Below are 57,671 nucleotides of genomic sequence, written 5' to 3'. Positions count from 1 at the left end.
CGTAAATGCCGAACCAGCCGGTCATGCAGGCGATGTTGATCAGGCCGGCAACGCCGTTGAACACGTTGTGCCAGCCGCCATACAGCGTCACGCCTTCGGTGGAAACCCACGTGGTACCCCAGGCGCGAATGGCGGATTCGAAGTCGGAGACCACGGCGATGAGAATGTTGATGGCCACGATCACGAACGGGAAGCATTTGAACCACTCGGACTTGCCGATCTTGCCCCACTTGTATTTGAGCGCCATAAAGCCGATGCAGCCCGCGGTGGCAGCATACAGTTTGGCATAGTGGAACCAGCTGGTCATATGAACGTAGGTCGGGTTGTTGAGCGCCCACTCGGCGCCCATAGCGGCGGCCGCGTAAATGGTGATGAAGTAGATGGTCAGAATGGCCGGCACGATCAGGAACGCGACCACGCCACCGGTTTTGGTGCGGCGGGCCAGCTCATTGGCACCGATGAGGCAGCAGAATACGAGGATCCAGCCGATCCACTGGTATACGGCGGTGTCGCCATAGACTTGGAACAACATCGCTTTTCCTTTCTCTCGACACGCATGTGCGCGCGGGTTGATTCCGCGTTTACATGTATTCGTTCAGGTGCAGCGTCTGCGCTGCGACCTGTCTGATGACGGTGTCTTCAATGTCTGGGTGCAGTCTGATCAGCGAAATCAGTCCAACGATGAGCGTGTAGAACGTCTCATGTTCGTTGGAGATGGGCATGCCATGCAGTTTTTCGAAATCACGTACGGTTGAACTGCAGATGTATTCCGCAATGCGATCGGCCACGAGGTCGATGAATTTGATGTACAGTCCCGCGTTGCCGTCTTCGATCATGCGCTGGCTGAACGGTCCCTCATCGGCGATGAGGGACCGGGTCAGTCGCACCACGTCGTCGAGCGCTTTCGAAATATTGCCGACTTCGCGATTCGCGTTCCACTCTTCCAAGTGTGTGATGACTTCGTCGATAACGTCGTCGAGTACGGCGTCCGCGACTTGGTCCTTGTCTTGGAAATAGTGATAGAAGAGAGATCTGGTCATGCCGACGCGACTTGCGATATCGCTGATAGTGACTTTAGAAAAGCCCTTTTCCAGGCAAAGTTCGCGGGCTGCGTGCACGATTTGCGCACGGCGTGCGTCTCCGACTGTCATCGCGGAAGCGTTGTGCTGTCCGTCCATGGCTCTCTCCTTCGCTTGAGTGGCGTCTCTCACCTACGCGACACGTTGACACTCTGTCAATTTCTTGACTGTCCCCAGTCTAAACCTGAAATTGACACTCTGTCAATTTTGGAATGTCGGTGTTGCTGTATCCAGCTTAAACTCCATCGTGAGCCTTTTCTTTCGGGACACGCGCCCACACCTGCGCGAGTGTGCGGTTCGACGGTTTTCGGCGCCCGCACGTGTCGTAATTAATCGGTAGCCTAGTGGCACTACTGCGGAAGGAATTGCGATGGCACTGGCACTCTATAGAAGGTATCGTCCCGACACGTTCGACGGCGTGATCGGTCAGGACCAGGTCACGGTTCCGTTGATGCGCGCGCTCGACGAGAACAAGCTCACGCACGCCTACCTGTTCTCCGGTCCGCGCGGTTGCGGCAAAACCAGTTCCGCCCGCATTCTTGCGCGGTGCGTCAACTGTGCGAAAGGTCCGACCTCGCATCCGTGCGGCGAATGTGAAAGCTGTAAGGATCTCGCTACGGGCGGTCCCGGTTCCATCGATGTGGTGGAAATCGACGCGGCCTCGCATAACGGCGTGGACGATGCCCGCGAACTGCGTGAGCGCGCTGGTTTCGCTCCGGCCCGCGACCGCTACAAGATCTTCATTCTCGACGAGGCCCACATGGTCACGCCGCAAGGTTTCAACGCGCTGCTGAAAATCGTGGAGGAGCCGCCGGAGCATGTGATGTTCATCTTCGCCACCACCGAACCAGACAAGGTGATCGGCACCATCCGCTCGCGCACCCACCATTACCCGTTCCGCCTGGTGCCGAAGGAGGTCATGGGACCGTACCTCGAGCAGATCTGCGAAGACGAGCATATCGAGGCCGAGCCGGGCGTTCTACGTCTTGCCATGCGTGCCGGCGGCGGTTCCATGCGAGACACACTTTCCGTGCTTGACCAGCTCATGGTTGGTGCGGTTGACGGCAGCATCGCATACGATTCCGCGGTTGCGTTGCTCGGTTTCACGCCCGACGCCCTGATTGGCGAGGCCGTCGACGCCGTTGCCGACAAAAACGGCGAAGCACTGTATGGCGTGATTCAGAAGGTTGTGGTCGGCGGTTTCGATCCCCGTCGATTCGTTGAGGATTTGCTTGCCCGCGTGCGCGATTTGCTGGTGCTCACGTTGGGTGGAGCGCGCGCGGAAAGCGTGCTTTCCGACGATGCGGCCGCCGAGAACATGGATGATTTGCGTCGTCAGGCTTCCGCTTTGGGATTGTCTGCGTTGACGCAGATGGCTGACACGATCAATGCGACGCTTGCCAATATGACCGGTGCGATTTCGCCGCGCATGCGATTGGAATTGCTTGCCGCGCGTTTGTTGGCTGGGCGTGAGGAAGGGGTGGCTGCAGTTGCGTCATCTTCCGGTATGCCTGATTTTGCTGGCGATTCCGAGGAGGCCGCCGCTGCAGAATCGCTGCGTGGATCCATGACCGGCTCGCGTCGCCGTGCGGCGAGACGTACCGCCGGCGTTCAGCCACAGGATTCCGCATCGGCAATTGATGCTCCTTCCGCGCCTGTGAAACCGGCTGTGCAGCCGTCTGCGGCGCCGATGAATCCCGCTGACGCCGTCGCTTCCGGAGTGGCTTCCATGCTTGCGGATGTTCAGCAGGCGATGAATGCGACGTCTTCCGTCGCGGCCGCTGCGCCTGCCGCAACTCCGGCGCCTGCGGCAACTTCCATACCTGCTCCAGTACATGACGACCGTACCCCCGACCAGAAGTGGGATGCTTTGGTGGCCGCACTTCCTGAGGATGTGCGCGGTTATGTGAACCGAGAAAAAGTGCCTCGTGTGCTGTTGCGTGGTGACAGCTTGTGGATCAAATTCGACAAGGCGCTCAGCAAATACGCGTTCGCCAAGGGCGTGGCGAAGGAGTCGGTGGATGGAACCACCGAAGTGGTGAAAATCGTCCGCGCCGAAGTGCATAAGGTGTTCGGCCCGAATGTCACGCTTGCCCCCGCCAAAAAGCTGGCGGACGGTTCCGAATCGGTGCCGTGGAGCAAGCTTAGTCCGGAAGAGCAAAGCAAGATCAACGTGCAGCTGGCGCAGGAGCGACTCAAATCCGCAACACTGCTGACGGCGAATCTTGGCACCGCCGCAAGTCTTGAATCCTCCGGCAAAGAACCGGCAGACGAGGGCGCGCAGAAAACCGAGAATGGCGGTAATGCAGAGGATTCTAACGAYGAGGAGGGTCACCGAGCCGTTGCGGACGCAACCGCCGAAAACGATCCATGGGCGGTCTCACAGCAGACCGCAGTAGTCCCATCGCAACTGGATGACGATCCGTGGGCCGTGCCAGCGCAACAGGTGCAACCGCAATCGGTGATCGCAAGCGGCGTCAACGACGTGAAAGCGCCGGAGCAACACGTGAAACATGTGGCCGTTCCCGATACCAGTGATAACGTCGATCCGTGGGCCGTGCCAGCGCCGGTACCGCAGCAGCCGCCGGTGGACGACGATCCTTGGGGTGCCCCCATGCCAGTTCAGGCAGGGCCGGCGGACGCTATGCCCGTGTCAACGGAATCTGAAACGGCCTCCAAGCATGCCAATCATCAGCATCGCGCACCTCGGCAGGAAGCGGCGTCTCAGCAAAACCAGCCGAACGCCGACCCATGGAGCCAACAGTTCTCCACGCCTGCGCAGCCAACACCGCAGGTCGCCGCGGAAGATGACGAATATTCCATGAGCGACGAATCGATCGGAGCGTCCAACGCGTTAAGCGTTGACGATTTGACACGACTATTCGAAGTGAAAAAAGTCGAGGATTTCGGCCCCGACGACGCCAAAAACCCGCGCAACATGCAGCAGAAGAAGAATCTCGACGATTAGCGGCACAATCGCGAATCCTACGGGAATGACCGCGAATCTTACGGCAACCAAGGAAAGGTGAACCATGGCACTGGCCTATGACGGCGCCATCCAACGACTGATCGACGCATTCGCGCACCTGCCCGGCATCGGGCCGAAAGGCGCGCAACGCATCGCCTTCTACCTGCTCAACGCATCCGACGAGGAATCGCAGACCCTGATCGACGCCATCACCGAAGTCAAGGAAAAAATACGATTCTGCGATGTTTGCGGCAACGTGTGCGAAACCAGTCCATGCCCGATCTGCGTCGATCCGCGCCGCGACCATAGCGTGATTTGCGTGGTCGAAGAACCGAAAGACGTGATGAGCATCGAACGCACACGCGAATATCGCGGCCTATACCACGTGCTCGGCGGCGTCATCAATCCGATGGCCAACGTGCAGCCGAGCGACCTCAACATCGCCAAACTCATCGAACGGCTCAAAGACAGCGAAGTCACCGAAGTGATTCTCGCGCTCAATCCGAACGTGGAAGGCGAGGCGACCACCAGTTTCCTTTCGCAGCTGCTGTCGCAAACCGACATCAAGGTCACGCGCTTGGCGAGCGGTCTGCCGGTCGGCGGCGACCTCGAATATGCCGACGAAATCACGCTCGGACGTGCGTTGGCCGGGCGTCGTGCGGTCTGACATCACATTCGCCACATGCGTTACATATGCCGGCATATGCTGGCGGCTATTGGCGATTGCTGGCGATTGCGTAGGCGTTGCGCAGGCGGTTCGCCAAAGATTTCGTGCGAAACTCACGCTGAAGAATCGTACGAAACTCACGCCGGAATATTGCGTGGATTTCATGTATTGTTCCGCATGTTGAGCATGTATTGTTTCGCATGTTGGGCGTGCAGGGGCTTGACAAATCGGATTTTTCCTATAATCGACCAGCCTGCCTAGAATGGTTGGCAGACAACACATTGAAGAAGATTGGATAAGTTGTGGCTCTCATCGTGCAGAAATTTGGCGGCTCTTCCGTAGCCGACCCAGAGTCGATCAAGCGCGTGGCCCGACGCATCATCGAAACGAAGAACGCCGGCAATGACGTGGCCGTGGTGGTCTCCGCAATGGGAGACACCACCGACGACCTGATCGATCAGGCGCTCAGTATCGACTCCAACCCGCCGGCACGCGAGATGGACATGCTGATGACCGCAGGCGAGCGTATTTCGATGAGTTTGCTCGCAATGGCAATTCATGCGGCCGGCTCTCACGCCTACTCCTTCACCGGTTCCCAGGCTGGTTTCATGACCGACGCCCAGTTCGGTACCGCACATATCAAGGCCGTGAAGCCTGACCGCGTGCGTCGTGCTCTCAACAAGGGCTCCGTGGCCATTGTGGCCGGCTTCCAAGGCGTGAACGAGGGCGGCGACGCCACCACGCTCGGCCGAGGTGGGTCCGATACCTCCGCAGTGGCTTTGGCTGTGGCGCTGGACGCCGACGTATGCGAGATCTACACCGACGTCGATGGCGTGTTCACCGCCGATCCGCGCATTGTACCGACCGCACGCCGTATTCCCGTCATCGACTATGAGTCGATGCTGGAAATGTCGTCCTGCGGTTCCAAGGTGCTTGCCCTGCGTTGCGTGGAATACGCGCAGCGATTCAACATGCCGTTGCATGTGCGCAGCTCCTTCTCCCACCGTAGCGGCACGCTGATCGTGCCGGAAGGTGTCGATCCGCGCACATTGCCGAACATCTGAGATATCTGAGATTCGCATTCGGCAATCGCGAGACATCGCAGGCAATCGCAAGAAAATCAAGACTTTACAAACAAAGGTAAGAACATGAGCGAAAACAACAGCCAGTCCTTGGGTGACCTGTTCCCCGATCTTGGACCGGAAGTCCCGATCATTTCCGGCGTTGCGCACGACAACACCGAATCGCTGGCCACCGTGCGCCGTGTGCCGAACGAGCCGGGCATGGCCGCCAAGGTGTTCACGATGCTGGCTGAGGCCGGCGTGAACGTCGACATGATCGTGCAGGCCTCCGCTTCCACCGGCACCGCCGACATTTCCTTCACTGTGCCCGGTTCCGCCGCGGCCAAGGTGCAGGAAGTGTTGCAGGAGAAGCAGGACGAACTGGGCTACCAGTCCTTCGACATTGACGCCAACGTGGGCAAGGTGGCCGTGGTGGGCGTGGGTATGAAGACCCACTCCGGCTTGGCTGCCAAGTTCTTCAATGCGCTGAGCGACAAGGGTGTGAATGTGCTGATGATCTCCACGTCCGAAATCCGCATCGCTGCGCTGGTTCCGCTCGAGCAGTTGCAGGACGCCGTCCGCGCGCTGCACACCGCCTACGGCTTGGACGCCGATCAGGTGGAAGCCGTGGTGTACGGCGGCACCGGTCGCTGACGCAATAGCACGTAATATCAATCGCAAGAAAGACTTGACTGGATTGCCTTAGGCATCTCAGTCAAGTCTTTTTGTATTCCCATATCTGTTTTGCAGATATTTTTTGCAGATAATCTGCAAATAAAAAGCGGAGGATCGCTGAATAATCAACAATCCTCCGCAATATTATGTTCTGCAGAAATCAGATATCACAATGTGCAATCATGCACGATCATGCGTAACTGCAGAACATATGCAGATTGCCATCACTTCTTGGTGATGTAGCCGAGTGCCTTCAGCATTTCGGCGCTTTCCAGCGCACCGCCGGCGGCACCGCGCAGGGTGTTGTGAGCCAAGCCAACGAACTTCCAATCGAAAATGGAATCCTCACGCAGACGGCCGATGGAAACACCCATGCCACCCTCGTAATCCACGTCCTTCTTGACCTGCGGGCGATCATCGTCGGTCAGGTACTGAATGAACTGCTTTGGTGCATGTGGCAAGCCAAGCTCGGAAGCCTTGCTCGTGTAGTTGACCAGGCGATCGATGAGCTCTTCCTTGGTCGGGTTCTTGCCGAAGTTGATGAACACGGTGGCGGTGTGACCGTTGAGCACAGGCACGCGAATGCACTGCGACGTGATCTTCAACGGACCGTCGAACGGCACGATTTCGCCCTTTTCCTCATCGACGTGACCGAACACCTTCAGCGGTTCCTTCTCGGACTTCTCCTCTTCGCCAGAGATGAACGGAATGATGTTGCCCAGCATTTCAGGCCAGTCGTTGAACGTCTTGCCAGCGCCGGAGATGGCCTGATAGGTGCTCACGATAACCTCGCGCGGCTCGAATTCCTTCCAAGCGGCGAGCGCCGGAGTGTAGGCCTGGATGGAGCAGTTTGGCTTGACGGCGATGAAGCCGTGCGTGGTGCCGAGACGCTTGCGCTGGTGCTCGATCACCTCATAATGCTCCGGGTTGATTTCTGGCACGACCATCGGCACGTCCGGAGTCCAGCGGTGGGCGCTGTTGTTCGATACGACCGGCGTTTCGGTTTTCGCGTATTCCTCTTCGATGGCGCGGATCTCGGCCTTCGGCATGTTCACTGCGGAGAACACGAAATCGACGTCTTTGACCACGTCTTCCACGTCAGCCACGTTCTTGACGACCATGTTCTTCACGAATTCCGGCATCGGCGTTTCCATCTTCCAGCGACCGCCGATGGCCTCTTCGTAGGTCTTGCCGGCGCTGTGCGCGGACGCGGCAAGGGTGACCAATTCGAACCACGGATGGTTTTCGAGCAGCGTGACGAAGCGCTGTCCGACCATGCCCGTAGCTCCGAGAATGCCGACCTTAATCTTTTCGGACATAACAACCTCTCGCTTATGCTGGAACGGTTTCGTATGATTTCACGCTTGAGGTCGACCAGCCGGCCCAAACGACTCCGTGGGCGGCCACATGCGTTGTTTTATCTTACGAAATCCGCGGAACAAGCAGGTTCTCCTATCCGTATGCTGGTCTGCTTCGCGTTCTATACGTTCTTGTGCTCAGCTCGCGGAACATAGGGGCGAGCCAGGATGCCGTGAAGAGCTCTCTTGCAGTGATTCAGCATTTTTGCTTCCGTGACGTTCCCGGTTCGGGCAGTATGTTTGTCAGATTGGTGTGATGCGGTTGACTGATTGTCCGTGCTGATGCGTCTGTCTGCACAAGTTTCGGTGCGCGGTCTGCGAGGCTTTTCGTGCTTTGGACGTATCGCTCGCGTACACTGGAAGCCATGTCGAAGGCATCAGAAGAAGCGCAAAAGCAGTTGGATCGTATCGTGGCGTTGGGCTATCCGGATGTGGCCGATATGTCGGCCGCCGCGTTCCGCGCTTTGGCGCGCCCGCTCATCCGTGCGTTGGAGGATTCCGATTTGGGCACGCAGATTCTGTTGGTGCCTACGCGCGAGTTGGTTTCCCCGGAATCGTTGATCGCGCGTACGTCGATCAATCGCATGGCTGGTTTCACCACGATGCCTCCGCGCGATATTGCCAGTTTTCTTCCGCAGGATGGTTTCGAACCGCCGGAAGGCCCGTTCTACTTGGTGATCGAGCCGCATACGGGAACTTGCTACATCAATCGCGAGCCCGATGTTGCGCGCAAGCTGATCGATTCCGACGAGCGTTTGCCTCTCACGTTGGAAGAGGGGCTTGCGATTGCCACGCAGCATCCGGAATGGTTGTTGGAGGAGAACGGGTTTAATTTGTTGGGATCGCGTTCCGCGGATGGTCGTGTGCCGAGTATTTGGATGAGTCAGAATGCGCCTCGATTGGGTGCGGTATGGCCGAATTCCCGTCATACTTGGCTTGGCAACGCGTTTTGTGCGTCTCGTCGCGGTGTCAGTCTGTTCCATTGATGTTCCGCTGATATTTCGCAGATTTTCCACAGATTTTCCGCATTCCGCAGATTGGCGATTGTCCGACTGTTGCGACGGCCATGCCTTGCGGCGGTCGCGCCTAGCGCTTGAACAGTTTGGCGATGGCGTGGCCGGCTGCGGCGCACATCACCGATCCGACGCCCAGCAGTGTGGCCGTGACCTGTGGACGGCGCAGTTCGTTGCGGATGCCGACCAGATCGGTCACGCAATGGTCTTCGAAGAACACGCGCAGTTCGTTGCTGGAATAACGTCCGACCAAATCGCCCCACGTGAGCATGCACGTCACGTAGCTGACCGGATTATTCTCACGGAATTCGAACAGGCGAATGCCGCGCAGTCGCGATTTCGGCCCATAGCATTCGAAGCCGCAGGTCGGCGCGTACCCAAGATCGATGTCGTGCGCGTGCCCGACGAACGCGTTCTTATGATCATGTCCGCAGAACAGCGCGAAATAGCCGCCGGCATCGCGCAGCGCCTGCACTTCGCCAACGTTCTCGTCCGCGCATCCGATCGCCTCGCCAAGCCGTGAGCCGGGTCTGCACACGTCTCGATCCAATATGTAGCAATGCCCTGCGAACGTTCGCGCACCCTCCACCGCATTCGGCGTGTATGCGGGCACTTCGCGCAGGCAGTCGTAGAATTCCTGCGGCGGAATATGCTGGAATGCGATAGCCGGAACCGCGCGACCATCGCCGTTGCGCCGTCCCAGCTCGCGTTGCACTTGCTTCAGCCATTCGATCGCTTCCGGCGAAGGTGTGCCGTAGCCGTCGGAATCGGCCAAATCCCAGCCACGTGAATTCGACGCATATTTTGCGTAGGATGTCAGCGATTCTCGTCCGCCGGCAGTATTGCCAACAGTATTGCCGGATTTATCAGTATCTCCAACACGCTCGCAACCGTCAGAAATGCTGCAATCGCCGTCAAACGCATTATCCGCATAATCGCCGGAATTCACCATCATCACGCTCATCGCAATGCGCTTTGAACCATCGGAAGCTTCGATCGGAATCGCAAACGTGCCTGGTTCGAGCGCCAAAGGAGACGACCCGGCAACGGGATTCATGCAACCGGAAAACTCTCGGTAGATGTCATCCTGTTCGTCGGCGAGAATGCCGCACTGGAAATCGTGGTTGCCGTAGGTTGCGGCAAAGGGGATTCGCGCTTCCAATGCAGGTCCAAGGAATGCTGCGAACGTGTCTCGTACTTTCTGCCGTGTGTCATCGAGTATGGTCGCGGCGGTCGCGCGATTGATGGATTGTGCCCATGATTCAAGCTTGTTGGCGGATCCGTTGAGACCGTCGCGCTTGTTGCGTTTCACGAGTTTCGGCGAGTCGGTGCCGATGCCGTCAATCATCCAACTGTCGTCGGTAGGGGGATATTCGCGTAATGCTTTGGCGAGAGGGTGTCGTTTGATGCCGCGCAGTTTCGCTTCGATTTTAGTGACGATGCGCACGCGCGTGCCCGGCCGTTCGCCGCGTCTGCGCAGAAATGTGTCGATGTACGCGGGGTCGTATCCGCGAATCTGATCGCCGGTGAAGACGATTAGATCGGGATGCGTTTTTTTGATGGCGGCTTCGATGAGACGGATTGTGTCTTCGCGCACGTTCGGTCCGTCCTGAATATCGGCCATCTGCAGCACGCGGAAGGTGCCGTCGCTGTTGAATCGCAAGGTCATGATGCTCACTGTAATGCGGCAAATCTGGATATGGGGTGAAAAGTGTCGGAAGCGCTCTAAAATGGCAGCCGCATCGCGGAATGTCAGCAAAATATGGAGCTAGCTGACGCTAGGATGGACGGCGGTACATGAAAAGTAACATGCATGTAATAAATGGGTCGGCAGATCGTCGACAACTTCACAGATAAGGAGGAGTGATGGGTCAGGATCAATCTTCAGTGTTTGATCTCGCGGCAGTCGCCGCGGCGTCCAACGGAGGGAACAACGACCCGCTGCTGCCTCCGGCGCGTTATATTGGAGCTCCGCAAAAGCCCAGCAAGATGCCGTACAACAAGTACGTCGCATACGATAAGCAGGTGCCATTTGATTACCCGGAGCGTACGTGGCCGGGTAAGCGACTGCAGCGTGCACCGCGTTGGTGTTCCGTCGATCTTCGTGACGGCAATCAGGCCCTCGTCAACCCGATGGATTCCGAGCGCAAGTTGCGTTTCTGGAATCTGCTGGTGTCGTTGGGCTTCAAGGAGATCGAGGTCGGCTTCCCGTCGGCTTCCGAAACCGATTACGATTTCATCCGTATGCTGATCGAGCGTGAGCTCATTCCTGATGACGTTACGATCGTGGTGCTGACGCAGGCTCGCGAGCACCTGATTCGCAAGACTTACGAGTGCCTGAAGGGTGCCAAGCGTGCCGTCGTGCACTTCTATAACTCCGTGTCCGTGCTACAGCGCGAGGTCGTGTTCCGTAAGGATAAGGCCGGCATCAAGAAGCTTGCCACCGACGCGGCCACCCTGTGCAAGGAGCTTGAGGGCGAGGCCGAGGGCATCGACCTGTATTACGAGTATTCTCCGGAATCCTTCACCGGCACCGAACCGGAGTACGCCGTTGAGGTGTGCAATGCGGTGATCGACGTGATCAAGCCGACTCCTGAGCATCCGATGATCATCAATCTGCCGGCAACGGTGGAAATGACAACGCCGAACGTGTTTGCCGACCAAGTGGAATACATGTCGAACAATCTGGTGCCGCGCGACGCCGTAGTGCTGTCGCTGCACCCGCACAACGATGAAGGCATGGGCGTGGCCGCCACCGAGTTGGCCGTGCTTGCCGGCGCCGACCGCGTTGAGGGTTGCCTGCTGGGCAACGGCGAGCGCACCGGCAACGTCGATTTGGTTACGCTTGGTTTGAACTTCCTCACGCAGGGCATCGATCCGCAGATCGATTATTCCAACGTTCCTGAGATTCGCAAGACTGTTGAGTACTGCAACCAGCTGAAGATTTCCGAGCGTCACCCGTATGCCGGCAATTTCGTGTTCACCGCCTTCTCCGGCTCTCATCAGGATGCCATCAAGAAGGGTCTTGAGGCTCGTCAGGTGGCCGCCGATCGTGCCGGTGCCGATTTGGACAGCTTCGTGTGGCTGGTGCCGTACCTGCCGATCGATCCGAAGGATATCGGCCGCACGTACGAGGCCATCATCCGCGTGAACTCCCAGTCCGGCAAGGGCGGCATGGCCTACCTGCTGAAGACCAACCACAATCTTGATCTGCCGAAGCGTCTGCAGGTCGAGTTCGACAAGGTTGTGCAGGCGTACGCCGATGAGACCAAGAAGGAAGTCAAGGACGAGGATATTTGGCGTCTGTTCAAGGACGAGTATCTGCCGGTCGAAGAGTCCGGCGCTACTGCGGCTGGTGCCGTGGTCGGCGACAGCAAGGACGACTCCCTCGAGCAGTGGGGCCGTCTGAAGCTGCTGAAGGTGTCGGTGTCTTCCGGTGAAGATGGTTCCGATACCGTGCTGAAGGCCAGGATTCTTGACCGTGGCGTGAACGTCGGCGTTGATGAGCCGGTGGAGCGTGAGGTTTCCGGCATGGGTAATGGCCCGCTTGCCGCTTTCCTGAACGCGCTGAGCAATTTCGGCATCGAGGCTTCCGTAATGGATTATGTGGAGCACACCATGTCCGTCGGCACCGATGCCATGGCCGCTTCCTATGTGGAATGCCAGATCGGCGAGGAAGAGGATCCGCAGATCGTGTGGGGCGTCGGCATTGACACGTCCATCGTCACCAGCTCGCTGAAGGCCATTATTTCGGCCATCAACCGTTCCGAGCGCTGATTTCCGCGGTTTTTCAGTTCTTGTAGCTGAAGGGCTTGTGATGTACTTGCGAGTACGTCACAAGCCCTTTGCTTTTTGATTTCATAGGATTCCCGAGTTTCCGGATTTTCCAGTTTTTCCGGATTATTCGGAAACTCGGAAATTCAGGATTGCGATCCCCAAATGCAGACATTGTTGCCGATTGCGGAGAACGTCATGACCGGCTTGCCGTCGATCTCGCGGGGGAGTGTTGCGAACCGTGCAATGTAGGTCACGTCGTCCAATCGGATTTCCGCGTCGCTTGCGCAACAGTTGAATCCGTTCACGGCGCCGGAAAGCGGTTTCCACGATCCGCAGGTGATCGGCCCGTCCGTCGACCTCGGCAGATTCGCGTCGGGAGTATCGAAGAAACTTACGATTTCACCCCGGGTGATCCGCCCGTCCTCATGGAACGTATATCGTGTCGGACGATTGATGCCAACGTACGTGCCATCATCCTCTTGCTTGCCGTTGAAGAACGTATGCTGATCATGCAGTACAACGTTGTAATCGCCTGTGATATCGGCAATGCCGGTCGGCGCGACGGCAACGGAACCGCGGTATTCGTACGGTGCCGCAACCAGCCAGCCGTCGGAAGTTGGCAGTAATTCGCGTACGTGAGATTCGTAATCTTCATCATCGCCCTCGCTAAAGCGTTCCGCGAAACGGGTGTGGTAGACGAGGAACATGCGACCGTCCTCCGACCGACGAATGGCGGAATTATGCCCCTGCGAGACTTCGACATCGGCAAGTTCTGCCGGACCGCCATCCCACTGTACGGAAGACGTCAATCGAATGCCGGTGCCGCGCTCCTGATTGTCGGGAATCTCACCGTACGAAATCGCGGGATTGCCGTTCTGGTCCACGTACGGGCCAAGCAGCGATTTTGAACGGAACAGACGAATCTGATATCCGCCGGTGCGCCCAAGCCAGCCGTACGACATGAACAGATACCACCATCCGTTTTCACGAATGAAGTACGATCCTTCGCCGGAATTCCAGTAGCCTCCGGCCACTTTCACGCCGTAATAAGGATCGGAGGAATCCTTGACCAGCGGGTATCGCACGGAATAATCGCGCAAGCCGGTTTTCGGATCGAGCTTGAACATCCAGATGCCGCCGAACCATGAACCGAAACTCATCCACATTTCGCCGTGCTCGCACAATGCGGGCGCCGCGTCGATGGCGTTGATACGCGTGTCTTTGAGCGACAGGTAGCGGGTCAGGTCATAGCCGACGGTGCCATCGGTTTTGGGCTCAAGTTCCAGCACTTTCGGCACGTCGGTGTTCCACAGGTTGCTCTCGTCGAAACCGGAATATACCACCGGCCCCACGTACGTCCAGTCGCCGTCCACATGGTCGGCGGTCAACAGCACGATCACCGAGCGGAACTGGTCGCCGTTCACCGACAGGTACATGCACCACTTGCCCATGGTCTCGTTCCAGATCACGTCGGGCGCCCACGTGTTGCCGAGCAGGTCGGGATTGGAATCCTGTTTCGGCCATGCCTGCCAAATATCGCCGAGCAGCGCGTACGGGTCGCGGCTCAGATTGTTATCGAACCGCTCCCAATGCACCATATCCGTGCTGCGCGCGCACCGACGATGCGTGCCGAACAGATAGTAGACACCGTTTTCCTCGACGATTGCGGGATCGTGCACGGCCACCCGCCCGGCATCAAGCGTATGCTCGATGCCGTTGGGTGAGATGGCCTGCGATGCGGGGCCTGCATTGCTTGCGTTGACTGCGCCGGTTGCGTCGGCTGTGGAATGCACGGTTGTTGCGCCGTTTTTGCTCACTTCTGAGACCCCCAAATGCACAGATTGTTCGTGCCCAGGGCGCTGAAGGTCATGACTTCCTTGCGGTCCTTGTCTCGCGGAAGCTTGTCGAACGCGCCGGAGTAGGTGACTTCGCCTTCGTCGCCGGTGAGCTTAAGCGTCATCTGGTTGGTGCCTTCCACGGCCTCCCAAGTGCCTGTCTGGTCGCCGGTCACGGTGCCGTCTTCCTTCAGGGTGATGTTGATGGGCTTGTTCACACCGCGATAGTCGGTGCTCGTCTTATCGGTGACCTTCTTCGGGCCCTTGAAATAGCTGGACTTGTCGTGCGTCACCATCTCGTAATCGCCGGCGATGTCGGCGGTCTTGTAGCCCTTCTTGTCGGCCTTGGTGCCCGTGTATTCGTACGGTGCGGCCGCCAGCCATCCGTCGGCGGTCGGCAGCAGCTCGTGCACGCGCACCTCATGCTTTTCGCCGGAACCGGAGAAACGGGTATGGTACACGAGGTAAGCGGTGCCGTCGTCGTCAACGAACGCGGAATTGTGGCCCTGGGAGACCTCGATGTTCGCGTTGTCGTTGCCGCTCCACTGGATCGAGCTCATCAGGCGCTCGCCGATGTCGCTTTGCCAGTTGTTGCCGATGGCCTTGGTGGAAATCGCGGTGTTGCCGGCTTCGTCAACGTACGGGCCGGTGATGTCCTTGGATCGGAACATGCGGATCTGGTAGCCACCGGTCTGCTGCAGCGCGCCGTAGGAGGCGAATAGATACCAGTAGCCGTTGTCGTGCAGCAGGTAGGAGCCTTCGCCGGAGTTGCCGAAGCCGCCGCCGAGCTTCACGCCATAGTAGGCGTCGGACTTGTTCGCTTCGGTGGGGTAGGTGGAGTTGTAGTCGCGCAGGCCGGTCGTCGGGTCGAGCTTGAACATCCACATGCCGCCGAACCAGGAGCCGAAGGTCATCCACATGTCGCCGTTGTCATCGGTTTTCACGCACGGGTCGATGGCGTTGATGCCGGTGTCGGTCTGCGAGGTGTAACGGGTGATGTCGGCATCCTCGCCAAGCACCTGCGGCACGTCGGTCTTCTTCACGTTCACGCGTTCGAAGCCGGAATAGACCACCGGGCCAACGTACGTCCAATCGCCTTCGATGTCGTCGGCGGTGAGCAGCACGATTACGGAGCGGTAATTATCGCCGTTGATGGACATGTACATGCACCACTTGCCCATCGTTTCGTTCCAGACCACGTCGGGGGCCCACATATTGCCTTTGACGTCCGGATTCGTGGACTGCTTCGCCCAGCCTTCCCAAATGTCTTTGAAGACCTTCTCGTAGTCGGTGCTCAGATTGTTGGTGAAGGTGCTCCAGTTGATCAGATCGTCGCTTTTGAGCCAGGCGCGGTGCGAGCCGAAAATATAGTATTTGCCGTTGGCCTTGACGATGGAGGGGTCGTGGGATTCGCCGCGCTTGATGCTGGCGGTGCTGGTTTCGCTGGTTTCGGACTTTGATGACGCCGATGATTGGTCGGATGATGTGCTGGAGCAGCCTGCTAGCGTTCCGACGAGCACGGCTGCTGCGATCAGGCCTGCTGCGACCTGTTTCACAGTTGTACGGAGTTTCATTTTTCCCCTTCCTTGCGGATGATGCGATTTGTACAACGATGTAATTTCTTGTATAGTGTACAACGTTGTAAAGAAAAGTCGAATCATAGGGGGTTTCTCGATGTCGAGTTCCTACGAATTGCTGTGCTACACGCGCGAAGCCACCAGCCGCGAAGAGGCGAATAACGAGGATATCGCCTACAGCATGCACCTTGCGTTGCGTGCCGACGGGGCCACCGAGTGGGAGCCGCTCAACGAGAATTACGGCGTTTTCTTCGCCGCCGGTGTGCCTATCCAGGCCGCATCCTCCGAATCTCGCCGCGCCTGCGTCGCCGCGGCGCATTTCGTCGCCGATCCGTTCGACGAGGCCCGTCCGGCCGCCGATGCCGTCGCGTACGGCGCTGTGATGCCGGGAATCGACATCACGCTCAAATCCTTGAAGGATCCGTATCTGTTCCGCCTCGCGGACGGACGATTCGCTCTCGCGGCCACCCGTACCGCGCGTGGGGGAGCGCCGGACGGGTCCGAGCGATCGGCGTTTCTGTTGGCGCTCAGCGACGATCTGACGGCTTTCACGCAGCTTGGATTGGTGATGCTGCGTACCGGCGGCGGCGTCAATCGTCCGTCTGTCGCATTCGACGCGGACGCCTCCCGTTATGTGATTTCCTGGATTTCGGATGATGGCGATGCGCGTTCCGCAAGCGTTGCCGATATTGTCGCCGCGGCCGAATCCGGCGAGCCGCTCGATGTTGCGGAAGCTGCGGTATCGGCGAAATCCTGCCATTTTGGCGACCTTTCGGGCGATTGCGATATTCCCAATGCCGTTCCTGGAAACGTGATTGATATCACCGAAGAAGAAGCGGCGAAACTCATCGAACGTTTCGGTCGTATTTACAACGTTGGAACATCGGTGGCGACGCAACATATCGATGCGGCCATCAGCGGCGAAGCGGCCCGTGAAGCCGTGCAGGCACTCGCCAAGGTCCGCGCCGATCTCGTCTACAGCGACGGTTCCGGTGCCACCCGTGCCGTGGATTGGAACAAAGACGAACTTGAGGCAATTGCGCAGGACGCCGCCGAAGGCAAGCTCCAGCCGGGCGACACGCGCACGGTGAGCGGCCGCATCCGCCAAACCGTATACCCGGTGCCATTTGCCGTGGAGCGTGCAGACCCGTCGGTGTTCGCTTGGAATTTCAACGGCAAGCCGATGTTCATGTTCATCGCCACCGACGATACCGACGGCAACTGCGTCGATCCGAACGATGGCGCCACGCATATGCCGTTGCGCATCGCCGACTCCATCGAAGCACTTTCCGACGCGGCGGGCGGCCGTGCCAAGGAAATCGATCTGCTCAAATGCGGTGATTACAACGCTGAAGGACGCGCCATGACCGGCTGCTTCTGGGCGCCGGAACTGCATGTCATCGATGGAAAACTGTCGGTGCTCTTCATGCCATGCTTCGATGGGCCGGCCACCAATCCAGACGGCACGCCCAACGATCGCGCGGGCAAGCCAGACATGTGGACGGGCAGCTGCCATATCATGCAGCTCAAGCAGCATTCCGACGGCACGGATTTCGATCCGCGCGAACCCGAAAACTGGACGGTGCCGAAGCCGATTCTCACACCGACCGGCGGCGTGCTCAATCCCATCCAACGTATCTCGCTCGACATGACCGTCATCAGCGATTCCGGCCGCTGGTATTACGCGTGGCAGCAGGTCGGCAGCATTTGGATCGCCAGCTTCGATCCGGCCCGTCCGGAACGGCTTACCTGCGAGCCGAAGCAGGTCGTTGTGCCGGAATTCGCGTGGGACAATATGATTGCCGAAGGTCCGAACGCCATCGTGCATGATGGCACGATCTACCTGATTTATTCCGGCTCGCTGGTCGGCATTGACTACACCACCGGTCTGGTCACCGCTCCGGCCGGGCAGGACACCGATCTGACCGATCCGAATGTGTGGACGAAGCTCGACTATCCGCTGCAGAAATCCGGAGTATACAACGGGCAATGGCAGCTCGGCACCGGCCATGGCATGTGGTCCACCGACGAGGACGGCAATCTTATCTATGTATTTCACAATGCGGAATACGAGAATGGACGGTATGGCGGCCGCGACGCCCAGGTACGCCGCGTGCACTGGTCCAAGGAGGGTATGCCGATACTGGACATGCAGGCGGCGGAAGAGCTCAATCCGGACTATGCTGATATAACGATGAAAATCGTGGTTTCCGGCAATAAAGGCTGATTCCGTTGGCTTCAGCGCCGCAAGGGGCGAAAGCCAGTGTTGGGGCCGAATGTATGAGACGTTTTTGGTGAAAAGGGGTTGACATGCCGAAGCAGAATGGCGCCAACGGCGAGCACGTGGTGACCATGCGCGAGGTCGCGAAAGCGGCCGGCGTATCGATCAAAACGGTGTCCAATGTGGTCAACGACTACGAGTTCGTTTCCCGGGCCACGCGAGACAAGGTCAACAAGGCCATCGACGAGCTCGGCTACACGCTGAACGTGTCCGCGCGCAATCTGCGCAGGGGGCAGACCGGCATCATCGGCCTCGCCATTCCCGATCTGCAGATGCCGTACTTCGCGCAGCTTTCGTCGCTGGTCATCGAAGAGGCCAAGAAGCTGGGCCTACGCGTGATCGTCGAGCCGACGCAATACTCGCGCGAAGGCGAGATTGAGGTGTTGCACGGCTCCCAGCAGACGATGATCGACGGCCTGATCTACAGTCCATTGGAACTTGATCAGGATGATGTCGACCAATTGGACGTGGACTATCCGCTGGTGCTTGTCGGCGAACGCATCTTCACCGACAAGGTGGACCATATCGCCACGGAAAACGTGGAAGGTGCCAAGCGCGCCACGTCGTATCTGCTGCAGACCGGTTGCAAGCGCGTGGCCGTGGTCGGCGTGCATCCGGGCGAGAAGGTCGGCTCCGCCGCGCTGCGCTATCAGGGCTACCTTGAGGCGTTGGAGGAGGCCGGCGTCGAATTCGACGAGCGTTTGGTGATCGAGTCGGGCATGTGGCATCGTAGCGATGGCGTGCGCGTGATGAACGCGCTGCTTGATTCCGGCGTGGTTCCCGACGGCGTCGTCGCGCTGAACGACATGCTCGCCTCCGGTGTGATGCATGCGATCCAGATGCACAATCTGCGCATTCCCGAAGATATTTCGGTGATCGGTTTCGATAATTCCGACGATTCGCAGTATTTGTCTCCTGCGTTGACGTCGATTGCTCCCGGTCTTGAGGCGGTGGCCCGCCTGTCGGTGAAGTTGCTGAAGGATCGTATCGACGGGGTCTCGCCGTCACAGGATCTGAAGCCGGATCAGAAGGTGTTCCGCAAGGTTTCGTCGTCGTTGGTGGTGCGTCAGTCCACCAAGCTGCCCACGAATTCCTTGGTGGTGTGATCTTCCTTCCTTCTTTTTCTTCTTCTTTTGGAAGGAAGGAAGTGATTGGTGCCTCGGCGCTTGCGTCCGGTTTTTTACGGATTGCCGGTGCCGAGGTTTTTTGTTTTCCCTTTCTGGCGATTGTCTGTTGCCGGGTACTGCGATTCGATTCTTCCGAGGAGTCGGATGCGAGGAACACGCGGTGCGTTCCTCCGATTTGTTACAACGTTGTAATAGTGATATATTCAACGTTGTAAATTACTGGAACAACGGATTGAAAAGGACTAGACATGGCTGTTTACAACAATCCGATCGTGCTTCAGCGAGCAGATCCTTGGGTCCTCAAAGTTGACGGCGAGTACTACTTCACTGGCTCCGACCCGGAATACAACTGCATCGCCATTCGTCACGCATCGAATATCAACGACCTGCAGAAGGCCCCTGAGACTGTGGTGTGGCGCAAGCATGAATCCGGCCCGGCGAGCATCTACATCTGGGCTCCGGAACTGCACCGCATCAACGGCGCTTGGTACATCTACTTCGCAGGCGCCGCAACGGATTTCGAGGCCTCCGGCCTACCGACCCACCGCATGTTCGTGCTGGAGAACACCGATGACGACCCCACCACCGACAACTGGGTGGAAAAGGGTCAGATCGTCACCCCGATCGACTCTTTCGCGCTTGACGCCACCACCGAGGTGATCGACGGTGTGCAGTACCTGGTGTGGGCCCAGAAAGATCCCGCGATCGAAGGCAATTCCAACCTGTACATCGCCAAGATGGCAAACCCGTGGACGCTGGACAGTGAGCCGGTCATGCTCACCAAGCCGGAATATGACTGGGAATGCATCGACTTCCTCGTCAACGAAGGCCCGGCCTTCCTGTTCCACGAGAACAAGATCTACATCACGTATTCCGCCTCCGGAACCGGTGTACCGTATGCCGTTGGCCTGCTCACCGCCGAGCGCGGCAGCGACCTGCTGAACAAGGATTCCTGGACCAAGAGCCCGGTGCCGGTATTCAAGACCTGCGCCGAAAACGGCCAGTACGGCCCCGGCCACAACTCGTTCACCAAGTCCGAGGACGATTCCGAAGACCTGATGATCTACCATTGCCGCAACTACACGGAAATCAAGGGCGATCCGCTGTTTGACCCGAATCGTCATGCCCGTGTCGGCGTGGTCAAGTGGACGGAGAACGGCCCCGACTTCGGCGTGCCGGAACCCGACAATCTGTGGACTCCGGACACGACGGATGTGTTGCCGGCCGACGGCGGCGCTCTTGCGGGAACCCCGGCCGCGACCCGCTGAAAGTGCGGTCGGAGGGGCCAGCGTAAGCATGCCGCCTTCGTTGGCGTGTTATCGTTTGTACAACGATGGAAAAAGATATATAATCAAAACTACAACGTTGCAAATGAGCAGGGAGGCTCGGTCGAGGAGGATTCTTCCCATTCGAATTGCAACGAGGAGCGGTCCAGTGATGGGCTGTTGAGGAAAAGGAAGGAAACACAATGTCTATATCCAGGCATCTTACCGGGTTGCGGCGCTTCGCCAAGGCTGCCGTAGCCGTGTGTGCGTCACTTGGACTTGTGCTTGCCGCCGGAGGCTGCGGTGCCTCTTCGGGCGAAAGCAAGACCATCTACTTCTGGAACAACTTGGTGGGAGATGACGGTCCTGCGATGCAGCGCATCGTCAAGGAATACAACGCACAGAGCGATTACAAGGTCGTCTTCCAGCCGATGAACGGCGGCGATCTGACCACGAAGATCTACTCTGTGATGCAGACCGGCAAGAACATCCCCGACATCATTATCGGCGATCAGTTCCAGACTGCCGTCCTGCAGTCCCAAGGTCTGCTCAACACCATGGACGATTGGCAGAAGGTCGCTCCGGACCTCAAGGAGAGCAGCTTCCTGCCCGCCACTTGGAAGGGTGTCACCGTCAATGGCAAGGCCTATGGCATTCCGCTGTATCTGTACCAGATGGCCATCTACTACAACAAGGATCTGGTCAAGAAGTACAACCTGCAGTACATCCTCGACGACGGATTCGTCACCATCGACGAGATCAAGGACCTCAAAGGCAAGCTGCCCGAAGGCACCTACGCCCTGACCTACGGCAACCTTCCATGGGCCTTCATGTCTCTGCTGTACGGCGCGGGCGGCACGCTTGAGAACGATATGGACGACTTGACCAAGGACGTGTGGCGCAAGCCTATGGAGAAGCTCAAGGAAGCGTACGACGCCGGTGTGATCGCCCCGATGGATGTCGACGGCGAGCAGGCATTCGGTTCCGGCAAGGCCGTGTTTGCACAGCTCGGCACTTGGGCGCAGGGTAACATGTCCAACACCTTGGGCGCCGACAAGATCGCGGAAGCCAACACTCTGCAGTACAGCGCCGACAACCTGGTGAACTTCTTCTATCAGTGCAACTGGATGCAATTGAAGGATCCGCACCGCTCCGCGGCGAAGTCCGCGGCGGCCGCAGATTTCGTCAAGTACGTGTACGAGCACTGGATGGATTGGTCGGAAGTTGGCTCCATCTCCCCGGCTTACCGCGATCTGAACAATCCGAAGTACCAGAAGCTGATTCAGGCGTCCTTCACCAACGGCAAGAAGGAACGCGACTACATCAAGACCTCCAACTACCTCTACGGAGGCTACGCAACCGCTGGTTGGGGCACATACAACGACATCGTCTACGGCAATGTCGGTCTTGAGGAAGGTCTGAAGACCCTCGACCTCATGGCCCAGGGCCAAATCGAGATTCAGGAGGAATCGTGATGAGTAAAACATCTACGATCGGATCCGCAGCATCATCCATGAAGCGCAAAAACTCCATCTGGCATGCTCTGCCGTACATCGCACCGCACTTCATCATCTTCGCGGTGTTCGGCATCATCCCGATTATCTTCGGCATCGGGCTGGCGTTCACCCGTTGGAACATGGTCGGCTCTCCGCAATTCGTCGGACTGCAGAACTTCGCGAAGATCTTCGATCCCAGCACCTACTTCTACTCGATCTTCTGGCGTGACCTCTGGCATACCCTGATCTTCGTGCTGATCAGCGTGCCGCTGACCATCATCGTGCCGCTGCTGCTTGCCGTGGCGCTCGGCAAAAAGGGACTCAAGGGCGCCGGGCTGTTCCAAGCAATCTTCTACATCCCCGGTCTGATCTCCATCGCCGCCGGCGCACTGGTCTGGCGCATGGTCTTCAACTCCCAGTTCGGTCTGCTGAACACCACCTTCCACACCGACATCAACTGGCTGGGCAAGAACCCATACGCATGGATCACCATCTTCGTGCTTGTGCTGTGGGCTGGCATCGGCGGCAACCTCGTCATCTACCGTTCCGCGCTGTCCGGTGTGGACGAAAGCCTGTACGAGGCAGCAAAGGTGGATGGTGCGGGTCCTATCAGGATCTTCTTCTCCATCACTCTGCCGGAGATCAAGCTGCCGCTGTTCTACACCACCATCATGACCACCACCGGTGCGTTCAACGTGTGGGGCCAGCCGGTCATGCTGACCAACGGCGGGCCGAACTACCAGACGCAGGTGCTGCTGATGGATATTCGAAACCTCGCATTCCCCGCCGGTCCTGCAGCCGCAGGCATGGCTTCCGCAATGGCGTTGCTGCTGGGCATCATCCTGATGGCCATTGCCGCAATCCAGCTCATCTTCATGAACAAGGAGGACTGACGATGTCCGCTGCAACAATGCAAGCCTCGCGTCCGGTAATTCCAGAAAACAAAACGAAGAAAGTAAGCCCTTCGCTGATCGCGGTCTATGTGCTGCTCATCGTGCTGGCGGTCGTATGGCTCCTGCCGGTGATCTACACCGTGACGACATCGTTCAAGTCGGTCGCCGAATTCACCTCCAACGCGTTCAACTTCCTGCCGGCGAAGTGGGTGCTCGACAACTACGTGACGCTGATCGAGGCGTCCGCCAGTTACCCGGTCCTGAACTGGCTCGGCAACTCGCTGGTCATCTCGACCGTGTTCGCGGTGCTGTCCGTGTGCATCGTCGCTCTCGCCGGTTTCGGCTACTCGCGACTGAACTTCAAATACCGTGACACGATTTTCTTCGTCCTGCTGCTCATCTCGATGTTCCCCGCCGTGGTCAACATGATCCCGCAGTACCGCATCATCGCCTCCCTGGGCTGGGTCAACACCTACTGGGCCTGCATCGTGCCGGGTCTGGGCAACGTGGCGAACATCTTCTTGGTGCGCAACTTCATGAAGGGCATCCCGAAGGAACTGGATGAGGCGGCCGAGATCGACGGCGCCTCCGACTTCCAGATCTTCACCCGCATCATGCTGCCGGCCATCCGCCCGATCCTGATCGTCATCTTCCTGTTCAGCTTCACCGGCGCCTGGAACGACTTCCTGTGGCCTACCTTGGTGTTCAACGACATCAACAAGATGCCGGTCACGGCAGGTCTGCAGCTGCTGAGCAACCAGATGGGCCAGTACAACCAGATGGGCTCCCTGATGGCGGCCACCTGCATGGCCATAGTCCCGACGCTCCTGCTGTTCCTGTTCGCGCAGCGGTACTTCCTGCAGTCGCTGAACATCACTTCCGGTCTGAAGGGCTGAGCCGCTTCGGATATGGCACAAGGATTGGGTCTGCTATCGGAAACGAGCAGTCCCAATCCTTCCCTTTTCCATCGTTGAAATGATAGTATCGCCAAGTCGGCAAACGGAAAGGAATACTATGAATTCGCAAAGCAATGGCGCTTGCCTGCCGGCCCCGTTGGCACGTAAGGCCGAACGAGTGCTGATGATCGTTGCCGCCTCCTATAACGTGATCATGGCGTCTGTCACGCTGTTCATGTTCGGCAGCTGGTTCAAGGGGCGGACATACGATGTGCTGGAACGCAACGGCATGCTGCAGACGGACTATTCCGCGGTGGACAACGCCTCGACGGTGACAAACATCTACGCTCTGCTGGTGCTGATCGTCGGCATCGTCAGTTTCATCACGGCCATGCGTTGCCTCGCTCCGGGAACCGTCAATCGGTGGGTGATCATCTGGCTGGTGATTGTCATGGTCTTCTCCCTCGGAACCATGGATCTGATCGGACTCGCATTGTATTCCGTCACTCTGGTAATCTATCTTGCCCGCAACAAGGCCGTTGCCGCGCAGCAGGATGCGATCCGCACATGGGCCCGCACGCATCAGGGCTGATTCCTCCTTCCCGAACGAAGCTGTCGCTCTCGTGGCGGCGGCTTTTTCGTATCCGCGCATCCTGACGCGGCACATCATCGAACACAATCACTCATCCAATCCATTCATCCACAACCACAAGGTGAGACCATGACCGACTCAACCGACGACTACGGCTACCTGCTCGTCCACTTCATCGAGGATTCGGACGGCTATGCTGAGAAGATCTACATGGATATATCCGACGGCGACAATCCGCGCCGTTGGGTACCGCTCAACGATGGAAAGCCCGTGCTGGCTTCGTGCCTCGGCACCACAGGCGTACGCGACCCGCATATCATCCGCAATCCCGACACCGGCAAGTGGTACATCATGGCCACCGACCTGCGCGTGTTCGGAGGCGACGACGGCGGCTGGTACGAATGGAGCCACCACGCCAGCACGAATCTCATTATCTGGGAATCCGACAATCTGCTCCATTGGAGCGGGCCGCGCATGCTCGACGTGTCCCGCAAGCCAGACGGCTCCCATCTGGAGCTTGGCATGGCATGGGCCTGCGAATGCCTGTGGGTGCCGGACTATTATCCGGAGGAATATGAAGGCGATCGCGGCGCATTCGTAATGTACTGGTCCAGCACCGTATTCGACGATGCGGATACGGCGCATGATGATAATTCTGTGACCAGTTCCGTGCTGTGGGGCGCGACCGCCGACTTCACACAGGATACGTTCGAATTCGGCGGCGTGCTGATCGACACCGGTGGCGATTCCATCGACACCACCATGGTGCAGCGTCCATTGCCGGACGGCGGGCTGCGCACGTATCGCATCACCAAAGACAATTCCTTCGGCAACGGCATTTGGATGGACTACACCGATGCGCGGCGCTGGTGGGAATCCGACACGCAATGGCATGTCATACAACGTCATATCGGTGCGAATTATGTGGAAGACGGCAATCCCGGCGGTGTGGAAGGTCCCGCGGTATTCGCTAACCATCACAACAACGGTGGGCCGGACGACGAATGGTATCTGTTCGTGGACGTCATACCGTCAATCGGCTACAAGCCCATGAGCACGAAGGATCTTGACGCCGGCTGGCATCCGTTAAACGCCGCGGATTATTTCCTCTCGCCGCACACCAAGCATGGCGGCGTCGCCTCGCTGACTCGCGAGGAATACGAGCGTCTCATCCAAGTTCTCTGATTCGTAAAGCCCCTCTAATTCGTTAAAACCACGCGGTTTTAACGCTTGATGGTCCCTAAACACGCAATCCCCGTACTGCTTCCATTTTCGCCCTTTTTCGGGCCACGAAAATGGAATAGCAGTACGGGGATTACGGTTTTCAGACTTTAGGACTGGGACTCGGAACTCAGCCGAAATCTACTGCGTATTTCCGTTGGTTCCGGTCTGGCCGTTGGATTCGCTGGTGGAGCCTCCGCCGCTAGTATCGCCGCCGGTTCCGCCGGAATTGTCTCCGCTGCCGTCTCCGCTGTTGCTGCTGTTGCTGCCGTTGCTGACGGTTCCGCCGGTTCCGGAATTGTCTCCGTCTCCGTTACCGCCGCTGTTCTGATCGCTGTTCTGCGTCGGATCAGGCGTGGTCTGCTCGGTGTTCTCCTCGACCTTCGGCGTCTCCTGGTTCTGCCGTGTTTGGGTCTTCTGCGCGCCGGTGCCCCATGTGCCGTCCGGACCGCCGATCTTGCCGTTGTCGGTTGGCTCGGTGAAGGTCATCACCTCCTGATTCTGCAGGGCGAGTGACATGAACTCCTCGAACAGATGCGATGGGTAGCCGGTGGAGGAAACGCCATATCCTGCGAATGATGGCACTTCCTGCGCACTGCCGTCTTCCGCGGGATTCCAAATGGCCCACACATTGAGCAGCTGCGGCGTGTAGCCTACGAACGAAGCCGCCTTCTCGTCGTTCGCGGTGCCGGACTTACCGGCCACCTGGCGTCCGAGACGTGTCGAAACGCCAGCCGCGGTGCCATACGTGGTGGTGCCCTGCATGGCCTTCTGTACCAGATGGCAATCGTTCGCATCGAACACCTGCTGGTTCTCCTGCGCCGTCTTGTACAGTTCCTTCGAACCGTCGGACGTGAGCACCTTGTCGACGATGTGCAGCGTGTTCTTCGCGCCATCGTTCGCAATGGTGGAGTGGCCTTGCGCCAGATCCCACACGGTAATGCCGTTGATGCCCAGAATGTTGTAGGTGGTGTCTTCGGCGATGTCTTCCTCAATGCCCGCCTGATGCGCGATCTTGGCGAGATTCGCGGCGCCGAGGTGCTTGTTGACCTCCATGAACACGGTGTTCACCGAATTCGCGGTCGCCTGATAGAGGTTGATGTACCCCCAGTTGGTGTTAAGTGCGTTCGGCACCTGCGCGGTGGTTCCCGGAGTCGTCTCAAACGTCAGGCCGGAATTACCGTTGAACAACGTGTTGAAATTCACACCCTCCTGAGCGGCTCCCAGCAAACCGAACGGCTTCATCGTGGAACCCGGCTCGAATGTGGCCTGTGTGGCGTTGTTGAGCTGCTTGGTGAGGTAATCGTTGCCTGCATACATGGCCTTGACGGAACCGGTTTTCGGATCGGCCGCAATGCCGCCCACCTGGATGCTTTCCGGCATGCCTTCCGGCCGGGTGTCGCCGACCTGTTGGATCTCGTCCTGCATGCCCTTGTCAAGCGTGGTGACAATCTTGTAGCCGCCGGTTTCCAAATCATCGGCGGTGAACGCCTTGGAATTGACCAGTTCGTTCTTCACCGTGGCCAGCAGATACCCGTTCGCGCCGGCCATCTGGTTGCTCTGCTGTATTTCCGCCACGGCAGGGAACTGCGCTTCCTTCTTCTCCTGGGCGGTGATGTAGCCGTCTTCCTTCATGATGCTGAGCACGCGGTCGTATCGCTTTTCGGCCTGTTCCTGATTGACGGCCGGATCCCATGAGCTCGGCGCCGGAATGATACCGGCCAACATGGCGGATTCCGGCAAGGTCAGATCGCTGGCGTTCTTGTTGAAATACGCCTTCGCCGCCGCCTGAATGCCATACGCGCCACGACCAAGATAAATCGTGTTCATGTAATTGCACAGCACCTGGCTTTTATCTTGTGCCTGCGCGATCTTGATGGCCAGGAACGCTTCCCTCAGCTTGCCGGAATACGACGTGGTTTCGCCCAAATAGTAGCGTTCCGCATACTGTTGGGTGATGGTCGAACCACCTTGCCTGCTGCCGGTGGTCAAGTTCGTATACAGTGCTCGCGCGATGCCATACAGGTCGATGCCCTTGTTGGTGTAGAAGGATCGGTCTTCCGATGCGACGATCGCGTTGCCCACGTAATCAGGCAGTACCGCGCAGTCGATGATTTCGCGGTTTTGCTCCGCGTAGCTGCCAATTTCCGTAGTGCCGTCGGAATAGTAGACGGTGGTTTTTTCGGCGAGGGCAAACTTCTCCGGTTCGGGGATTTCCGTGGTGATATACATGTAGGCGAACAGGCCGATTCCTGCTGCGAGCAGTGCCGCGAAGATGCCGAGTACCCACTTCAGTACGAGATGCTTGCGTTTGTTCTGCTTTTTCTTAGGTCCGTTGGCGCGGTGCGATCCATGGTTCTGCGGCTTGGGCGCGCTATGGAATGCGTTGCTGCGATTGCTGCTGGCGCCGCCGTTGCGGGCGCTTCTTGAGCGTGAGCTTACGCTTCGTGTGTGTGAAACCATAGCTTCCACCGTAGCTGATTGACTTGAGAAATCAGGTGGAAATAGGTGCGTTTGCCTTGGCGGGGGCATTTTTTGCGCAGCTCTTTTACAAATCGACAGTTTGCAGGACGTTGCCTCAATATCGGCTGATTTTCAGGGTTTTGTCAGTTTTTCAGGTGCCTTTTTGCTGTTTCGCAGGTATGCTTGAAACTTGGTACCTGTGAAACGCATATATAACAGAGGAGTCGTTTACAGATGAGCATTCGTGTAGCTATCGCCGGTGTTGGCAATTGCGCCTCGTCGTTGGTGCAGGGCATTGAATACTACAAAGATACGAAGGACGAGGATAAGATTCCCGGCCTGATGCACAACAATTTCGGCGGATACCGCGTACGTGACATCGAATTCGTCACCGCGTTCGACGTGGATGCGCTGAAGGTCGGCAAGGACTTGTCTGAAGCCATCGAGGCGTCGCAGAACAACACGATCAAGTTTGCCGACGTGCCGAACCTGGGCGTTGAGGTGCTGCGCGGCCCGACCAACGATGGTTTGGGCGAGTACTACCGTCAGATGATCGAAGAGTCTGACGCCGAGCCGGTCGACGTGGCCCAGGTGCTGCGTGACAAGAAGGTCGACGTGCTTGTTTCCTACCTGCCGGTCGGTTCCGAGCAGGCCGACAAGGCGTACGCCCAGGCCGCCATGGACGCCGGCTGCGCGTTCGTGAACTGCCTGCCGGTGTTCATCGCCTCCGATCCGGAATGGGCGCAGAAGTTCCGTGACGCCGGTGTGCCGATCGTCGGTGACGACATCAAGTCTCAGGTTGGCGCCACGATCACGCACCGCGTGCTCGCCCGCCTGTTCGAAGACCGTGGCGTGCGCCTGGACCGCACGTACCAGCTCAATGTGGGCGGCAATATGGACTTCATGAACATGCTGCAGCGTTCGCGCCTGGAATCCAAGAAGATTTCCAAGACTCGCGCCGTCACTTCCGTGGTGCCGCACGATATGGACCCGCACAATGTGCATATCGGCCCGTCCGATTACGTGGCATGGCTTGACGACCGCAAGTTCGCGTTCGTGCGTCTTGAGGGCACCACGTTCGGTGATGTGCCGCTGAGCTTGGAATACAAGCTGCAGGTGTGGGATTCCCCGAATTCCGCCGGTATTGTGATTGACGCCGTGCGTGCCGCCAAGATTGCGCTCGATCGCCATCTGGCCGGTCCGATTCTGGCTCCGAGCTCCTACTTCATGAAGTCGCCGGCCGTCCAGCACGAGGATGGTGAGGCGCGCCGCTTGGTGGAGGAGTTCATCAAGGGTAGCGTTGAGGGCAGCGAAGAGCAGCTTGATGCCGATGTCGCCGCAGCGAAGGCCGCCGGCAAGGATGTGTGGCGCGCCTGATTTTTGGTTCGCCTGATATGAGGAATCCCCAATCTACCGTCGGTGGATTGGGGATTCTTCATTACGATTTGGAAACGATGCGTATCGTCACTTCTTGAGGAGTGGTTCGACCTGTTCCTCGTACGCGGTCAGCGCGGTGTCGATCACATTGTGCATGTCGTAGTACTTGTACGTGCCCAGACGGCCGCCGAACACCGTCTTCGGCTCGGCCTTCGCGAGCTCCTCGTACTTCGCGTACAGCGCCCTGTCGGCCTCCGTGTTGATCGGATAGTACGGCTCGTCGCCACGCTCGGCGAAACGGCTGTACTCCTCCCACACCACGGTCCTGTCGGGATTCTGGGAGGAGGCGCGCTCCGGGTTGAAGTTCTTGAACTCGATCGCGCGCGTGTACGGCACGTCCGCGTCGGAGAAGTTCATCACCGGGCATCCGAAATGGTCGCCCTCGTCGTAACGCACCTCCTTGAAGTCGACCGTGCGCCACTTGAGCTCGCCCAGCGAGTAGTCGAAGTAGCGGTCCACCGGGCCCGTGTACACCACCGGCACGCCAGCCGTGGCCAAAGCCTTCCTGTTGTACGGCTGGGACTCGTCGAAGAAGTCGGTCTCCAGGGTCACGTGGATGCGCGGATCGTCGATCATGCGCTCCATCCACGCGGTGTAGCCGTCCGTGGGCAGGCCCTCCCACGTGTCCCTGAAATAGCGGTTGTCGTAGTTGAAACGCACCGGCAGGCGGTTGATGATGCCCGCGGGCAGGTCCTTCGGGTCAGTCTGCCACTGCTTGCCCGTGTAGTTCTTGATGAACGCCTCGTACAGGGGACGGCCGATCAGCGAAATGCCCCTGTCGTTGAGGTTCCGGGGATCCTGGCCCGCCAGCTCGCCGGCCTGCTCGGCCACGAGCGCCCTGGCCTCGGCGGGCGTGTAGTGGGCATGGAAGAACTGGTTGATGGTGCCCAGGTTGATCGGCAGGGGGTAGACCTCGCCGTCGTGCGTGGCGTACACGCGGTGCACGTAGTTCGTGAACGAGGTGAACCTGTTCACGTAGTCCCACACGCGCCGGTTGGACGTGTGGAACAGGTGGGCGCCGTACTTGTGGATCTCCGCGCCGGTCTCCTCGTCCATGTAGCTGTACGCGTTGCCGCCGATGTGGTCACGCACGTCGATGATCTCGACCCTCGCGCCCAGATGCTCCACGGCCTGCTGGGCCACGGTCAGGCCGAACAGGCCCGCGCCCACGACCACCAGATCGGGATACTCCACCGATTCAGTCATAAGAACAACCTTCCGAACTCAAACAAACACACAATATTCGTGTGCGATTCCTCATCAAGCATACCCGTCCATCCTCCTTAACATGGGGTGCAGCATTTTTGACGTTCGATTTTTTCGTATGGCGAGGCCTGCATGGCGACCTACGGCATGGCCTACGTGGGTTTCCGGCGCGGTTCGGTCCGGGCATGGTGTACACTGGTCTTTGCCTCCGCGTGGCGGTACGTCACCCAACTCCCCCAGGGCAGGAATGCAGCAAGGGTAAGTGGCCTCTTCCGGGTGCGTGGAGGTTTTCTTATATCTTCTTGCCATTCCTGCATACCGTAGAGCCGATGTCGTATTCTCAATGATTATGACCGACGAATTCAAGCCAATCATCCGAGACCCGCATAAGTCCGCGAATATGTTGGAGCAGCCGGTCGCGCCCGTTCCTGCACCGCAGCCGCCATCGTCGCAGACAGCTTCCCAACAATCATCGCCGCAGTCCGCGCCGATTCCCGCGCAACCCGCGTCGGATCAACAATCCTCGCAGTCTTGGCAAAAACTGGAATTTTCCGACACTGCGCAGGTTGCATCAGCCGCACCGGTCTCGCCGATTGCGCAAGCCGGCCAAGTCGATCCGATCGAACAGGTGCTTTCCCCACGTGAAGTGAACGCAGGACTCGCCAAAGTCGATCCGCTGACCCGTCGCCCGCGCGTATCGAGCATCGTGCTCAGCGTGGCGTTCGGTCTGCTGCTGCTTGCCGCCGCAGCGGGCGTCTGGTGGTTGGGCGTGCGCACGATGGAAGGGCAAAGCTATGAGGATATGGTCTGGTCGAAATTCGACGCGGCCCTGCCGGGATGGCTGGAACCGGTCGTGCATGTCTTCACCATTTCCACCGTTGTAGTCGCAACAAGCGTGATTATGTCGATAATCGCCCTCGTCGTGCTCATCGTAAGAAAACGATGGCTGTTGATCGCGCAACTGGCGGTTTTCGGCGGAATCTGCTTTGCCGCGGCGGAGTTGCTGAAGCCGCTGCTGCCACGTCCGTACCTGATTAATTTGGAATCAAATCCCAATAATTCCGCGCCTTCCGGGCATGTCATACTCGCTGCGACGGCGGGGGCGATCCTGTTGTGCGCCGTGCCTCGCATGTGCCGTGCATTGGTTGCGGTGATTGGTTGGGCGTACGCGGTGCTTGTCGGATTGTCTGTGATCGCGGGGCAGTGGCACCGCCCGACTGACGTGATCATGGCACTGCTGATCGTCGGCGGAGTGGGCATGCTCATGCTCGCCGCAACGTTTGCGAACGGTATGGATGAGCCCGGATCGCGTGCGTCGTCGCCTTCCGTGCAGATTGTCGGCAGCGTGTTGCTGACGTTCGGTGTGCTTGGAACCCTGTATGGCGCGTACATTATTTGGCAGATTCAGCCGGGACTTGTGATGAGCGCGGAATGGACGAATTCCGGCGCGCATCTTTCCACGGTGATTTTGACTGCTTCCATCGCGTCGCTGGTGTTCGGCCTGGTGTTGGCTATGCGTCAGCTAACCGCCTCGCCACTGACGAAACTTGGGCTGGTAGGGGCTCCTCCGGCACCGCCGAAACGCTGACGTCCATACCTGCGAGTGCACCGAAATTTTACGGTGAAGGCCGCTCGCGCCACACGGGCGGTTTGCCAACTGCATACGGTCAGTGAGTATTATTGCGTTGCAAACGCTAGTAATAAGGAGTGGCTATGGCTACCGGCAGCAAGCTCGTGATTGTGGAGTCTCCCACCAAGGCCAAGAAAATCGGTGGGTATTTGGGCTCCGAATATACGGTGATGGCCTCGGTCGGCCATATTCGAGATCTTGCGCAGCCAAGCCAGGTGCCAGCCGTCGACAAAACCAAATTCGGCAAGTTCGGAGTTGACGTGGAAGACGGATTCAAGCCGTACTACATCGTCGACGGCAACAAGAAGAAAACCGTGTCCGAGCTGAAAAGCGCGTTGAAAAAAGCCGACACCCTGTACCTCGCAACCGATGAGGATCGCGAGGGGGAGGCCATCGCCTGGCATTTGGTACAGACGCTCAAGCCGAAAGTGCCGGTCAAGCGCATGGTGTTCCACGAAATCACGAAGGAAGCCATCAAAGCGTCGCTTGACAATACTCGCGACGTTGACGACGACATGGTCGACGCTCAGGAAACCCGCCGTATTTTGGACCGCCTGTACGGTTATGAGCTTTCTCCGGTGCTGTGGCGCAAGGTTGGTCCGGGTCTTTCCGCGGGTCGTGTGCAGTCCGTTGCCACGCGTTTGATCGTGGAGCGCGAACGCGAGCGTATGGCGTTCGTGCGTGCTTCGTATTGGGATGTCACCGCAACGTTGGAAGCGCCGGATGCCGATGGCAACAATGTTGCGTTTGATTCTCGTATGGTGTCGCTTGGTGGGCGTCGTTTGGCGGGTTCCAAGGATTTCGGCGCCGATGGCAAGCTGACTGCGACCGATGCGAAGGATCAGGTCATGCAGTTGGATGAGGCGCAGGCTTCCGCGATTGCGCAGGCGTTGGAATTTGCAACGTTTACCGTCGCGTCGATGGAAACGAAGCCGTACCGTCGCCGTCCGGTTCCACCGTTTACTACGTCTACATTGCAGCAGACCGCCGGCAATCGTCTCGGCATGAGCTCACGTCAGACCATGCGTGCGGCGCAAGGATTGTATGAAAACGGCTATATTACCTACATGCGTACCGATTCGGTGACGCTGTCGCAGGAAGCGATCGCAGCTGCGCGTGAAGCGGTCGTCAAGCATTTCGGCGAAAACTATCTGTCGGATGCGCCGAAACAATATGCCACAAAAACCGCGGGTGCGCAGGAAGCCCACGAATGCATTAGGCCAGCGGGTGCGAAATTCCGTGACCCTGCGGAAATCGCAAGCAAAGTGCCGGCCGACCAGCTCAAGCTGTACACGCTGATCTGGCAGCGCACGCTTGCCTGCCAGATGGCCGACGCAACCGGTTCCACGGCGACCGTGCGACTGTCTGCGCCGACCGAATCGAATGGGGAAGCCATGTTCCAGGCTTCCGGCACTGTCATCGAATTCCCCGGCTTTATGAAGGCGACCGGTGAAGGCCGCCGTGCGTCCGCCGAATCGAAGAAGAGTGATGCTGCTGAAAGCGTTGAACAGGCTGCGCAATCCGGCAAATCCAGCAAAGCGAATAAGAAGTCGGATGACAATGTGTCGCTGCCGCCGATGAATCCGGGCGATGCGCTCGCTGCGGTGGCGGTTGACGCCGACGGACACGAAACTCAGCCTCCGGCGCGTTACACCGAAGCGTCGCTCGTGAAAACGTTGGAACAGAAGGAAATTGGCCGCCCGTCCACGTATGCGAGCATTATTTCCACGATTATCGATCGTGGGTACGTGTATGAGCGTGGTCGTGCGTTGATTCCGTCGTGGCTCGCGTTCTCCGTGGTCAAATTGCTGGAAACGAAGTTTCCGCGGTACGTGGATTACGAGTTCACGGCTGATATGGAAAGCGGTCTTGACCAGATCGCGAGCGGTCAGGAGACCGGTAGGAATTGGCTGACCCGCTTCTATTTCGGTTCCGGTGAGGGTGCTGCGCAATCCGCGGACGAGGCGCATGCCGGTTTGCAGCAGCAGGTCGCGCAGCTGGGTGAAATCGACGCTCGCGAGATCAATACGATTGAGATCGGCGACGGTTTGCATGTGCGCGTCGGCAGGTATGGCCCGTATTTGGAGGATGTGAACCATCTGGATGATGAAGGCAATCCGAAGCGTGCGTCGCTGCCGGATACTCTCGCTCCGGATGAGCTGACGGTGGAAGTCGGTCATGATTTGATTGAGAATCATTCCGGCGGTCCGCGTGCACTTGGTGTTGATCCGGTTTCCGGGGGCACTGTTGAAGTGCGTAATGGTCGTTTTGGCCCGTATGTTGCGTTGGTGATGCCTTCTGCGGATGCTGGTGCTGACGGTGACGTGGCTGGTGATGGCAAGCCGAAGAAGGGCAAGAGCGCTAAGAAGGCTGCCGATCGCCCGAAGATGGCGTCGTTGTTCAAGACGATGAGCCCGGAATCGTTGACGTTGGATGATGCGTTGCGTTTGCTGAGTTTGCCTCGTGAAGTTGGTTCTTATGAGGAAGCGGATTCTCAGACCGGTGAAGTGCAAACGGTTGCTGTGCAAGCCAATAATGGTCGTTACGGCCCGTATTTGACGAAGACTGGTGCCGATGGCAAGTCGGATACGCGCTCGCTCGCTTCGGAAGATGAGATTTTCACGGTTGATTTGGACAAGGCGAAGGAACTGTTCGCCCAGCCGAAGTATGGTCGTGGGCGCGGTCGTGGCGCTGCCAAGCCGCCGCTGCGTGAACTGGGCGTCGATCCGGAAACGCAGAAGCAGGTGACCATCAAGGAAGGTTTCTACGGCGCGTATATCACTGATGGTGAAACGAACCGTACGTTGCCGAAGCAGTATGCTCCCGAGTCGATCGAGCCGGCTGAGGCGTTCCGTCTGTTGGCGGAGAAGCGTGCGCAGGGTCCGTCGAAGAGGCGCGGTCGCAAGGGTGCTGCTAAGAAGACTGCTGCTAAGGGTGCTAAGGCTTCTGCTGATCAAGTTCGTGCCGATCGCCGTGCCAAGGTGCGCGAGTTAGCTGATAAGGGTTGGGCCAACACCCGTATCGCCAAGGAGATCGGTTCCACGCCGACCACGGTGAAGGCCGATGTGGAATGGCTTGCCGCCAACGAAGGATATGCCCGTCCCGCCGTAGTTCCCGCCCGGTGATGAATATGCAAGGCATATTCATCTCCTTTGAGGACGGACAGCCCGGTGGGCTGTCCGTAGCAGTGAGCAGCGGTAGCGTTGCGAACGCCGCAGGGTACAGTGATGAATATGCAGGGCATATTCATCTCCTTTGAAGGCATCGACGGTGTCGGCAAAACCACGCAGGTCGAACGGTTGCGTGCGTATGTTGAGGCGCAGGGACGCGAATGCGTGGTCACGCGCGAGCCAGGCGGTACTGTGCTTGGTGTGGCGATTCGTAAGCTGCTGCTTGGCGGTGTGGAAGGTTCCGACGCGGATATTGCTCCACGTGCGGAGGCGTTGCTGTTCGCCGCCGACCGTGCCCAGCATGTTGCCGAAGTGATTCGCCCTGCGCTGGAACGCGGCGCCGTGGTGATTACCGATCGCTACCTTGATTCTTCTCTTGCATATCAGGCGGGCGGCCGCGAATTGACGGCAGGTGAAATCCGCAACTTGAGTATGTGGGCAACGTGCGAGCTATTGCCGAATCGCACGTATCTGCTGGATCTTGACCCTGTGCAATCGCATGCACGACTGCAGCATGATGAAGATCGCATGGAGTCTGCAGGAAACGATTTCCAACGTCGTACACGACAGGCGTTTCTTGACTTGGCAAAGGCGGAATCGCAACGCTTCCGCGTGATTGATGCCAGCCAATCCATCGATGAAGTATGGGCGCATATTCAGAACGATTTTGCGCAAATCAGTCAAATGAAAACTTTCCAATCGGAGGCCGCCCAGTGAGCGTGTGGGATTCGATTGTCGGCCAGCAGCAGGTTGTCGAACAACTCAAAGCCATCGCAAGTGGCGATCCGAAAGCCATTGCGCAATCCTGGTTAATTTGCGGTCCTCCGGGATCGGGTCGTTCCAATGTGGCGCGCGCGTTTGCTGCGGCGTTGGAGAGCCCCGATCATGGTCTTGGCGACGAGCCGACCAAAGCCGCGCAGCAGGTGCTTGCCGGCACTCACCCCGACGTGACCGTGCTGGCCACCAACAAAGTGACCATCGGCATCGACGAGGTGCGAAACATCATCACCACTTCCGAGCAGATGCCAAGCACTGCGCCGTGGCGCATCATCATTATCGAAGATGTCGATCGCATGCTGGAACGCACCACCAACGTGTTGCTCAAGGAGATTGAGGAGCCGAGTGAGCATACGATTTGGCTCTTGTGTGCGCCGAGTGCGCAGGACGTGTTGCCGACGATTCGCTCGCGCACTCGCATCGTCAATCTTGCCGTGCCCTCCACGCAGGCGGTGGCTGCATTTCTGGAGCAAAATGGCGGATTCGAGCCGAAAATCGCGGTGCGTGCCGCACGTCTTGCGGAAGGGCATATCGGCATCGCGCGCTTGTATGCGAAGAATGAGCAGGTGATGTCTGACCGCGACGAGCTGATTGTGGGCGTGCTTGGATTGCGTCGCGCGTCGGATGCGGTGCTGCTTGCCGGCAATCTTATCGACAATGCGAAGGCGCAGGCCGAAGCGGAGGTGAAGGTCAAAGCGGCAGAGGCGGAAGCTGATTTTCGCAGAGTCAATGGGCTTGGGGCGAAGGATCGTATTCCTCCGAAGCTGCGTGGCGCATACAATGCGATTGCCAAAAAAGACGAGCTGAAGCGTCAGACTACGCGACTTACACGTGATGTGCTTGACCGTGCGTTGAACTCGATTGCCAGTATTTACCGTGATGTGGCTGTGTTGCAGAACAATGCCGAGGATTCGGTGGGGCTGATTAATTTGGAGAATCGTTCGTCGATCACCGAACTGTCGGTGCGGCTTACGCGTGGGGGAGCGGTGCGGCGGCTGGAGGATATTGCCGTTGCGCGTCGCCGTCTGGCCGGCAATGGCAATCCCGTACTGGTCTTTGAAGCTCTCTTCTGCTCCCTCATCGCCAGCTAGGGCTAGCGGCGTTGGCACATACTGTTTTCCGAGGGCAGATTCTTCCAGTCGCTGGAGGTATTGCCCTGCTAGTGGGCGTCTTAGCGTCCTAATTCTTCCAGTTACTGGAGGAATCTTCCCGCTGACAGGGCTTTTGGCGTCCGTATTCCTCCAGTGAGTGGAGGAATTGCCCCGCTGATTGGTTTCTTAGCGTCCTATTTCTTCCACTCACTGGAGGAATCTTCCCGCTGATTGGCCTCTGAAGGTCCGTTTTCCTCCACTCACTGGAACAATTCTCCCGCTGGTGGGGCTTCTAGCGTCCTGATTCTTCCACTCACTGGAACAATCTTCCCGCTGGTGGGGCTTTTAGGGTCCTGATTCCTCCAGTGAGTGGGGAAATGGTTGTTTGGCTGCATGATTTTGGCTTGCTGCCGCGTAATTTCGTTTTTTCGCGATTATTTCGAACCGTGCGATCAGAAACTTGCTATCGTGCGATAACTGCCGGCAAAATTGCAAAAATGCGATTCAGCGCTGGTAATTGGTGGATTCGCGCACGATCAGTTGCGGCGCAAGTGAGATATGCGCGGGGCTGCCGGGGGCGTCGTTGAGTAGGCGTAGCGCTTCGGAGACGATTTGTTTGAACGGCGGGCGCACGCTGGTCAGCGCCGGCATGGTGGTGCGTGCAATCGGCGAATCGTTGTAGCCAACCACCAGCACATCTTGAGGCACGCGAAGCCCGAGCGAATGCAACGCCACCATCACACCGAATGCGATCGAATCGTCGGCACACACCACTGCCTCCGGCTGCACGAGCGGCTCGGAAAACAGTCGCATGGCGCAGTCGAATCCGCGCTGCACGCTACGGTCTCCGAACTTGTTCCATTCGGTTTCGGTGGCAAGATGGTGCGCTCGCATCTGCGTGTGGAACATGGCGAACAGTTCCGCCGATTCGAAGGAGATTTCCTTGCCGGCCATGTATGCCACGGATGCGATGCCACGTTCGGCCAAATGCCTGATCACGATTTCCATGGCTGTGTTTTCGTCGACGCTCACCATGGATGTGCGGAACGAGCATTGGCGGCCGCCCACCTGCACGATCGGCAGTGTGGAGGCGTAATGTTCAAGCTCCGCGGAAAGATAGGCCGCCCAGGCAGGCAGCACGATCAGACCGTCGACATGGCGGTCCACCAACGATTCGATACGTTGAACCTGCGTGGCCTGATCGCCGCCGATGCCCAGCAGCAGTTGCCGCGAATCCACGTCGATGACGGGTTCGATTGCGTCAAGCAGCTGCGCACAGAACGGGTCGGTGGCGGTCGGAATCACCAGGCCGATGGTGTTGGTGACGGTGCTGCGCAACGCGCTCGCCGCATAATTGACCGAATAGTTGAGGTGTGCCGCGGCCGCTCGCACACGGCGTGCGATGTCGTCGTCTTTGGTGCGTTTGCCGGAAAGTACGCGGGAGACGGTGGCGATGGAGACGTTGGCCAGCGCCGCGACGTTCGCGATCGAACTGTTCGCCGAAGCTGCCGAAGCTGAAGCGTTGTCGGTTGTACGTGCCATGCTCTCCTCCTACAGATATTCGAAATGCTCGAAAAAACTCGGATTATTCGAATTACTGTCGTGTCTCAATCGCGTATTTAAGAATAAAACAGCCACCCGTCGAAAGCGGCAGGTGGCTGAAAGCAAGTATCGCAAATATCGCAATCATGCATGTTGCATTGCGATTTCATAATTGCGATGCAACAACTGAAGATTGTTGAATATCTTGTGAAATTCTGAAATCTTCAGCAAAAGGAAGATCACTCGGCGTTGACGAGGATGTTCAGCAGGTTGTCTGCCACGGCCTCGTCATCGGTGCCCTGCACGTCGATGATCACGGAATCGCCCTGCTTGATGCCCAGGCCCATGATGGACAGGATGGAGCCAGCCGGAACCGGGTTGCCGCCCTCCTTGGCGATGGTGACGGTGCAGTTGGAGGCGGTGACGGCCTGAGAGAACTGTGCGGCCGGACGGGCGTGGATGCCGACGGGATCGTTGATGACGGTGGTGCGGGTTGCCATGATGGACACTCCTTTGAGTCGTGTGTTGTTTGATTTTTGGTTGTGTTATTTGAAAGTCGCGCTGCTTGCCGAGCGAAATGCCTCGGTACGCCGCTAACGACTACTATAGCACCTTTTTCTACGAAACGCAGAAAACGTTTACCGGTTGTGTGTTACGGCTTAAAGTGTGTATACTGTGGGAAGGCTGAAAATGATTTACCGGCAAAGACGGTGGGAATCATCCAGTAACTCGACGCGCAAAGCAAGCGCGGAAATCACAACAACGACAACAAACGTTCGGTTCGCGTTCCTTTCGCGGGCAAACAACGAAACAAGGAAACAGGTCAAAGGAGTTCACATGATTATCAAGGGTGTTGGCATTGGTCGAGGTGTTGCAGTCGGCCCGGTCATCCGTATGGCGCAGCCACTGCCGGAACCGTCGGACGCTCCGCGTGCGGAAGGCATTGCCGCCGAAAGTGAAATCGCCCGCGTTGAAAAGTCTCTCGCATTGGTGAACGCCGACCTGAACCGTCGTGCCGAAGAGGCCGCCAATGGTGACGAAGGCGCCAAGCAGGCCGCTCCGATTCTGCAGGCCATCGCCATGTTCGCTTCTGATCCGTCGTTGGCTGAATCCATCAAGGGTCTGATTCAGCAGGGTAAGACCGCCGAACGTGCGGTGCTCGAAGGTTTCGCCGCAGTGGAAGACATGTTCCGCGCCATCGGTGGCTATCAGGCTGAGCGTGCCGCCGATCTGCATGATGTCGGACAGCGCGTGATCGCCGACCTTATGGGCGCTCCCGCTCCGGGCTTGCCGCAGAGCGAAACCCCGTTCGTGCTCGTCGCCGAAGATCTTTCCCCCGCTGATACCGCGGCGCTCGACATGAGCAAGACCCTCGCCATTGTCACCTCGCAGGGCGGCCCGACCTCGCACACCGCCATTCTGGCTCGCGCTCGTGGCATTGTGGCGGTTGTTTCCGCAGCCGAAGCCGAAAACCTGACCGACGGTACTACCGTGGTCGTGAACGCGGCCAAGAGTGAACTTGTCGTTGATCCGACCGAAGAGGAGATCGCCACCGCCGAAGCCGCCAAGTCCCGTGCGGCCGCAGCTAAGGAACTGCGCGGCAATCCGGGCTCCACCAAGGATGGTCATCTGATTCCGCTGCTCGCCAACGTGGGCAAGCCGGCCGATGCGGCCAAGGCGCTGGAATATGGCGCTGAGGGTGTTGGCCTGTTCCGTACTGAATTCCTGTTCATCGGCAACTCCGAGCCGCCGACCGTCGAAGAGCAAACCCGCGCTTACACCGAGCTGCTGAGCCAGTTCCCGGGCAAGAAGGTCGTGATTCGTATGCTCGACGCCGGCGCCGACAAGCCGTTGCCGTTCCTCACTCCGGAAGACGAGCCGAATCCAGCCCTCGGTCTGCGCGGCCTGCGCACCCTGCGCGCCCATATGGACGTGCTCGAAGGCCAGCTCAAGGCGCTCGCCGCAGCTGATGCCGCCACCGACGCGAACCTGTGGGTTATGGCCCCGATGGTTGCCGACCAGCATGAGGCCGACTACTTCGTGAAGCTCGGCAAGAGCTTCGGCTTGAAGTTCGTGGGCGCGATGGCCGAAGTGCCGTCGATCGCGCTTATGGCCGACAAGGTGGCCGATGTGGCTGACTTCGTGTCGATCGGCACCAACGATCTGACCCAGTACACGCTGGCCGCCGACCGTACGCTCGGTTCCGTTGCCAACTATCAGACCGCCTGGCATCCGGCGGTGCTGCGTGCCATCAAGATGATCTGCGACGCGGGCAACGCCAAGGGCATGCCGGTAGGCGTGTGCGGCGAGGCCGCTGCCGATCCGGATTTGGCCGTGGTGCTGGCCGGTCTTGGCGTGAACTCCCTGTCCATGACTCCGGTGGCACTCGACGACGTGCGTGCCGCTCTTGCCGAAGTCACCTTCGAAGAAGCTCAGGCCCGTGCCGAAGCCGCCCTCAACGGCGACTTCTACCACCCGGCCAACTGAGCCGTACTAGCTGTGCCTATCGCCTATAACGTCCTATTTTTCAAGTGATGTGAGGTCTGATAGGCCCTGTTTCCCGGAATGACCCCTGCCCGCGTGCCCCCATAGACTCGCCCGCAGGGGTCGTTTCGTTATGCCGTCAATTGAAGCCTTGTATGAGTCAGACGCTTGAGGGATACTGGGTGCATGAAGATTTCCGCAGATTTCACCGTCATTCCCGACGCGTTTGCCAAGGCGGCGCCGCCTGAGAACTGCATCGACGGTACGCCGATTGTTTCCTTCCCCTTCTACATTGATGCGCTTGATCCCGCAGTGCAGTTCCTGCATTGGGAATTCGTTGATCCGGATTCGATTCCGGTATGCGGTTTCCAGTGGAATCATTGGTCTCTGGCGAACCTGCCCGTGGACGCGCTGATGTACGATTTCAACGATTCTCACGCGCTCGCGATTCCGGCTGATTTCTCGCGCACGGTTTCCGCGATGATTCCTGAAACGATTCAGGGACGCACGTCCGCCGCTTCGCCGTTGCTGCAAGGCCGCAGTAGCGATCCCGCAGTGACGATGCGTTACAACGGTCCGTATCCGCCGGATCGGGATCACGACTACTACCTGCATGTGTGGGGCACCACGGCTCCGCTTGCCGGCCTCAATCAGGGATTCTGGCTCAACGAAATGGAACGTGCGCTGCGTACTTCCGGCACAATCGTTGATCAGGGCGCTATTTTCCTCACTGGAAAAGCCTGATTTTTGAAAGACAATCTAAAGTAAGATCAGAAATATACCCGACGAAAACGTATTGACAATAATCGAAAGGATTGCTGAATAATTATGGCGTGTACCACGATTTTGGTTGGAAAAGACGCAAGTTATGACGGATCGACCATCATCGCCCGTAATGAAGATAGTGCAAATGGTGAGTTTTGCCCGAAGCGCTTCATCGTAGTCAAGCCTGAAGATCAGCCGCGCAAGTACAAGAGCGTGCTTTCGCATGTTGAAATCGACCTTCCTGACAATCCGCTGCAGTACACGGCTGTGCCGAATGCCGATTTGAAGGAAGGCATTTGGGGTGAGGCCGGTGTGAACGAGGCGAACGTTGCCATGAGCGCCACTGAAACGCTCACCACCAACGAGCGTGTGCTTGGCGCCGATCCGTTCGTGGAACTCACGCCGGCCAAGGGCAAGGAAGGCGAGGAAGGCTTTGAGCCGGAAGTCGCTGGTGGTATTGGCGAAGAGGATTTCCTCACACTCGTGCTGCCGTATGTCACCACTGCCCGCGAGGGTGTGGAACGTTTGGGTGCGCTGCTTGAGGAATTTGGCACCTATGAGATGAACGGCGTTGCCTTCTCCGACGTTGACGAGATTTGGTGGCTGGAAACCGTTGGCGGCCATCATTGGATCGCCAAGCGTGTGCCGGACGAAGCGTATGTGACCATGCCGAACCAGCTGGGCATTGACGAATTTGATCTTGAAGATGCGCTTGGCGAGCAGGAAGACCACATGTGCTCCGCCGATCTGGCCGAGTTCATTGAGCGTAACCATCTTGACCTGTCGGTGGAGAGCACGACGCCGTTCAACCCGCGTGACGCGTTTGGCTCCCACTCCGATTCCGACCACGTGTACAACACTCCGCGTGCTTGGTACATGCAGCGTTTCCTCAACCCGTACGACGAGCAGTGGGATGGTCAGGATGCCGACCACAAGCCGGTTTCCGACGATATTCCGTGGGCTCGCCAGCCAGAACGCAAAATCACCATCGAAGATGTGAAGTATGTGCTGAGCTCCCACTATCAGGGCACTCCGTACGATCCGTATGGAAAGCTTGGCGATCAGCACACCCGCCACATGTTCCGCCCGATTGGCATCAACCGTCAGAGCCAGCTTGCGGTAATGCAGATTCGTCCGTACCGCCCGCAGATGAGCCGCGCGATCCAGTGGATCGCCTATGGCTCCAACCCGTTCAACACGCTTGTGCCGTTCTTCCCGAACGTCAACTCCACGCCGAAGTATTTGGAAGACACCACTACGCGCGTCACGTCCGAAAACTTCTATTGGGAGAACCGCATTATCGCGGCTCTGTGCGATTCCAGCTTCGCCGACACCGCCAACGCTGTGGAACGCTATCAGGAGAAGACCGGCGCGATGGGGCATCGTATGGTTGCTTCTACCGACGAGCAGATCGAACGCTTGGTGGGTGACGTTGCTGACGAATTCGATGCGGAAGACGAAATCGGCGATGTGCAGCCGATGGAACCGGAGGGGATCATCGAAGCCGTGCGCAACGACGAAGCCCGCGAAATCCTTGCCGCGGCCAACGAGACCATGGCCGCGCAACTCAAGGAGGAAACCGACAAGCTTCTTGATTCCGTGTTGTATACTGCCAGCATGAACATGAAGAACGGCTTCCACATGTCGGACTTCTAGAATCTCACCATTCGGCTCCTGTGACCACGTTGCGGGAGCCGATTATTTTCCGCAATACAACATCGTTAAAATGACGTGCATTCCAAATCGAAGAAAGGAAACCCCCAGTGACCAGCATTGAGGACTTCACCAGCCAGTACGGCCTGGTGCAGAAGATTGACGCGTTCGGCTATCTCGATTATTTGAAGAATAATCCCGACGCTCAGCGCAAGCACGGCAAGGTCGTGCTCGTCACCGCCGACACTCCGTTGAAGGCGTCTCGCGGCGAAGGCAAGACCACCACCACGATCGCGTTGATCGATGCGTTGCGTGAGCGTGGCATCGACGCGGCCGCTGTGCTGCGTCAGCCGAGCATGGGCATCACGGCAGCCGGTTCCAAGGGTGGTGCTTCGGGCGGCGGCAAGGCCTCCCTGACCCACCCTGAGCTGATCGACTGGGGTCTGTGCGGCGAAATGGGTGCTATCGAAGCGGCTCAGAACCTGCTGGTTTCTTTTGCTGAGAAGGCTGTGGACGATGGCAAGCTGGACACCATCCTCGTGCCGCGCGTTTCTGAGGTGCCGTCCCGTTCGCTGCGTCAGATCGCGGTGGACCGTGGCAAGGGCAATGTGGCTGAGCGTGTGGTGCTCACTCCGACCTGCGAGCTCATGCAGATTGTGGTGCTTTCTCGTTCCATGGATGAGATCGCGGACCGCGTGTCCAAGATGATTGCCGGCACGAAGGACGGCAAGGCCGTGACCTTCGGTGAATTTGTTGATTTGTGGCGCATTACCGGCATTCTTTCCGATGCGGTGAAGCCGGCGAAGACGGAAACGGTGAATGGTTCTCCCGTGTATGTGCACGGCGGTCCGTTCGCGAACGTGTCCATCGGCATTCCGACGTTGGTTTCCGTGGAAATGGCGTGCGCTCTGCACGACGTGGTGATTGTTGAAGCTGGTTACGGTACTGACGCGGGCGCTCAGAAGTGGCTTGACATTGCTTGTCGCGAGTATGGCGCACAGTGGCCGTCCGCCGCGATTGTGGTGACTCGCGCTTCTACTTGGCGTGACGATCCGGCGCTCGCTTGGCGTTACCCGTTCCATGTGCAGCGCTTGGAAGGTCTTGATATTCCTACGTTCCCGCTTATCAACCTGTGGGATGGAGAGGATGATCAGGTGCCGGCCTTGAAGCAGACCGCCAAGGATCTGGAGTTCCGTGAGCCGATTATCGGCAACCTGTTCCGTGACGGCGGCGAGGCGCTGGCTCCGCAGCTTGACGCGTTTGTTAACGCGGTGGTGAACGGTTCCATGCCGGCCACGCCGCACAGCCGCAAGGGTATGGCTCTGGTGGAGAACGTGCGTTGGGTTGCCGAAAACGCGTACGGTGTGCCGTCTGACCGTGTGATTCTGAAGGACGGTTTTGCTGAATCGCTTAATGGGGCGATGGGCCTGTGCGCCAGCGCCGGCATTGACTTCGGTTCGCTCGCGCTGGTCGCGGTGAAATCTCCGGCCACGATGACCGACAACGATTCCGCTCCGGCTGAAGAGCGTACGGTTACGTTGAAGAAGGTTGAGGTGCATTCCGGTGCCGGTTTGGTGCATGTGAACCTCACCACTTCGCTGACCACCCCTATGCCGAAGATCGTGTGATAAACGAGTCGTAGCGTTCTGATCGCAACGTTTTAGGGCGGCCACTTGCGTATATGCGTAGGCGGCCGCCCTTTTTCACCCTAATTTTGGCGGTCTCTAGCGAACGTCGCAACGCCATGACTTCGCAGGAAGGAGGTAACTTCGTTGGAAGTTGTCGCCCCGAACCGTGAAGCGGGGAAACACGGTGTGTTTCCCGTAGGTGAGGTGAGAGGTTCGCAATATGGGCGAACCTCGAAGGAACGGTGGAAACTTCGTCAGAAGTTGCCGCCGTTCCAGCCCCAGTCGGTGGTGGCGGTGTAGCGGATGTACGTGCGGTCGGCCGGGATGCCCAGTTCCTTCTCCAACGCGGCCATGATCTGCTCGGTCAGCTTCTCCCAGGCGGAACCGGGCACGGAACGACCGAACACGTTCACCTCGACGTATGCGGCCGGCTTGGAATCGTCGCCGCCGAAATAAATCGGCATATTGTCTTCAAACGGGCACATCAGCCAGCCTTCGGACTTGCCGGGAACGGCGGTGATCGCCTTGCCGTATGCGGACTTCAGCGCCTCGCGCTGTTCGGCGGTGGTGGACACGGAAACATGAGTGTGGATGACTGGCATGATGCTCTCCTTGGATTGTTGGAATCAGCCTTTGCGTGTTCATCTCCAGTCTAGGCGTCAAACGGCTCAGACGGGGTGGCTGTGTGAGAAATTTTGGGCTTTGTCTGGATATCCGCCAAGGTGGTCTGCGTGCGCGTGTTAAATATTCGTTGTGAGAAAACTGATTGAACAGCTTATGAAATTTGGCCTCGTTGGCGTGATCGCCTTCATTATCGACTGGGGCATTCTGAATCTTCTCGTCGGCGTGTTCCATATGCACAACGTGCTCGCCGCAACCATCTCGTTCATTATTTCCCTGATTTTCAACTACATTGCCAGCATGAAACTGGTGTTCAAGCACCGTGATGACATGGCCCGTTGGATGGAAATCCTCATTTTCGTGGTCGGCGCGGTCATCGGCCTGTTCATGAACGACGCCATTATCTGGATCTCCACGTATGGCATGAACCATGATGCCTACGTGTCGCAGAGCACCGAATACCTGATCCGCACCAACGTCGGCAAGCTCATCGCCACCGCCGTGGTGATGGTGTGGAATTTCCTGACGCGCAAGTGGCTGCTCGACGATACGCACACCAACGCCATGAACCGTTTGCGCAAAGCCGACAACCGCCTCACGCCGGAAGAGCTGGAAGCCAAGTGGCAGAACAGCTTCTCGCACAAGCTTGGCATATGGTCGCTGGAGCACACCCCCAACGGTTGGCCCAAGTAGTCCTGAATTCGGAAAATCTGTCTGCACAACCCGGAAATCTGCCCTGATCAAATCTGCCCTGATTCCCGACTCGCGCAGACGGCCGGACAGTCCTGAATATGAAAAGGCGGTGCTTACACCTATAAAGGTATAAGCACCGCCTTTTCGTATGCTCTGCATGCTTTACGTGCGAAAGGTCACACGCTTACGGTGGTAAGCATGGGCTGCTCGGTGGAGTCCTTGATCTGCTTGAAGCCGAACAGGGCGATCGCCAGCGAGGTGAGCGCCAGAGCCGTCACTACAATGAAACCACCGTGTGATCCCATACGGTCGATGAACTGGCCGGCAATCGCCGAGCCGACGGAACCGCCGATTGAGTTCATCGCACCCATCCAGGCCATGCCTTCGGTGAAGCGTGTGGGCGGCACCAAGTGCAGCATCAGCTGGTTGCCGTTCACCCACGTCGGTGCCTGGCATACGCCGATGAACAGGTAGATGATCATGATCACCCACAGATGTTTGGCGAACATGAACGAGCCGATGCCCAGATCGACCACGGCAAGGCAGAAGTAGAAACGCTTCCACAGCGGAATAGTCCAATTCTTTGCGCCATACACGAGCGCGCCGATCAGCGAGCTGAACGAGAAGCAGGCGAACACGAAACCGGTGTACTGCTTCATATTCGCTTCCGTGGCGAACGCGACGATCGAAATGCTGGCGGCCGACTGGAACGCGCCCAAACCGAACCACGTCACGCATACGGCGATTAGGCCCGGCCCCCAAATCGATTCCTTGCGCCCGGCATTCACATCGGCGGCGGCCTGATCCATGGCGGCCTGCACTTCCGCAGCCGTTTTGCCTTCGGAACGTGCGCGATCGCGAGCGTACTCAATGGCCGCTTCCGCCTGCAACGCCTTGGAACGGGCGGCTTCGCGCTCACGGTATTCCTTGCGGGTCATGCCCGCTTCGCGAGCCAGCTGCGTCTGCGATTTCGGCTCGGTGGAAAGTTCGGTGAGGAACATGAGCGCACCGACCACCACACACACGCCAGTGAATGAGAATGCCAACAGCCCGGAAATCACGGCCAGTGTGGAGGCGAGCGGATTGCCGATCACCCACATGCATTCGTCGAACACGCCGGAAAGCGAAAGCGCGCGGTTGGTTTTCTCCGTGTCACCTTTAAGCAGCGTGGTCCAACGCTGACGGCTCATCGCGCCCCACGGCGGAATCGCCGCCATGAACGGTACGATACAGAACAGAATCCACGACGGCACTCGGGCGGTGATGCAGGAAACCAGTGCGGTCGCCGCAATCATCCACACGATGATTGTCGGAATCGACACCTGACGCTGGCCGAACTTGTCAACCAGCTTGCCGAGCACCGGGCTCGCAACGGCCAGCGCGATCGCCTGCACGGCCGTCAGCGCGCCTGCCAGCGAATAATTGCCGTAATAATGCTGCACGGAAATCGTAATCGTCATGCCGACCATCGGGAACGGCATGCATGCGATCACTGAACCGACCGAAAATCGGGCGGTGTGCGGTATGCGAAGAAGCTCCGCGTACCCTCCGAAAAGATGTTGGCCGATGCTTTTGGCGCCGGCGAGGACTGAATTGGTCATGTTTTGCCGCTCCTTTCTGCTCACGGTTGGTGCTTGCGTCCGCTGCGTTGCGTTGCCGCGGACCGCTTGACATACCCTTGTTCTGTCTTGATTGTTTTCTCTCCAGCCCCAGTCTCTCACTTCAACCTTGCTTGAACGTCAATCGATTGACGTTCAAGCGTGTTGCATAGGGGGTGGAGATTGGTTGTGTGCCATTTTCTTGAACTAGACAACTTTATGCGGAGGTACTGTCGCAACACGCGGTGCATTGAGGTTGGCAGACATAATTCGATTGGCTATTTTGTAAGTACTCACCACACGTTCACTTGGTGGACGAAAAGATGTCCGGCGGGCGAAAGACGGTTGTTGCAAAATGGTTGCGCAACGCTTCCACAGCTTGCGATTGCAGGATTTTCGTTCCATCGGTCAACGTCAGCAGTCCGGCAGCATCTTGCGGAAAGGCGGTAGGGATGCCCGCAACAACCATCCATTTCGTACGTCACGGCAAAGTCGAAAATCCAGGGCATTTGCTCTACGAACGACTGCCCGGATTCCACCTGTCGGAAGTGGGTGTGCGCATGGCGCAGGCGACCGCGCACTACATTGCCGTCAATCCACGACTCAACACAGTTTCCGCCATCTACTCGTCGCCGCTGGAACGCACGCGCGAAACGGCCGGCGAAATCCTCACCGCACTCAACGAAGTGCGTGAAACCCGTGGCGAGGAGCCGCTGGAACTCACCACCGACGAGCGCATCATCGAAGCGCGCAACGAATTCCGCGGCACGCGCATCGGCTACGGCGAAGGCGCACTCTGGAAAAACGGCAACTGGAAGCTGGTACGCAACCTGTGGAAGCCAAGCTGGGGTGAAAGCTACCAGTCGATCGCGCATCGTGTGCAAGCGTTCGCCCTCGAAAAAGTGGGGGAGCATCCCGGCGAGCAAATCATCGTAGTCAGCCATGAATCGCCCATCTGGAGCTACAGGCACATGCTGGAAACCGGGCACCCGGAACATAATATGCTGCTACGCCATACGGCACTCGCCTCCATCACTTCCATTACGTACGATTGCGATACACGCAAAGTATTGTCGATCGCTTACGTCGATCCCGCGGCCGACGTGAAATAGCGCATAATGCGGCATGGAATCGCCGGATTGGAAACTTCTGACCGAGACACGCGACAATGAGTGCGGCGGTTGTTGAAAGAACGGGGATTCCATGCAATCATGGAAGGGCTGGATGCTGTTGGGTCCAGTGAGGAAAACAAAATGTCGAAGCTGCAAAGGGGCACGCATGGCTTTCACTATCAACAACGGAGCGCTTTATCAATTATTCGATAGGCCTCATATGAAAATTGCCATCGAAAGCTGTGTTGGAGTGGTGGAATTATGGCCGCTGCAAACCGTTCAGGAGATGGAGAATGACGCAAAGTACACGGAAGATCTGCAAGTAAGATTCTCCTGCACCATGGCAAGGGCAATGCTGCGATTGTCCCACGGGATTAACCCGTCCGTGGCGGAAGCCGTGTACGAGGGAATGGACGAGATTCCGGGTTGCGATCCGGAAATTGTGCAAGCGCTCACGCGGGCCAATCAGGCATACGATGTGATGCGCAATTATTCCGAAACCAACAATGCCGACCTGTTCTTCGAAGCGGCCGACATTCTGGGCATCTTCATCGACGCCCATGTCGAGACGGAAGTCCGCAATATACTGCAAAAGATCGTGGAGTACATTCGGCAGAGCGTCAGCCTGGGCTTCGACGGCGGAGCGCTGGAAGATGTCAACTACTGCTACGCTTTCACCACGACCCCAAGGACGCTCACCGGGCGATTCCTCGCGGCGCTCGCGGTGGGTGACGGTCTGATGAATCTCATGTGCGAAGGCATTGACGATGTGGACGAACAGACCGTGCGCGTGCTGCCGGTGATGCTGTACATCAACGAGTTGTGCGAGCAGATGGCTGTTCCGCCGATCTATGTCGGCGACGTGACCTTGTCTCGAATGGTTGCGCTGCGTAATGCTGTGCGTGAGGCGGGCAGGGCAACGCCACTCGAGGAGAATTCCTTCTGCGACAACACATTCACCATAACCGCGGACAATGTCATTCCGTGCGCGGGTATGGAGTGGGATCATCATGCGGAGTGCCTGCGTTGGGATCCGAAGAGGGCCGAGCAGGAAGCCAAAGATGAGGATGAACGTAAGAGCAAGGAAGCGCTCGCTGAAAAGTTCAATTTGATGACGGACGCTATGAAAAGTATGAGCTACATGGATGATTCCGATGATTCGGGTGATTCAGGCGAAGGTGCGGATGCTGCGTGACGTGGGCAATCCGAGATAATCCGAATTAGTGGGAATTATCGATATAGGAATAAGAAAATCCCGGCACTTGCGATTGCGGTGCCGGGATTTTCTTTATGTAGTACTGATTATTGCAAGTTCGGTTCTTAAGTTCAGTGCTGAACCTGCATATTTCGTCAATGCTATATGTTGCCGTACACGGTAGGATCGTCGGAATCGTCGGAATTGTCGGATCCGTACGGGGTCTGGCCCTGCGAATCGTTGCCGAACGTGGGGCGATCGAACTGCGTCTGGTCAAGCTGGGTGGACTGTTCCGGAACCGTAGGCAGCGGAGGCATGCTCGGCATGGAAGGGGCTTCGGGTGCCGGGGCTGCATGCGGAGTTGCCGGGGCGGCCGGAGTGTACTGGGCGGCTGGAGCGGCTGGCATCGCAGGTGCTGCGTACTGATCGGTCGGAGTTCCGTAAGGAGCGCCATACGGGTTGCCGTACGGAGTGTTGGTGGCTGCCGGGGCTGGGGTCGGAGCGCCATACGGGTCTGCGGTGGGCATTGCCGGAGTCGGCGCAGGCATTGCAGGTGCCGGAGCGGCTGCCGTATACGGATCAGCGGTTGGCGTCGGAACAGCCGCTGCGTACGGGTCGGCGACCGGTGCCGGAGTGCCGTTCGGGGCGTATTGTGCGGTTGCGGTCGGTGGCATGCCCGGGGCTGGGGCGTAGCCGTTGCCGGCTGCCGGATCGTCGAAGCGTGCGCCGGCTGGATCGGTCTTCTTGGCCATGAGCACAATGAGCACGATCGACGTGGCCAGGCATGCGATGAAACCGATGATCAACAGGAGTATGCCGGCTGTGCCAGTCGAGCTCGATCCGCCACCGATTACGGAAATGGCGCCAAGTCCCGTCATGACGAGGCCGACGCTCAGCAGAACGCCACCGATGAAGTCAATCGCGTAGAGGATGACCAGCGTGGTGCCGGCCTTGTTGGTGTCGTGCAGGCGGCGAACGGAAAGCGCAAGGGATGGAACAATCGTTGCCAGTGCCCAAATGGTGTTGACGAAGCTTCGCATTCCATTGGCTGTATTGCTGTCGATGATGGCGCCCAACACCGCGAAGATGACGGCAAACGCGATCTGGATGATGAATGTGCACAGAACCCACCACCAGAATTCGCCGCGGGAGGCGCGGCCCTTGAACGTGGCGTACTTTTTCCAGAAGCGGATGAACGCCTCGCCGATGGTGCAGTTGTAGGCCGGCTGGTCGAGCGGAGCGGTCAGTGCGAAGAAGCTGCCGGACCCCTGTGGCTGAGGTTGCGGTGCGCCGTATTGCGGCTGCTGCTGGTTGTATCCGGCCGCATTGCCGTATTGCGGTGCGCTGTATTGAGGCGCGCCATACTGGGGTGCCTGCTGGCCGTAGTCGGGTGCGCCGTATTGCGGTGCCTGCTGGCCGTAATCATTCTGACCGTAGGAGCCGTAACCGCCATATTGCTGGGCCTGCTGCGGGTTCTGCGGATTATATTGGTTGGGGTCCGTCATTAGATTACCCTTTCGGAAAGTGAATCGACATCAAAAAAGTGAAGTCGATTAACACAGTACTCTTGCATCGCCAAAAATACCGAAAAATATTGCAGTGTGGGACAATCCCGACGGACCCCGCAAAAATCCCCTTTGACTTGGGGCATCTTCTGACGCGTTGGGGAAGTCCGTCGATGGCGCGGCTCATGCCCAGCATGGTGTTGTAAGGATTGGTGGCTGCGATCATCGGGTCAATTAGCTGCAGGATGTTCATGACCGCGAAAAGCGAGTTGGTGCGTGGGACTGGATGGCACGTCCGGTTTGCGGGGCACAATGGAGCTTATGACTGAAGCTGAAAACACCAAACCAGAACTTCCTGAGCATGTTCGCGTGCGTTTCTGCCCGTCCCCGACCGGCATTCCGCACGTCGGCATGGTCCGCACCGCACTGTTCAACTGGGCTGAGGCCCGCCATACCAAGGGCACGTTCGTGTTCCGTATTGAAGATACGGACGCCCAGCGCGACTCCGAGGAAAGCTACAACCAGATCATCGAAGCCCTGAATTGGCTGGGCATCGACTGGGACGAGGGCATCAACGTGGGTGGCCCCGACGGCCCGTACCGCCAGTCCGAGCGCGGCGACATCTACAAGGATGTCGCAGCCAAGCTGCTTGAAGCCGGCTATGCATACGAATCCTTCTCCACTCCGGAAGAAATCGAAGCCCGCAACGTGGCCGCCGGCCGCCCGAAGGCTTTCGGTTACGACGGCTACGACCGTGATCTCACCGAAGAGCAGAAGGCCGCCTTCCGTGCCGAAGGCCGCAAGCCCGCCCTGCGTATCCGCATGCCCGATGAGGATGTCGCGTTCGACGATCTGATCCGTGGCCGCATCGAGTTCAAGGCTGGTTCCGTGCCGGATTACGTGATCGTGCGCCCGAACGGCGATCCGCTGTACACGTTGACCAACCCGGTCGACGACGCCATGATGAACATCAACGTGGTGCTGCGCGGCGAGGACCTGCTGAGCTCCACCCCGCGTCAGATCGTGCTCTACCGTTACCTGATCGAGCTGGGCGTGGCCAAGGAAATGCCGCTGTTCGGCCACATGCCGTACGTGATGGGCCAGGGCAACAAGAAGCTTTCCAAGCGTGACCCGGAATCCAATCTGTTCCTGCATCGCGACAACGGTTTCATTCGCGAAGGCCTGCTGAACTACCTGGCGCTGCTGGGTTGGTCCATCGCCGCCGACCGCGACGTGTTCTCCATGGAAGAAATGATCGAAAAGTTCGACGTGCGTGACGTCAAGGCCAATCCGGCCCGTTTCGACCTCGACAAGGCCATTTCCATCAACGCCGAGCACATCCGTATGCTTGAGCCGCAGGACTTCCTGAACCGTGCCGTGCCGTACCTGAACCGCGATGGCGTGGTCTCCGCCGATTCCTGGGATGCGCTGACCGATCGCGAGCGTGAGGTGCTGTCCGCTTCCGTGGAGCTCGTGCAGCCGCGCGTGCGCCTGCTGGGCGAGGTCGCCGGCATGGTGGGCTCGCTGCTCTCCACCGAGGGCTACATCGAGCCTGATGATGACGCCAAGAAGCAGTTGAAGGATTCCGCTCCGGCAGTGCTCGACGCCGCCATTGCGGCGCTTTCCGACGTTGCTGAAGATGATTGGAAGACCGACTTCCTGCATGAGACACTGAACAAGTCGCTGATCGAAGATGGCGGTTACAAGCCGCGTCTGGCGTTCGGTCCGGTGCGTGTGGCCATGAGCGGCCGTCGCGTGTCTCCGCCGCTGTTCGAATCCATGGAGATCGTTGGCAAGGAGATCACCGTCGCACGCTTGCAGGGCTTGCGCGAGCACCTGTGATGCGCTGATGGTGTGATTTTGCCGATCGCATGACTGTCGACCCGCTGGAATGTTCCGTTCCAGCGGGTTTGTTGTTCTGGGATGCTGTTTAAGAATGGCGGAAAATGGCGCGACACGCCGTGACTTGCGCACTCCTACGGATTCGCGTATATTTATCACTCGTTGCGGTTCACGGCTCAGCTGAGAATCACAGCAATAACTCAAGCCCCCGTCGTCTAGCGGTCTAGGACTACGCCCTCTCACGGCGCCAACACCGGTTCAAATCCGGTCGGGGGTACGACGGACAACTTTTCGAAGTTGCCACGCCTGCCAAATTGGGATGTGGTGTAATTGGCAACACAGCTGATTCTGGTTCAGCCATTCTTGGTTCGAGTCCAGGCATCCCAGCCAATGACCCTCGCAGATGCGAGGGTTTTTTGTTTTTCGCAAGCATGTCTGCCAGTACAACATAGTCCAAGAAAATTGCACTACCCTAGGAAGCATGACTGAATTGCAGAACGCAGCAAAAGCCGCCGCCACGCGACCGCGCATCCAACCGGCGGAAGAAGGCGACGATCGCCCGCTTTCCGTATCCGCGCGACTGGGACGATTGCAATTCCACCAATCCGGCAAATTCCGCGTTCTGCAGCTTGCCGACATTCAAGACGGGCCGAAAGTCAGCAAAGACACCGTCAAACTCATCGAAGCGTCACTGGATGCCACAAGGCCGGATATCGTCATCTTCACCGGCAATCAGATCGCAGGATATGATCCCGCATACGCGCAAACCACGCGCAAACGTCGTTGGAGCGCTGCCGCGGGGATTTCCTCCAAAACCGCTTCATCCAAGTCTTCCGAAGCGTCAGAACGGTTCGAAGCTGCGCTGGAACGCACCTGCGCATCCGTGCGCGCCACTGTCGAACAGCTCGTGCGTCCGCTTGCCGATCGCGGCATTCCGTGGGCGGTGACATTCGGCAACCACGATTTTCAATGCGGGCTCAGCAATGCGGAAATCGAAAGCATTTGCAGGGAATTTCCCGGATGCGTGAACCCTGAGCCTACGGGAGGCGAGAGCGGCCTCGGGGGCGCAAATTCTGCAAATTCTGTGGGAAGCATGGATTCTGCGGAAGCTGCAGGTTTCGTGCAACTCCGGGCGGAATCGTATTTGCCGAATCAGCGCGTATTCGCTTGCGAGCCGGGCACCTTCGCATTGCCGGTTGCCGATGTGGACCATACGATGTCCGTGCTGGGCTTGGTATTGCTGGATTCGGGCGATTACGCGCGTTCCGGCGGGTACGGAAGTCCGTCCGCGGAGGCGTTGCGATTTCTTGCCGAAGTGCCGAAAGCGATGCGTGCGCAATCGCAGGAAATTGGGCGATCGCAGGAACCGGCGGTCCCGTGCATGGTATTCCAGCATTTTCCGGTGCAACAGTATTACCAACTGCTTAAGCCGGCCGCAGCGAATGCGGCACGTGCGATTGAAGGCTACCGCAATTTCGCTGGAAAACATTACGTTTTGGATGAGGAAAAAACGCTTCCCGGCAGTTATCTGGGGGAGGGTGTCAGCTGCCCGGATGCCGACAGCGGTGAATTCGCGATATTGGAACAGCATGACTATTTTGCGATTTCCGCGGGACATGATCACCGCAACGCATTCGTTGGAACAGTGCCGGTTTCGCGAGAAATGGCCTCGGCTGATGCGCAGACGGCGGCTTCGCCAGGCAAGGTTGGCGGTCTGATGATGATCGCGTCGCCCACCAGCGGTTTCGGATCGTATGGTCCGGTGCCGCAGAAGCGGGCCGCGCGGCTGATCGAGTTCGACATCCGCCATCCGTACGAGCCGCGTACGCAGCTGCTTGAATACGGCGAATTGGTGGGCAAACCGAGCGCGGGCAAGGCGTACGCGTACGGCATGACCAGTGAATCGAAGCCCGAATCCGAAGGCGTGGATCTGCTGCATCGGCCGACATGGTGGAGCAAACTGTTGACTTGGCTGCGTAAGAAGTAGCTGAAAAGAGCGAAATGACAAATCCTGCAAGGAAATGGCAAAACTTGCGGAAGGCAGGAAATAGCAAAACCGTGTCCTGCATGCATCGCGGAACACGGTTGAGAGGCTGTATATTGCCCGTCAGCGACCGGAAGAAGCCTTAATCAAGGCGTCGGTCAAATACTTGCCGGCAGCCATAACCAGCGGGGCGTAACGGCGTCCGGGATTGGACCCCATACGACCGTCCGGGCCGGAAATCGAAATTGCGGCAATCACCTGACCGGAAGCATTGCGAATCGGCGCGGAAATCGAGCATACGCCTTCATCGCGCTCGTTGACCGACTCGGCCCAACCGCGCTTGCGCACGGCGGTAAGCTTGGCCGCGGTGAACTTGGCGTGACGCAACCCCTGATGCAGGCGTTCGGAATCCTCCCAAGCCAGCAAAATCTGGGCCGCGGAACCGGCCTCCATCGACAGCATCGCACCAACCGGAATGGAATCACGCAAACCGGAAGCGCGCTCCACGGCGGCGATGCACACGCGCATATCGCCTTGACGGCGGTAAATCTGCGCGGATTCGCCAGTGCGATCCAGCAACGTCTGCAAAATCGGCGCGGCTGCGGTCAGCAAACGATCCTCGCCGGCAGCAGCGGCCAATTCCGCAAAACGCGAGCCAAGCACGAAACGACCATGCTGATCGCGCAGCACGAAACGGTGACGCTCCAACGCAATCGCCAGACGATGCGCGGTCGGTCGGGCCAAGCCCGTCGAGGAAACCAGCTGTCCGAGCGTTGCCGGACCGGATTCAAGCGCGTCAAGGATTTTGACGGTCTTGTCAAGCACGCCCACACCGGAATGAATCTCATTGCTTTGAGAAGACGTCGTGTGGTGGGTCTCAGCTGGAAGCTCAGTCTCATCCGACTGCGATTCAGGCATGGTGGTGCTTGTATTCGAAGAAGTCATAAGAGGGATTATGCCATCTCACATATTGAAATGCAAAATGTACGCAATGTCGGACTGCGGTAGAGCAGGTATTTTAATCTTTACGCAGTTATGGAAAAAGCTGGAAAAAATCTGAATTTTCAACGATTTTGTAGGTACATACGGGGAGATATGCCACAATCGCGGCGATTTTGACATGATCTGGAGTGAACTTGGCGCATATGTGATGTGTGCGTTGCATGCAAGTATCTCATATACCGGCATAAACGCGTTCGAACCAGGCTCGAACACCATAGGCTTATAGCACGAACAACGCGGGTTGGCAATACCGCGAGGAAAAAGCGAGGAAAAATTCGAGGAGGTCCCACAATGGGAACGACATTGGCCGAGAAGGTCTGGGCCGATCATTTGGTACGCAAGGGTAGCGATGGGGCTCCCGACTTGCTGTACATTGATCTGATGCTCATGCACGAAGTCACCAGTCCGCAGGCATTCGAAGGCTTGCGACTGGCCGGACGCAAGCCACGTCACCTTGACCAGCTGATCGCAACGGAAGATCACAACACGCCG

44 protein-coding genes, 2 tRNA genes and 1 other RNA gene (2 of these 47 running past the window's edge) are annotated in these 57,671 nt (G+C 58.1%); 32 read left to right on the top strand and 15 right to left on the bottom strand.

The window, feature by feature from the left end; translation table 11 throughout:
- Window positions 1-532: the 5' portion of a DUF5692 family protein gene (locus CE153_RS01840; RefSeq protein WP_099571099.1), read on the bottom strand. It extends 452 nt beyond the left edge of the window; only the first 532 of its 984 coding nucleotides appear in the window; its start codon is at window positions 530-532; its stop codon lies off the left edge, out of view.
- A 49-nt stretch (window positions 533-581) separates the two neighbouring features.
- Complete coding sequence (locus CE153_RS01835; protein ID WP_099571098.1) at window positions 582-1,178, bottom strand: TetR/AcrR family transcriptional regulator; 597 nt, start codon at window positions 1,176-1,178, stop codon at window positions 582-584.
- Window positions 1,179-1,449: 271 nt separating this feature from the next.
- Between CE153_RS01835 and dnaX the strand changes: the two genes are divergently transcribed.
- From dnaX to CE153_RS01815, 4 genes are all read left to right on the top strand, one after another.
- Window positions 1,450-4,047 carry a DNA polymerase III subunit gamma/tau gene (dnaX, locus tag CE153_RS01830; RefSeq protein ID WP_099594930.1) on the top strand — a complete coding sequence of 866 codons (2,598 nt, stop codon included), beginning with the start codon at window positions 1,450-1,452 and terminating at the stop codon, window positions 4,045-4,047.
- A 64-nt stretch (window positions 4,048-4,111) separates the two neighbouring features.
- The gene (gene recR, locus CE153_RS01825; RefSeq protein ID WP_099571096.1) at window positions 4,112-4,714 is read left to right on the top strand and encodes a recombination mediator RecR; all 603 of its coding nucleotides are present in this window, start codon (window positions 4,112-4,114) and stop codon (window positions 4,712-4,714) included.
- 302 nt (window positions 4,715-5,016) lie between these two features.
- Window positions 5,017-5,778, top strand: a complete 762-nt coding sequence (locus CE153_RS01820; RefSeq protein WP_099571095.1) for an aspartate kinase — start codon at window positions 5,017-5,019, stop codon at window positions 5,776-5,778.
- 84 nt (window positions 5,779-5,862) lie between these two features.
- Window positions 5,863-6,429 carry an ACT domain-containing protein gene (locus tag CE153_RS01815; RefSeq protein ID WP_099571094.1) on the top strand — a complete coding sequence of 189 codons (567 nt, stop codon included), beginning with the start codon at window positions 5,863-5,865 and terminating at the stop codon, window positions 6,427-6,429.
- A gap of 245 nt (window positions 6,430-6,674) precedes the next feature.
- Here CE153_RS01815 and asd read toward each other — a convergent pair whose 3' ends face one another.
- Window positions 6,675-7,769, bottom strand: coding sequence for an aspartate-semialdehyde dehydrogenase (gene asd / locus CE153_RS01810; protein WP_099594929.1), 1,095 nt, complete (start codon window positions 7,767-7,769; stop codon window positions 6,675-6,677).
- A 404-nt stretch (window positions 7,770-8,173) separates the two neighbouring features.
- On the opposite strand from asd, the gene CE153_RS01805 reads away from it, so the two are divergent.
- Entirely contained in the window at window positions 8,174-8,794 is a 621-nt protein-coding gene (locus CE153_RS01805; RefSeq protein WP_039196760.1) for a DUF5701 family protein, read from the top strand.
- 100 nt (window positions 8,795-8,894) lie between these two features.
- Here CE153_RS01805 and CE153_RS01800 read toward each other — a convergent pair whose 3' ends face one another.
- Window positions 8,895-10,490 carry a metallophosphatase gene (locus CE153_RS01800; RefSeq protein ID WP_099594928.1) on the bottom strand — a complete coding sequence of 532 codons (1,596 nt, stop codon included), beginning with the start codon at window positions 10,488-10,490 and terminating at the stop codon, window positions 8,895-8,897.
- 197 nt (window positions 10,491-10,687) lie between these two features.
- Here CE153_RS01800 and leuA point away from each other — a divergent pair, with 197 nt between their 5' ends.
- Window positions 10,688-12,598 carry a 2-isopropylmalate synthase gene (gene leuA / locus CE153_RS01795; RefSeq protein WP_099594927.1) on the top strand — a complete coding sequence of 637 codons (1,911 nt, stop codon included), beginning with the start codon at window positions 10,688-10,690 and terminating at the stop codon, window positions 12,596-12,598.
- A gap of 143 nt (window positions 12,599-12,741) precedes the next feature.
- Here the strand turns inward: leuA and CE153_RS01790 are convergent, their stop codons facing one another.
- The gene (locus CE153_RS01790) at window positions 12,742-14,430 is read right to left on the bottom strand and encodes a glycoside hydrolase family 43 protein (RefSeq protein WP_236824423.1); all 1,689 of its coding nucleotides are present in this window, start codon (window positions 14,428-14,430) and stop codon (window positions 12,742-12,744) included.
- Window positions 14,412-16,007: a glycoside hydrolase family 43 protein gene (locus tag CE153_RS01785; protein WP_099571088.1), complete on the bottom strand. Its 1,596-nt coding sequence runs from the start codon at window positions 16,005-16,007 to the stop codon at window positions 14,412-14,414. Before CE153_RS01785 ends, CE153_RS01790 begins: the two co-directional genes overlap by 19 nt.
- A 100-nt stretch (window positions 16,008-16,107) precedes the next feature.
- Here CE153_RS01785 and CE153_RS01780 point away from each other — a divergent pair, with 100 nt between their 5' ends.
- The 8 genes from CE153_RS01780 (at window position 16,108) to CE153_RS01745 (ending at window position 25,745) form a co-directional block, all read left to right on the top strand.
- On the top strand, window positions 16,108-18,237 hold the full coding sequence (locus CE153_RS01780; protein WP_099594926.1) for a family 43 glycosylhydrolase: 2,130 nt from the start codon (window positions 16,108-16,110) through the stop codon (window positions 18,235-18,237).
- A gap of 83 nt (window positions 18,238-18,320) precedes the next feature.
- Window positions 18,321-19,397, top strand: coding sequence for a LacI family DNA-binding transcriptional regulator (locus tag CE153_RS01775; protein ID WP_099594925.1), 1,077 nt, complete (start codon window positions 18,321-18,323; stop codon window positions 19,395-19,397).
- A 269-nt stretch (window positions 19,398-19,666) separates the two neighbouring features.
- Window positions 19,667-20,686, top strand: coding sequence for a glycoside hydrolase family 43 protein (locus CE153_RS01770; RefSeq protein WP_099594924.1), 1,020 nt, complete (start codon window positions 19,667-19,669; stop codon window positions 20,684-20,686).
- A 200-nt stretch (window positions 20,687-20,886) separates the two neighbouring features.
- Window positions 20,887-22,158 carry an ABC transporter substrate-binding protein gene (locus CE153_RS01765; protein ID WP_099594923.1) on the top strand — a complete coding sequence of 424 codons (1,272 nt, stop codon included), beginning with the start codon at window positions 20,887-20,889 and terminating at the stop codon, window positions 22,156-22,158.
- A complete protein-coding gene (locus tag CE153_RS01760) occupies window positions 22,158-23,072 on the top strand; it encodes a carbohydrate ABC transporter permease (protein WP_229027182.1) in 915 nt (304 codons plus the stop codon). Before CE153_RS01765 ends, CE153_RS01760 begins: the two co-directional genes overlap by 1 nt.
- A 2-nt stretch (window positions 23,073-23,074) precedes the next feature.
- Window positions 23,075-23,968 (top strand): carbohydrate ABC transporter permease, encoded by an 894-nt coding sequence (locus CE153_RS01755; protein ID WP_052946459.1) that lies wholly within the window; start codon window positions 23,075-23,077, stop codon window positions 23,966-23,968.
- Between the two features lie 118 nt (window positions 23,969-24,086).
- Window positions 24,087-24,560 carry a hypothetical protein gene (locus tag CE153_RS01750; protein WP_099594922.1) on the top strand — a complete coding sequence of 158 codons (474 nt, stop codon included), beginning with the start codon at window positions 24,087-24,089 and terminating at the stop codon, window positions 24,558-24,560.
- A 129-nt stretch (window positions 24,561-24,689) separates the two neighbouring features.
- Entirely contained in the window at window positions 24,690-25,745 is a 1,056-nt protein-coding gene (locus CE153_RS01745; protein WP_099594921.1) for a glycoside hydrolase family 43 protein, read from the top strand.
- A gap of 177 nt (window positions 25,746-25,922) precedes the next feature.
- On the opposite strand, the gene CE153_RS01740 is transcribed toward CE153_RS01745, so the two are convergent.
- Entirely contained in the window at window positions 25,923-28,244 is a 2,322-nt protein-coding gene (locus CE153_RS01740) for a transglycosylase domain-containing protein (RefSeq protein WP_099594920.1), read from the bottom strand.
- Window positions 28,245-28,478: 234 nt separating this feature from the next.
- Here CE153_RS01740 and CE153_RS01735 point away from each other — a divergent pair, with 234 nt between their 5' ends.
- Complete coding sequence (locus tag CE153_RS01735; RefSeq protein WP_099571079.1) at window positions 28,479-29,621, top strand: inositol-3-phosphate synthase; 1,143 nt, start codon at window positions 28,479-28,481, stop codon at window positions 29,619-29,621.
- An 87-nt stretch (window positions 29,622-29,708) separates the two neighbouring features.
- Here the strand turns inward: CE153_RS01735 and glf are convergent, their stop codons facing one another.
- On the bottom strand, window positions 29,709-30,887 hold the full coding sequence (gene glf, locus CE153_RS01730) for a UDP-galactopyranose mutase (RefSeq protein ID WP_099571078.1): 1,179 nt from the start codon (window positions 30,885-30,887) through the stop codon (window positions 29,709-29,711).
- 199 nt (window positions 30,888-31,086) lie between these two features.
- On the opposite strand from glf, the gene ffs reads away from it, so the two are divergent.
- The 5 genes from ffs (at window position 31,087) to CE153_RS01705 (ending at window position 37,555) form a co-directional block, all read left to right on the top strand.
- Window positions 31,087-31,183, top strand: an RNA gene (gene ffs / locus CE153_RS01725) — signal recognition particle sRNA small type.
- A gap of 53 nt (window positions 31,184-31,236) precedes the next feature.
- On the top strand, window positions 31,237-32,475 hold the full coding sequence (locus CE153_RS01720) for a phosphatase PAP2 family protein (protein WP_099594951.1): 1,239 nt from the start codon (window positions 31,237-31,239) through the stop codon (window positions 32,473-32,475).
- 125 nt (window positions 32,476-32,600) lie between these two features.
- Window positions 32,601-35,642: a type I DNA topoisomerase gene (gene topA, locus CE153_RS01715; RefSeq protein WP_099571077.1), complete on the top strand. Its 3,042-nt coding sequence runs from the start codon at window positions 32,601-32,603 to the stop codon at window positions 35,640-35,642.
- Window positions 35,643-35,750: 108 nt separating this feature from the next.
- Window positions 35,751-36,404 carry a dTMP kinase gene (tmk, locus tag CE153_RS01710; protein WP_099571184.1) on the top strand — a complete coding sequence of 218 codons (654 nt, stop codon included), beginning with the start codon at window positions 35,751-35,753 and terminating at the stop codon, window positions 36,402-36,404.
- A complete protein-coding gene (locus CE153_RS01705) occupies window positions 36,401-37,555 on the top strand; it encodes a DNA polymerase III subunit delta' (protein ID WP_065446837.1) in 1,155 nt (384 codons plus the stop codon). Before tmk ends, CE153_RS01705 begins: the two co-directional genes overlap by 4 nt.
- A gap of 504 nt (window positions 37,556-38,059) precedes the next feature.
- Here CE153_RS01705 and CE153_RS01700 read toward each other — a convergent pair.
- Window positions 38,060-39,097 carry a LacI family DNA-binding transcriptional regulator gene (locus tag CE153_RS01700; RefSeq protein ID WP_099571076.1) on the bottom strand — a complete coding sequence of 346 codons (1,038 nt, stop codon included), beginning with the start codon at window positions 39,095-39,097 and terminating at the stop codon, window positions 38,060-38,062.
- 239 nt (window positions 39,098-39,336) lie between these two features.
- Window positions 39,337-39,597 (bottom strand): HPr family phosphocarrier protein, encoded by a 261-nt coding sequence (locus tag CE153_RS01695; protein ID WP_099571075.1) that lies wholly within the window; start codon window positions 39,595-39,597, stop codon window positions 39,337-39,339.
- Between the two features lie 337 nt (window positions 39,598-39,934).
- Here CE153_RS01695 and ptsP point away from each other — a divergent pair, with 337 nt between their 5' ends.
- The 4 genes from ptsP (at window position 39,935) to CE153_RS01675 (ending at window position 45,627) form a co-directional block, all read left to right on the top strand.
- Entirely contained in the window at window positions 39,935-41,584 is a 1,650-nt protein-coding gene (ptsP, locus tag CE153_RS01690; RefSeq protein WP_099571074.1) for a phosphoenolpyruvate--protein phosphotransferase, read from the top strand.
- Between the two features lie 183 nt (window positions 41,585-41,767).
- Window positions 41,768-42,325 carry a YbhB/YbcL family Raf kinase inhibitor-like protein gene (locus tag CE153_RS01685; RefSeq protein WP_099571073.1) on the top strand — a complete coding sequence of 186 codons (558 nt, stop codon included), beginning with the start codon at window positions 41,768-41,770 and terminating at the stop codon, window positions 42,323-42,325.
- An 84-nt stretch (window positions 42,326-42,409) separates the two neighbouring features.
- Window positions 42,410-44,002, top strand: a complete 1,593-nt coding sequence (locus CE153_RS01680) for a C69 family dipeptidase (RefSeq protein ID WP_099594919.1) — start codon at window positions 42,410-42,412, stop codon at window positions 44,000-44,002.
- Between the two features lie 107 nt (window positions 44,003-44,109).
- Window positions 44,110-45,627 carry a formate--tetrahydrofolate ligase gene (locus tag CE153_RS01675; protein WP_099571071.1) on the top strand — a complete coding sequence of 506 codons (1,518 nt, stop codon included), beginning with the start codon at window positions 44,110-44,112 and terminating at the stop codon, window positions 45,625-45,627.
- A 254-nt stretch (window positions 45,628-45,881) separates the two neighbouring features.
- Here the strand turns inward: CE153_RS01675 and CE153_RS01670 are convergent, their stop codons facing one another.
- Window positions 45,882-46,229, bottom strand: a complete 348-nt coding sequence (locus CE153_RS01670; RefSeq protein ID WP_004220252.1) for a phenylpyruvate tautomerase MIF-related protein — start codon at window positions 46,227-46,229, stop codon at window positions 45,882-45,884.
- 175 nt (window positions 46,230-46,404) lie between these two features.
- On the opposite strand from CE153_RS01670, the gene CE153_RS01665 reads away from it, so the two are divergent.
- Complete coding sequence (locus CE153_RS01665) at window positions 46,405-46,941, top strand: GtrA family protein (RefSeq protein ID WP_180753361.1); 537 nt, start codon at window positions 46,405-46,407, stop codon at window positions 46,939-46,941.
- 176 nt (window positions 46,942-47,117) lie between these two features.
- Here the strand turns inward: CE153_RS01665 and CE153_RS01660 are convergent, their stop codons facing one another.
- Window positions 47,118-48,542 (bottom strand): MFS transporter, encoded by a 1,425-nt coding sequence (locus tag CE153_RS01660; protein ID WP_004220249.1) that lies wholly within the window; start codon window positions 48,540-48,542, stop codon window positions 47,118-47,120.
- Between the two features lie 301 nt (window positions 48,543-48,843).
- Window positions 48,844-49,008 (bottom strand): hypothetical protein, encoded by a 165-nt coding sequence (locus CE153_RS08800; protein ID WP_180753360.1) that lies wholly within the window; start codon window positions 49,006-49,008, stop codon window positions 48,844-48,846.
- Here CE153_RS08800 and CE153_RS01655 point away from each other — a divergent pair.
- Both CE153_RS01655 and CE153_RS01650 read left to right on the top strand, forming a co-directional pair.
- Entirely contained in the window at window positions 48,992-49,651 is a 660-nt protein-coding gene (locus tag CE153_RS01655) for a histidine phosphatase family protein (protein ID WP_034880056.1), read from the top strand. The genes CE153_RS08800 and CE153_RS01655 overlap by 17 nt on opposite strands.
- A 220-nt stretch (window positions 49,652-49,871) precedes the next feature.
- Window positions 49,872-50,846, top strand: coding sequence for a hypothetical protein (locus CE153_RS01650; protein ID WP_134853765.1), 975 nt, complete (start codon window positions 49,872-49,874; stop codon window positions 50,844-50,846).
- Window positions 50,847-51,007: 161 nt separating this feature from the next.
- Here CE153_RS01650 and CE153_RS01645 read toward each other — a convergent pair whose 3' ends face one another.
- The gene (locus CE153_RS01645; protein WP_099594917.1) at window positions 51,008-52,351 is read right to left on the bottom strand and encodes a DUF805 domain-containing protein; all 1,344 of its coding nucleotides are present in this window, start codon (window positions 52,349-52,351) and stop codon (window positions 51,008-51,010) included.
- A gap of 321 nt (window positions 52,352-52,672) precedes the next feature.
- Here CE153_RS01645 and gltX point away from each other — a divergent pair, with 321 nt between their 5' ends.
- The 4 genes from gltX (at window position 52,673) to CE153_RS01620 (ending at window position 56,180) form a co-directional block, all read left to right on the top strand.
- Complete coding sequence (gene gltX / locus CE153_RS01640; RefSeq protein ID WP_033524189.1) at window positions 52,673-54,193, top strand: glutamate--tRNA ligase; 1,521 nt, start codon at window positions 52,673-52,675, stop codon at window positions 54,191-54,193.
- 204 nt (window positions 54,194-54,397) lie between these two features.
- A tRNA-Glu gene (locus CE153_RS01635) sits at window positions 54,398-54,470 on the top strand.
- A gap of 38 nt (window positions 54,471-54,508) precedes the next feature.
- Window positions 54,509-54,583: transfer RNA gene (locus CE153_RS01630), tRNA-Gln, on the top strand.
- A gap of 91 nt (window positions 54,584-54,674) precedes the next feature.
- Window positions 54,675-56,180 (top strand): metallophosphoesterase, encoded by a 1,506-nt coding sequence (locus tag CE153_RS01620; RefSeq protein ID WP_080789600.1) that lies wholly within the window; start codon window positions 54,675-54,677, stop codon window positions 56,178-56,180.
- A 120-nt stretch (window positions 56,181-56,300) separates the two neighbouring features.
- Here the strand turns inward: CE153_RS01620 and CE153_RS01615 are convergent, their stop codons facing one another.
- Window positions 56,301-57,122: an IclR family transcriptional regulator gene (locus CE153_RS01615; protein WP_022244563.1), complete on the bottom strand. Its 822-nt coding sequence runs from the start codon at window positions 57,120-57,122 to the stop codon at window positions 56,301-56,303.
- A gap of 348 nt (window positions 57,123-57,470) precedes the next feature.
- On the opposite strand from CE153_RS01615, the gene leuC reads away from it, so the two are divergent.
- On the top strand, window positions 57,471-57,671 hold the 5' portion of the coding sequence (gene leuC, locus CE153_RS01610; protein ID WP_004220236.1) for a 3-isopropylmalate dehydratase large subunit. 1,203 nt of this gene lie beyond the right edge of the window; 201 of the gene's 1,404 nt are visible here — the first part of the coding sequence; the start codon lies at window positions 57,471-57,473; its stop codon lies off the right edge, out of view.

The organism is Bifidobacterium sp. N4G05 (assembly GCF_002742445.1).
In the GTDB taxonomy this organism is placed as follows: domain Bacteria; phylum Actinomycetota; class Actinomycetes; order Actinomycetales; family Bifidobacteriaceae; genus Bifidobacterium; species Bifidobacterium hominis.
The sequence above is the reverse complement of the archived record's forward strand: the minus strand, read 5'-3'. Positions and strand labels throughout refer to the sequence as shown.

What these genes read in the sequence shown, in the direction of transcription:
- CE153_RS01835 (WP_099571098.1), bottom strand. Translation starts at nt 1,178, where the DNA reads ATGGACGGACAGCACAACGCTTCCGCGATGACAGTCGGAGACGCACGC.
- CE153_RS01770 (WP_099594924.1), top strand. Translation starts at nt 19,667, where the DNA reads ATGGCTGTTTACAACAATCCGATCGTGCTTCAGCGAGCAGATCCTTGG.
- glf (WP_099571078.1), bottom strand. Translation starts at nt 30,887, where the DNA reads ATGACTGAATCGGTGGAGTATCCCGATCTGGTGGTCGTGGGCGCGGGC.
- gltX (WP_033524189.1), top strand. Translation starts at nt 52,673, where the DNA reads ATGACTGAAGCTGAAAACACCAAACCAGAACTTCCTGAGCATGTTCGC.
- CE153_RS01680 (WP_099594919.1), top strand. Translation starts at nt 42,410, where the DNA reads ATGGCGTGTACCACGATTTTGGTTGGAAAAGACGCAAGTTATGACGGA.
- CE153_RS01815 (WP_099571094.1), top strand. Translation starts at nt 5,863, where the DNA reads ATGAGCGAAAACAACAGCCAGTCCTTGGGTGACCTGTTCCCCGATCTT.
- CE153_RS01780 (WP_099594926.1), top strand. Translation starts at nt 16,108, where the DNA reads ATGTCGAGTTCCTACGAATTGCTGTGCTACACGCGCGAAGCCACCAGC.
- CE153_RS01805 (WP_039196760.1), top strand. Translation starts at nt 8,174, where the DNA reads ATGTCGAAGGCATCAGAAGAAGCGCAAAAGCAGTTGGATCGTATCGTG.
- CE153_RS01745 (WP_099594921.1), top strand. Translation starts at nt 24,690, where the DNA reads ATGACCGACTCAACCGACGACTACGGCTACCTGCTCGTCCACTTCATC.
- CE153_RS01755 (WP_052946459.1), top strand. Translation starts at nt 23,075, where the DNA reads ATGTCCGCTGCAACAATGCAAGCCTCGCGTCCGGTAATTCCAGAAAAC.
- CE153_RS01775 (WP_099594925.1), top strand. Translation starts at nt 18,321, where the DNA reads ATGCCGAAGCAGAATGGCGCCAACGGCGAGCACGTGGTGACCATGCGC.
- topA (WP_099571077.1), top strand. Translation starts at nt 32,601, where the DNA reads ATGGCTACCGGCAGCAAGCTCGTGATTGTGGAGTCTCCCACCAAGGCC.
- CE153_RS01760 (WP_229027182.1), top strand. Translation starts at nt 22,158, where the DNA reads ATGAGTAAAACATCTACGATCGGATCCGCAGCATCATCCATGAAGCGC.
- ptsP (WP_099571074.1), top strand. Translation starts at nt 39,935, where the DNA reads ATGATTATCAAGGGTGTTGGCATTGGTCGAGGTGTTGCAGTCGGCCCG.
- CE153_RS01720 (WP_099594951.1), top strand. Translation starts at nt 31,237, where the DNA reads ATGACCGACGAATTCAAGCCAATCATCCGAGACCCGCATAAGTCCGCG.
- CE153_RS01735 (WP_099571079.1), top strand. Translation starts at nt 28,479, where the DNA reads ATGAGCATTCGTGTAGCTATCGCCGGTGTTGGCAATTGCGCCTCGTCG.
- CE153_RS08800 (WP_180753360.1), bottom strand. Translation starts at nt 49,008, where the DNA reads ATGGTTGTTGCGGGCATCCCTACCGCCTTTCCGCAAGATGCTGCCGGA.
- CE153_RS01695 (WP_099571075.1), bottom strand. Translation starts at nt 39,597, where the DNA reads ATGGCAACCCGCACCACCGTCATCAACGATCCCGTCGGCATCCACGCC.
- CE153_RS01645 (WP_099594917.1), bottom strand. Translation starts at nt 52,351, where the DNA reads ATGACGGACCCCAACCAATATAATCCGCAGAACCCGCAGCAGGCCCAG.
- CE153_RS01740 (WP_099594920.1), bottom strand. Translation starts at nt 28,244, where the DNA reads ATGGTTTCACACACACGAAGCGTAAGCTCACGCTCAAGAAGCGCCCGC.
- asd (WP_099594929.1), bottom strand. Translation starts at nt 7,769, where the DNA reads ATGTCCGAAAAGATTAAGGTCGGCATTCTCGGAGCTACGGGCATGGTC.
- CE153_RS01685 (WP_099571073.1), top strand. Translation starts at nt 41,768, where the DNA reads ATGAAGATTTCCGCAGATTTCACCGTCATTCCCGACGCGTTTGCCAAG.
- CE153_RS01800 (WP_099594928.1), bottom strand. Translation starts at nt 10,490, where the DNA reads ATGACCTTGCGATTCAACAGCGACGGCACCTTCCGCGTGCTGCAGATG.
- CE153_RS01660 (WP_004220249.1), bottom strand. Translation starts at nt 48,542, where the DNA reads ATGACCAATTCAGTCCTCGCCGGCGCCAAAAGCATCGGCCAACATCTT.
- CE153_RS01700 (WP_099571076.1), bottom strand. Translation starts at nt 39,097, where the DNA reads ATGGCACGTACAACCGACAACGCTTCAGCTTCGGCAGCTTCGGCGAAC.
- CE153_RS01620 (WP_080789600.1), top strand. Translation starts at nt 54,675, where the DNA reads ATGACTGAATTGCAGAACGCAGCAAAAGCCGCCGCCACGCGACCGCGC.
- tmk (WP_099571184.1), top strand. Translation starts at nt 35,751, where the DNA reads ATGCAGGGCATATTCATCTCCTTTGAAGGCATCGACGGTGTCGGCAAA.
- CE153_RS01665 (WP_180753361.1), top strand. Translation starts at nt 46,405, where the DNA reads ATGAAATTTGGCCTCGTTGGCGTGATCGCCTTCATTATCGACTGGGGC.
- leuA (WP_099594927.1), top strand. Translation starts at nt 10,688, where the DNA reads ATGGGTCAGGATCAATCTTCAGTGTTTGATCTCGCGGCAGTCGCCGCG.
- CE153_RS01655 (WP_034880056.1), top strand. Translation starts at nt 48,992, where the DNA reads ATGCCCGCAACAACCATCCATTTCGTACGTCACGGCAAAGTCGAAAAT.
- CE153_RS01650 (WP_134853765.1), top strand. Translation starts at nt 49,872, where the DNA reads ATGAAAATTGCCATCGAAAGCTGTGTTGGAGTGGTGGAATTATGGCCG.
- CE153_RS01785 (WP_099571088.1), bottom strand. Translation starts at nt 16,007, where the DNA reads ATGAAACTCCGTACAACTGTGAAACAGGTCGCAGCAGGCCTGATCGCA.
- CE153_RS01750 (WP_099594922.1), top strand. Translation starts at nt 24,087, where the DNA reads ATGAATTCGCAAAGCAATGGCGCTTGCCTGCCGGCCCCGTTGGCACGT.
- CE153_RS01765 (WP_099594923.1), top strand. Translation starts at nt 20,887, where the DNA reads ATGTCTATATCCAGGCATCTTACCGGGTTGCGGCGCTTCGCCAAGGCT.
- CE153_RS01670 (WP_004220252.1), bottom strand. Translation starts at nt 46,229, where the DNA reads ATGCCAGTCATCCACACTCATGTTTCCGTGTCCACCACCGCCGAACAG.
- CE153_RS01615 (WP_022244563.1), bottom strand. Translation starts at nt 57,122, where the DNA reads ATGACTTCTTCGAATACAAGCACCACCATGCCTGAATCGCAGTCGGAT.
- recR (WP_099571096.1), top strand. Translation starts at nt 4,112, where the DNA reads ATGGCACTGGCCTATGACGGCGCCATCCAACGACTGATCGACGCATTC.